The 57,671-nt window shown below is 56.2% G+C and carries 46 protein-coding genes and 1 pseudogene (1 of these 47 running past the window's edge); 25 read left to right on the forward strand and 22 right to left on the reverse strand.

Going from position 1 to position 57,671, the window contains the following annotated elements; genetic code table 11:
• Positions 1-313: 313 nt before the first annotated feature.
• From hemG to pepQ, 4 genes are read right to left on the reverse strand one after another with little or no spacing between them, the layout of a single operon-like run.
• A complete protein-coding gene (hemG, locus tag ACOTW6_RS19575) occupies positions 314-859 on the reverse strand; it encodes a menaquinone-dependent protoporphyrinogen IX dehydrogenase (protein ID WP_047052459.1) in 546 nt (181 codons plus the stop codon).
• Between the two features lie 10 nt (positions 860-869).
• Positions 870-2,321, reverse strand: a complete 1,452-nt coding sequence (gene trkH, locus ACOTW6_RS19580) for a Trk system potassium transporter TrkH (RefSeq protein ID WP_006808591.1) — start codon at positions 2,319-2,321, stop codon at positions 870-872.
• 41 nt (positions 2,322-2,362) lie between these two features.
• Positions 2,363-2,977 carry an IMPACT family protein gene (locus ACOTW6_RS19585; protein ID WP_121479394.1) on the reverse strand — a complete coding sequence of 205 codons (615 nt, stop codon included), beginning with the start codon at positions 2,975-2,977 and terminating at the stop codon, positions 2,363-2,365.
• On the reverse strand, positions 2,977-4,308 hold the full coding sequence (pepQ, locus tag ACOTW6_RS19590) for a Xaa-Pro dipeptidase (RefSeq protein ID WP_213789408.1): 1,332 nt from the start codon (positions 4,306-4,308) through the stop codon (positions 2,977-2,979). Before pepQ ends, ACOTW6_RS19585 begins: the two co-directional genes overlap by 1 nt.
• 190 nt (positions 4,309-4,498) lie before the next feature.
• Here pepQ and fadB point away from each other — a divergent pair, with 190 nt between their 5' ends.
• Positions 4,499-6,688 carry a fatty acid oxidation complex subunit alpha FadB gene (gene fadB, locus ACOTW6_RS19595; protein WP_121479396.1) on the forward strand — a complete coding sequence of 730 codons (2,190 nt, stop codon included), beginning with the start codon at positions 4,499-4,501 and terminating at the stop codon, positions 6,686-6,688.
• 9 nt (positions 6,689-6,697) lie between these two features.
• A complete protein-coding gene (fadA, locus tag ACOTW6_RS19600) occupies positions 6,698-7,861 on the forward strand; it encodes an acetyl-CoA C-acyltransferase FadA (protein WP_000416981.1) in 1,164 nt (387 codons plus the stop codon).
• Positions 7,862-8,006: 145 nt separating this feature from the next.
• Here the strand turns inward: fadA and glyS are convergent, their stop codons facing one another.
• The 3 genes from glyS to ACOTW6_RS19615 all read right to left on the reverse strand — a co-directional run bounded on the left by glyS (position 8,007) and on the right by ACOTW6_RS19615 (position 11,463).
• Complete coding sequence (glyS, locus tag ACOTW6_RS19605) at positions 8,007-10,076, reverse strand: glycine--tRNA ligase subunit beta (RefSeq protein WP_006808596.1); 2,070 nt, start codon at positions 10,074-10,076, stop codon at positions 8,007-8,009.
• A 9-nt stretch (positions 10,077-10,085) separates the two neighbouring features.
• Entirely contained in the window at positions 10,086-10,997 is a 912-nt protein-coding gene (glyQ, locus tag ACOTW6_RS19610; RefSeq protein ID WP_003860141.1) for a glycine--tRNA ligase subunit alpha, read from the reverse strand.
• Positions 10,998-11,157: 160 nt separating this feature from the next.
• Complete coding sequence (locus tag ACOTW6_RS19615; protein ID WP_017693801.1) at positions 11,158-11,463, reverse strand: YsaB family lipoprotein; 306 nt, start codon at positions 11,461-11,463, stop codon at positions 11,158-11,160.
• Positions 11,464-11,647: 184 nt separating this feature from the next.
• Here ACOTW6_RS19615 and ACOTW6_RS19620 point away from each other — a divergent pair, with 184 nt between their 5' ends.
• Positions 11,648-12,643 carry an acyltransferase gene (locus tag ACOTW6_RS19620; protein WP_062933734.1) on the forward strand — a complete coding sequence of 332 codons (996 nt, stop codon included), beginning with the start codon at positions 11,648-11,650 and terminating at the stop codon, positions 12,641-12,643.
• A 52-nt stretch (positions 12,644-12,695) separates the two neighbouring features.
• On the opposite strand, the gene xylB is transcribed toward ACOTW6_RS19620, so the two are convergent.
• Positions 12,696-14,150 carry a xylulokinase gene (xylB, locus tag ACOTW6_RS19625; RefSeq protein WP_062933735.1) on the reverse strand — a complete coding sequence of 485 codons (1,455 nt, stop codon included), beginning with the start codon at positions 14,148-14,150 and terminating at the stop codon, positions 12,696-12,698.
• A gap of 59 nt (positions 14,151-14,209) precedes the next feature.
• Positions 14,210-15,532, reverse strand: a complete 1,323-nt coding sequence (xylA, locus tag ACOTW6_RS19630; RefSeq protein WP_026080557.1) for a xylose isomerase — start codon at positions 15,530-15,532, stop codon at positions 14,210-14,212.
• A gap of 371 nt (positions 15,533-15,903) precedes the next feature.
• On the opposite strand from xylA, the gene xylF reads away from it, so the two are divergent.
• The 4 genes from xylF (at position 15,904) to xylR (ending at position 20,881) form a co-directional block, all read left to right on the forward strand.
• Positions 15,904-16,896, forward strand: coding sequence for a D-xylose ABC transporter substrate-binding protein (gene xylF, locus ACOTW6_RS19635; RefSeq protein WP_006808602.1), 993 nt, complete (start codon positions 15,904-15,906; stop codon positions 16,894-16,896).
• Between the two features lie 72 nt (positions 16,897-16,968).
• Positions 16,969-18,510, forward strand: coding sequence for a xylose ABC transporter ATP-binding protein (locus tag ACOTW6_RS19640; protein ID WP_015572746.1), 1,542 nt, complete (start codon positions 16,969-16,971; stop codon positions 18,508-18,510).
• On the forward strand, positions 18,488-19,669 hold the full coding sequence (gene xylH, locus ACOTW6_RS19645; protein ID WP_003860151.1) for a xylose ABC transporter permease XylH: 1,182 nt from the start codon (positions 18,488-18,490) through the stop codon (positions 19,667-19,669). The genes ACOTW6_RS19640 and xylH overlap by 23 nt, the downstream gene beginning before the upstream one ends.
• Before the next feature lie 33 nt (positions 19,670-19,702).
• Positions 19,703-20,881, forward strand: coding sequence for a D-xylose utilization transcriptional activator XylR (xylR, locus tag ACOTW6_RS19650; RefSeq protein ID WP_003860152.1), 1,179 nt, complete (start codon positions 19,703-19,705; stop codon positions 20,879-20,881).
• A 35-nt stretch (positions 20,882-20,916) separates the two neighbouring features.
• Here the strand turns inward: xylR and ACOTW6_RS19655 are convergent, their stop codons facing one another.
• Positions 20,917-21,741, reverse strand: a complete 825-nt coding sequence (locus tag ACOTW6_RS19655) for a protein bax (protein WP_071886800.1) — start codon at positions 21,739-21,741, stop codon at positions 20,917-20,919.
• Positions 21,742-22,055: 314 nt separating this feature from the next.
• Here ACOTW6_RS19655 and ACOTW6_RS19660 point away from each other — a divergent pair, with 314 nt between their 5' ends.
• A complete protein-coding gene (locus tag ACOTW6_RS19660) occupies positions 22,056-24,086 on the forward strand; it encodes an alpha-amylase (protein ID WP_121479397.1) in 2,031 nt (676 codons plus the stop codon).
• Positions 24,087-24,276: 190 nt separating this feature from the next.
• Positions 24,277-25,530, forward strand: coding sequence for a valine--pyruvate transaminase (gene avtA / locus ACOTW6_RS19665; RefSeq protein WP_015572749.1), 1,254 nt, complete (start codon positions 24,277-24,279; stop codon positions 25,528-25,530).
• Positions 25,531-25,537: 7 nt separating this feature from the next.
• On the opposite strand, the gene ACOTW6_RS19670 is transcribed toward avtA, so the two are convergent.
• Entirely contained in the window at positions 25,538-25,993 is a 456-nt protein-coding gene (locus tag ACOTW6_RS19670; RefSeq protein ID WP_121479398.1) for a 4Fe-4S dicluster domain-containing protein, read from the reverse strand.
• 3 nt (positions 25,994-25,996) lie between these two features.
• Positions 25,997-26,815 carry an IclR family transcriptional regulator YiaJ gene (yiaJ, locus tag ACOTW6_RS19675; RefSeq protein ID WP_015572751.1) on the reverse strand — a complete coding sequence of 273 codons (819 nt, stop codon included), beginning with the start codon at positions 26,813-26,815 and terminating at the stop codon, positions 25,997-25,999.
• Positions 26,816-27,039: 224 nt separating this feature from the next.
• Here yiaJ and yiaK point away from each other — a divergent pair, with 224 nt between their 5' ends.
• From yiaK to araD, 8 genes and pseudogenes are all read left to right on the forward strand, one after another.
• A complete protein-coding gene (yiaK, locus tag ACOTW6_RS19680; protein ID WP_045334695.1) occupies positions 27,040-28,038 on the forward strand; it encodes a 3-dehydro-L-gulonate 2-dehydrogenase in 999 nt (332 codons plus the stop codon).
• A 10-nt stretch (positions 28,039-28,048) separates the two neighbouring features.
• Positions 28,049-28,516, forward strand: a pseudogene (locus ACOTW6_RS19685) (YhcH/YjgK/YiaL family protein).
• Positions 28,517-28,542: 26 nt separating this feature from the next.
• On the forward strand, positions 28,543-29,469 hold the full coding sequence (locus ACOTW6_RS19690) for a DUF4862 family protein (protein ID WP_121479400.1): 927 nt from the start codon (positions 28,543-28,545) through the stop codon (positions 29,467-29,469).
• A gap of 45 nt (positions 29,470-29,514) precedes the next feature.
• The gene (locus ACOTW6_RS19695; protein ID WP_032651927.1) at positions 29,515-30,834 is read left to right on the forward strand and encodes an MFS transporter; all 1,320 of its coding nucleotides are present in this window, start codon (positions 29,515-29,517) and stop codon (positions 30,832-30,834) included.
• 76 nt (positions 30,835-30,910) lie between these two features.
• Complete coding sequence (locus ACOTW6_RS19700; RefSeq protein WP_213789401.1) at positions 30,911-32,416, forward strand: FGGY-family carbohydrate kinase; 1,506 nt, start codon at positions 30,911-30,913, stop codon at positions 32,414-32,416.
• Complete coding sequence (ulaD, locus tag ACOTW6_RS19705; protein WP_045334687.1) at positions 32,413-33,066, forward strand: 3-keto-L-gulonate-6-phosphate decarboxylase UlaD; 654 nt, start codon at positions 32,413-32,415, stop codon at positions 33,064-33,066. The genes ACOTW6_RS19700 and ulaD overlap by 4 nt, the downstream gene beginning before the upstream one ends.
• Before the next feature lie 2 nt (positions 33,067-33,068).
• Positions 33,069-33,929, forward strand: coding sequence for an L-ribulose-5-phosphate 3-epimerase (locus tag ACOTW6_RS19710; protein ID WP_017693794.1), 861 nt, complete (start codon positions 33,069-33,071; stop codon positions 33,927-33,929).
• Positions 33,923-34,618 (forward strand): L-ribulose-5-phosphate 4-epimerase, encoded by a 696-nt coding sequence (gene araD, locus ACOTW6_RS19715; protein WP_017382588.1) that lies wholly within the window; start codon positions 33,923-33,925, stop codon positions 34,616-34,618. Before ACOTW6_RS19710 ends, araD begins: the two co-directional genes overlap by 7 nt.
• On the opposite strand, the gene ACOTW6_RS19720 is transcribed toward araD, so the two are convergent.
• Positions 34,619-35,437, reverse strand: coding sequence for an AraC family transcriptional regulator (locus ACOTW6_RS19720; protein ID WP_032649828.1), 819 nt, complete (start codon positions 35,435-35,437; stop codon positions 34,619-34,621).
• Positions 35,438-35,662: 225 nt separating this feature from the next.
• Here ACOTW6_RS19720 and ACOTW6_RS19725 point away from each other — a divergent pair, with 225 nt between their 5' ends.
• Positions 35,663-37,063, forward strand: coding sequence for an MFS transporter (locus ACOTW6_RS19725; protein ID WP_213789402.1), 1,401 nt, complete (start codon positions 35,663-35,665; stop codon positions 37,061-37,063).
• Between the two features lie 10 nt (positions 37,064-37,073).
• Entirely contained in the window at positions 37,074-39,023 is a 1,950-nt protein-coding gene (locus ACOTW6_RS19730) for a glycoside hydrolase family 127 protein (protein ID WP_121479405.1), read from the forward strand.
• Positions 39,024-39,160: 137 nt separating this feature from the next.
• On the opposite strand, the gene aldB is transcribed toward ACOTW6_RS19730, so the two are convergent.
• Entirely contained in the window at positions 39,161-40,699 is a 1,539-nt protein-coding gene (aldB, locus tag ACOTW6_RS19735; protein WP_006808612.1) for an aldehyde dehydrogenase AldB, read from the reverse strand.
• A 166-nt stretch (positions 40,700-40,865) separates the two neighbouring features.
• Between aldB and ACOTW6_RS19740 the strand changes: the two genes are divergently transcribed.
• Complete coding sequence (locus ACOTW6_RS19740; protein ID WP_003860164.1) at positions 40,866-41,750, forward strand: ROK family protein; 885 nt, start codon at positions 40,866-40,868, stop codon at positions 41,748-41,750.
• 3 nt (positions 41,751-41,753) lie between these two features.
• Here ACOTW6_RS19740 and selB read toward each other — a convergent pair whose 3' ends face one another.
• The 3 genes from selB to ACOTW6_RS19755 all read right to left on the reverse strand — a co-directional run bounded on the left by selB (position 41,754) and on the right by ACOTW6_RS19755 (position 45,686).
• Entirely contained in the window at positions 41,754-43,592 is a 1,839-nt protein-coding gene (gene selB, locus ACOTW6_RS19745) for a selenocysteine-specific translation elongation factor (RefSeq protein ID WP_062933746.1), read from the reverse strand.
• Positions 43,589-44,974: an L-seryl-tRNA(Sec) selenium transferase gene (gene selA, locus ACOTW6_RS19750; protein WP_063134285.1), complete on the reverse strand. Its 1,386-nt coding sequence runs from the start codon at positions 44,972-44,974 to the stop codon at positions 43,589-43,591. Before selA ends, selB begins: the two co-directional genes overlap by 4 nt.
• A gap of 103 nt (positions 44,975-45,077) precedes the next feature.
• The gene (locus ACOTW6_RS19755; RefSeq protein ID WP_015572763.1) at positions 45,078-45,686 is read right to left on the reverse strand and encodes a glutathione S-transferase; all 609 of its coding nucleotides are present in this window, start codon (positions 45,684-45,686) and stop codon (positions 45,078-45,080) included.
• 436 nt (positions 45,687-46,122) lie between these two features.
• On the opposite strand from ACOTW6_RS19755, the gene ACOTW6_RS19760 reads away from it, so the two are divergent.
• From ACOTW6_RS19760 to ACOTW6_RS19775, 4 genes are all read left to right on the forward strand, one after another.
• Positions 46,123-48,030, forward strand: a complete 1,908-nt coding sequence (locus tag ACOTW6_RS19760; protein WP_213789403.1) for a PTS mannitol transporter subunit IICBA — start codon at positions 46,123-46,125, stop codon at positions 48,028-48,030.
• Positions 48,031-48,131: 101 nt separating this feature from the next.
• Positions 48,132-49,280, forward strand: a complete 1,149-nt coding sequence (gene mtlD, locus ACOTW6_RS19765) for a mannitol-1-phosphate 5-dehydrogenase (protein WP_038416916.1) — start codon at positions 48,132-48,134, stop codon at positions 49,278-49,280.
• Positions 49,277-49,867, forward strand: a complete 591-nt coding sequence (mtlR, locus tag ACOTW6_RS19770; protein WP_015572766.1) for a mannitol operon repressor MtlR — start codon at positions 49,277-49,279, stop codon at positions 49,865-49,867. Before mtlD ends, mtlR begins: the two co-directional genes overlap by 4 nt.
• Before the next feature lie 58 nt (positions 49,868-49,925).
• Positions 49,926-50,288 carry a YibL family ribosome-associated protein gene (locus tag ACOTW6_RS19775; RefSeq protein WP_015572767.1) on the forward strand — a complete coding sequence of 121 codons (363 nt, stop codon included), beginning with the start codon at positions 49,926-49,928 and terminating at the stop codon, positions 50,286-50,288.
• Positions 50,289-50,320: 32 nt separating this feature from the next.
• Here the strand turns inward: ACOTW6_RS19775 and ACOTW6_RS19780 are convergent, their stop codons facing one another.
• Genes ACOTW6_RS19780 through ACOTW6_RS19800 form a run of 5 tightly spaced genes read right to left on the reverse strand, consistent with a single transcriptional unit; the run spans position 50,321 to position 55,195 of the window.
• The gene (locus ACOTW6_RS19780) at positions 50,321-51,415 is read right to left on the reverse strand and encodes a fimbrial protein (protein WP_090281182.1); all 1,095 of its coding nucleotides are present in this window, start codon (positions 51,413-51,415) and stop codon (positions 50,321-50,323) included.
• 9 nt (positions 51,416-51,424) lie between these two features.
• Positions 51,425-51,628 (reverse strand): FimD/PapC C-terminal domain-containing protein, encoded by a 204-nt coding sequence (locus ACOTW6_RS19785; RefSeq protein WP_421766278.1) that lies wholly within the window; start codon positions 51,626-51,628, stop codon positions 51,425-51,427.
• Complete coding sequence (locus tag ACOTW6_RS19790) at positions 51,562-53,904, reverse strand: fimbria/pilus outer membrane usher protein (RefSeq protein ID WP_421766279.1); 2,343 nt, start codon at positions 53,902-53,904, stop codon at positions 51,562-51,564. Before ACOTW6_RS19790 ends, ACOTW6_RS19785 begins: the two co-directional genes overlap by 67 nt.
• Positions 53,905-53,908: 4 nt before the next feature.
• Positions 53,909-54,583, reverse strand: a complete 675-nt coding sequence (locus ACOTW6_RS19795) for a fimbrial biogenesis chaperone (RefSeq protein ID WP_063134293.1) — start codon at positions 54,581-54,583, stop codon at positions 53,909-53,911.
• Positions 54,584-54,613: 30 nt separating this feature from the next.
• Positions 54,614-55,195 carry a fimbrial protein gene (locus ACOTW6_RS19800; protein ID WP_062933751.1) on the reverse strand — a complete coding sequence of 194 codons (582 nt, stop codon included), beginning with the start codon at positions 55,193-55,195 and terminating at the stop codon, positions 54,614-54,616.
• Positions 55,196-56,295: 1,100 nt separating this feature from the next.
• Between ACOTW6_RS19800 and lldP the strand changes: the two genes are divergently transcribed.
• Positions 56,296-57,671: the 5' portion of an L-lactate permease gene (gene lldP / locus ACOTW6_RS19805; protein WP_213789405.1), read on the forward strand. It continues 280 nt past the right edge of the window; the window shows 1,376 of its 1,656 coding nt (coding positions 1-1,376); its start codon is at positions 56,296-56,298; its stop codon lies beyond the right edge, outside the window.

Raw genomic sequence — 57,671 nt, forward strand, 5'->3', positions numbered from 1 at the left:
GTGTTCACTCGTTGAGACTTGGTATTCATTTATTGTCCGAAGACATTAAGAATCCATGTCACTTTGAGTGCCCACACAGATTGTCTGATAAATTGTTAAAGAGCAGTGCCGCTTCGTTTTCGCTGCGGCGCGGGGTGTGCATATTACGCTTTCCCGCTTCAGAGTCAAGCGTTTATTTTGCTTTTCTCTGCTGACCCGGCGGCTTGCGTGCCGTTGTTCCGTGTCAGTGGAGGCGCATTATAGGGAGTTCTTCTGAAGTGACAAGCACTAAATACAAAAAACTTTTCGTTCGCTCACTTTTCAAACTCAACGCTTATTTAACCCGCGCATCGTCCGTTAAACGCGCAATTTCACGGGCAAAACTGGCGACCTGAGCCCAGTCGGTATACACCACTTCTTTACGCGTATCTGTTTCCCCGCCCGTCATTTTCATGATCAGGCGGATCATAAAGCGGTCATACCAGCGGTAACGCGGGTAACGCAGCGCGCCAGCAAAGACAGAACAGATATCGGGCTGCCATGGCGAACTCAGCAAAAACTTGCGCGTATAGCTGTTGGTCTGCGGCGTACGCTTCTCCGCTTTACGGGCAACCAGGTTGACCGAGTAAAACGCGCCAGGCAGCTGAGCGAGTTCCGCCGTATGCTTTTTCACAAAGCGATCCAGCGCCGGATGGAAATGACCGTAGCGAATTGAAGCGCCAATGACCACGCGGTCGTAATCCTGCCAGGCAATCTGCTCTGTGCGATTCAGGTTCACCACATCAGAATAAATGCCCAGCTCTTTGAGTTCGGAAGCCAGATATGAAGCAATCTCACGCGTTTGTCCGTCACGCGTTGAGAAAAGAATTAACGTTTTCACCAATGCCTCCTCACTCACGCCAGAATGTTGGGGTAAACAGCACCAGCAGCGTAAAGACCTCAAGACGCCCAAACAGCATATTGGCGATTAAGATCCACTTCGCCACCGGGTTCATACTGGCGAAGTTATCCGCCACGACGCCCAGCCCCGGCCCCAGGTTGTTTAACGTTGCCACCACAGAGGCGAAGGCAGAGAAATCATCCACGCCCGTGGCGATAATCGCCAGCATACTGACAATAAAGACCAGTGCATAAGCGGAGAAGAATCCCCACACTGCTTCGAGGATGCGCTCCGGCAGCGCGCGGTTCCCCAGCTTAATACTGTAAACCGCATTCGGGTGGACCAGACGTTTCAGCTCACGATTCCCCTGCTTGAACAGCAGCAGGATGCGGATCACCTTCAGACCGCCGCCCGTTGACCCGGCGCAACCGCCGATAAACGCAGAGCACAACAGCAGCACCGGCAGGAACAGCGGCCAACGCGCAATACTGTCCGTGGTGAAACCGGCGGTTGTTGCCATCGATACCACCTGGAAGAAGGCCTGGTTCAGGGTCGTGACCGCCGAGTTATAAACATCGTGGAACCACAGTACCAGGGTACAGATAACCACCAGGGTCAGCTGGACGCCAATAAACATCCGGAATTCCGGGTCGCGCCAGTACACCTTCAGGCTCCGTCCGCTAAGCAACGAGAAGTGTAGACCGTAGTTACAGCCTGAAATCAGCAGAAAGATGGCAATGATGGTATTGATTGTCGGGCTGTCGAAGTAGCCGACGCTGGCATCGTGAGTGGAGAACCCACCGATAGCAATAGTCGCAAAGCTGTGTCCGATGGCATCAAACGCAGGCATCCCGGCAAACCACAGCGCCAGCGCGCAGGCCACCGTCAGCAGGACATAGATAAGCCACAGGGTTTTCGCCGTCTCCGCAATACGCGGGCGCATCTTGTTATCTTTCAGCGGGCCGGGCATCTCTGCCCGGTAGAGCTGCATCCCCCCGACGCCCAGAATGGGCAGGATAGCCACCGCCAGGACGATGATCCCCATACCGCCGAACCACTGGAGCATCTGCCGGTAAAAGAGAATCGCATGCGGGAGCGAATCCAGCCCCACCAGCGTGGTGGCCCCGGTGGTCGTTAAGCCGGAGAACGATTCAAAAAACGCATCCGTGACGGTGAGATTCGGTTGTTCGGAGAAGATAAACGGCAGCGCACCCACGCTTCCCAGTACCGTCCAGAACAGGACCACAATCAGAAACCCCTCCCGGGATTTCAGTTCACCTTTCTCACGGCGGTTTGGCCACCACAGCAGGGAGCCAATCGTCAGCGCGACAAAAAAGGTTTGCGTAAATGCACGCCCCGCGCCGTCCCGGTAGATGAGCGCCACCAGTCCGGGAATGATCATTGTCCCGGAGAAAAGTATGACCAGCAATCCAACGATTCGGGTAATGGCACGAAAATGCATCTCTGCCGCTTCCTTAGGTATTCAAAATTGTGAGGTGGGGATTATTCTTCAATCGGCAGTAATTGCAATGAACCGCGACTAAAATCAGCGAGTTTTGCTGAAAAAGCAGCCAGTTCCGCCTGAGGAAGCGCCACGCGTAATTGCACCATTGCCTGATAATCACTGTGTGCGATGACACCGTTAAACTGTTTAAGCAGTGCTTCGATACCCGATAGCTGGGCGTAATCGCATAACAAAGTATATTCCGTAAGTGGCGTTTTGCGGGTTGTTATCAGCATATTAAGCGCCTGCTGGACACCCCCTCCGTAGGCTTTAACCAGCCCTCCGGTGCCTAACAAAATGCCCCCGTAGTAGCGGACCACGACGGCGGTGATTTCACCCACGCCGCTGCCCATCAACTGGGAGAGCATCGGTTTTCCGGCCGTACCCGCCGGTTCACCGTCGTCAGAAAACCCAAGCTGCTGTGAGTCGTCTGGCGGCCCGGCGACCCACGCCACACAGTGATGGCGGGCATCGGGGTGCTGCGCGCGGACGGACTCGACGAACGCCTTCGCCGCCTCCACGCCGTCGGTATGCGCCAACAGCGTGATAAAGCGGCTTTTCTTGATTTCCTCAACAAAGGTGACCGGCTCGGCCGGTATCAGCCAGCTTTCCATCAGGCCAGCTTCTGATCTCGCGTCATGTTCTCAATGCTGTTCTCATGAATAACCACGTTATCCTCGATACGAATGCCGCCATACGGCTTCAGCGCTTCAATTTTCTCCCAGTTGAAGTGCTTGCTGAATTGCCCTTCGCGCCACGGCGCCAGCAGGGATTCAATAAAGTAGATGCCCGGCTCGATGGTCAATACCATACGCGGTGCCAGAACGCGGGTGCAGCGCAGATAAGGATATTTAGACGGCGCCGCCAGGTGCGTACCGGTATCATCCTGCATAAAGCCCGCGACGTCATGAACCTGCAAACCCAGCGGGTGGCCGATACCGTGCGGCATAAATGGCCCGGTCAGATCGTTCTCAACCATCGCCTCTTCGCTCATGTCTTTGACAATCTGATGCTTACGCAGCAGTTTAGCGATGCGCTGATGGAACTGGATGTGATAATCCACGTAGCTGGTTCCGGCCTTCATGGTGCCAATCAGCGCCAGCTGTTCGTCGTTCACGTCTTTAATCAATTGCGCAAAATCGGTGTCCGCATTCGCCGCCCAGGTACGGGTCAGGTCTGCCGCATAACCATTGTACTCAGCCCCCGCGTCCAGCAGGAAGCTGCGCATCTCAGCCGGAACCTGATGATCCAGTTTGGTGTAGTGCAGAACCGAGGCATGTTCATTCAGCGCCACGATGTTGCTGTACGGCACGTCGGTATCGCGATGGCCGGTCGCCGTCAGGTAGGCCTGATTAATATCGAACTCGCTCATACCGGACTGGAACGCTTCGTGCGCCGCACGGTGGCCATTCACCGCCGTTTTTTGCGCTTCACGCATGCAGTAAAGTTCGTAGTCGGTCTTGTAGGCGCGATAGTAGTGCAGATAATCCAGCACGCCTTTCGGGTTGAGTTTATCTGCCGGAATATCCAGACCCAGCGCACGCTCAGGAACCGGACCAATGTAGCCGATGTTGCCGCGCACCGCTGGCAGCTGGCTGCCAATGCCGTCTGCTTTTGGCAGCGCAATCACGTCAATTTCTTCGGTCCAGAATGAGGTCGGCAGCGGCTCCACGTTGTGCCAGTAATCGACCGGCAGGTAGAACCACAGTTTCGGCTTGTTCACGCCATCCACCAGCAGCCAGCAATTTGGAACCTGCGTGACAGGCACCCAGGCTTTAAACTGCGGGTTAACCTTGAAGGGATAAGCATGGTCATCAAGAAAAGTATTCATCAGCTCGCCGGAGTGGATCAGCAGGGCATCCAGCTTGAAGCGGGCCAGTACATCGCGGGTACGTTCCTGTAGGGTAACGATATGATTTTTATAAAGCGAAGCCAGTGAGTCCATCATTCTTCCTTTCGTTTTTTTGACCTCAAGTCATCGCATCTTAGCACACCTCACTGCGGCTGCGTGATTTCCACCGACCGTGATCAGCGCAGCAATTTCTTAATGACTAATTTGCATTTTATTAACATAAATTCCACACTCCGTTTCATCTGGTATGACCAGATCCAATTGCTGGATTCAGGAGACCGACATGCTCTACAAAGGCGACACCCTGTACGTAGACTGGCTGGAAGATGGCATTGCCGAACTGGTGTTCGATGCCCCCGGCTCAGTGAACAAGCTTGATACCGCGACGGTGGCCAGTCTTGGCCAGGCGCTGGATGTACTTGAAAAGCAATCAGATTTAAAAGGGTTGCTGCTGCGCTCCAACAAAGCGGCCTTTATCGTTGGCGCGGATATCACCGAATTCCTGTCGCTGTTCCTGGTGCCCGAAGAACAGCTGAGCCAGTGGCTGCACTTCGCCAACAGCGTCTTTAATCGTCTGGAAGATCTGCCTGTCCCGACCCTTTCTGCCGTTAACGGTTACGCGCTGGGCGGCGGTTGCGAATGCGTGTTAGCCACCGATTACCGTCTCGCCACGCCGGATCTGCGCATCGGCCTGCCGGAAACCAAGCTGGGCATCATGCCGGGCTTTGGCGGCTCGGTGCGTATGCCGCGCATGTTGGGTGCCGACAGCGCGCTGGAGATCATTGCCGCGGGTAAAGATGTCGGCGCAGAACAGGCGCAGAAAATCGGCCTGGTGGACGGCGTGGTTAAGCCTGAAAAACTGATTGAAGGCGCTGTCGCCATTCTGCGTCAGGCGATTAACGGCGAACTCGACTGGAAAGCCAAACGTCAGCCGAAACTGGAGCCGTTGAAGCTCAGCAAAATTGAAGCCACCATGAGCTTCACCATCGCCAAAGGCATGGTTATGCAGACGGCGGGTAAACACTACCCGGCGCCGATCACGGCGGTGAAAACCATTGAAGCGGCAGCCCGTCTGGGCCGTGATGACGCCCTGAAGCTGGAAAACCAGAGCTTTGTCCCGCTGGCGCACACCAACGAAGCCCGCGCGCTGGTTGGTATCTTCCTTAACGATCAGTTTGTGAAGGGCAAAGCCAAACAACTCACCAAAAACGTTGAAACGCCAAAACACGCGGCGGTACTCGGCGCGGGCATTATGGGTGGCGGCATCGCCTACCAGTCTGCCTGGAAAGGCGTGCCGGTGGTGATGAAAGACATCAACGAGAAATCCCTGACGCTGGGCATGACCGAAGCGGCCAAGCTGCTGAATAAACAGCTTGAGCGCGGCAAAATTGATGGTCTGAAGCTTGCAGGCGTGATCTCCACCATCCAGCCAGTGCTGGAATACAGCGGTTTCGACCGTGTGGACGTGGTGGTTGAAGCGGTCGTTGAAAACCCGAAAGTGAAAAAAGCGGTGCTGGCCGAAACCGAAGACAAGGTGCGTCCGGAAACCGTGCTGGCCTCTAACACCTCCACCATTCCTATCAGCGAACTGGCAAGCGTGCTGAAGCGTCCGGAAAACTTCTGCGGGATGCACTTCTTTAACCCGGTGCACCGCATGCCGCTAGTCGAAGTGATCCGTGGGGAAAAAACCTCCGACGAAACCATCGCCAAAGTGGTGGCGTGGGCGAGCAAGATGGGCAAAACGCCGATCGTGGTTAACGACTGCCCGGGCTTCTTCGTTAACCGCGTGCTGTTCCCGTACTTCGCCGGTTTCAGCCAGCTGCTGCGCGACGGCGCAGACTTCCGCAAAATCGACAAGGTGATGGAAAAACAGTTCGGCTGGCCGATGGGCCCGGCGTATCTGCTGGACGTTGTCGGCATCGACACTGCCCATCACGCGCAGGCGGTGATGGCGGCGGGCTTCCCGCAGCGCATGCAGAAAGACTATCGCGACGCCATTGACGCCCTGTTCGACGCCAACCGCTTTGGTCAGAAAAACGGTCTGGGCTTCTGGCGCTATAAAGAAGACAGCAAAGGCAAACCAAAAAAAGAAGAAGATCCGGCGGTGGATGGCCTGCTGGCCGACGTCAGTCAGCCGAAACGCGACTTCACTGACGATGAGATCATCGCCCGGATGATGATCCCGATGATCAACGAAGTGGTGCGCTGCCTCGAAGAAGGCATTATCGCCAGCCCGGCAGAAGCGGATATGGCGCTGGTGTACGGCCTCGGCTTCCCTCCGTTCCACGGCGGCGCGTTCCGCTGGCTGGATACGCTCGGCAGCGCCCGCTATCTCGATATGGCTCAGCAGTATCAGCACCTCGGCCCGCTTTATGAGGTGCCGGAAGGTCTGCGTAACAAAGCGCGCCATAACGAACCCTACTATCCAGCAGTTGAGCCAGCCCATCCGGTTGGCGCACTGAAAACGGCTTAAGGAGTCACAATGGAAAAGGTTGTCATTGTTGATGCGATTCGCACCCCGATGGGCCGTTCAAAAGGCGGTGCGTTCCGTAACGTGCGCGCGGAAGACCTCTCCGCGCACCTGATGCGTAGCCTGCTGGCGCGTAACCCGGCGCTGGACCCAGCAGCGCTGGACGATATTTACTGGGGCTGCGTCCAGCAGACGCTGGAGCAGGGCTTCAACATCGCCCGTAACGCGTCCCTGCTGGCGGAGATCCCGCATTCGGTTCCGGCCGTCACCGTCAACCGTCTTTGCGGTTCGTCGATGCAGGCGCTGCACGACGCGGCGCGGATGATCATGACCGGCGATGCGCAGGCCTGTCTGGTGGGCGGCGTGGAGCACATGGGCCACGTGCCGATGAGCCACGGGGTCGATTTCCATCCAGGCATGAGCCGCAACGTGGCGAAAGCCGCCGGTATGATGGGCCTGACCGCCGAGATGCTCTCCCGTCTGCACGGCATCAGCCGTGAGATGCAGGATGCGTTTGCCGCACGCTCGCATGCCCGCGCCTGGGCCGCCACGCAGTCTGGTGCCTTTAAGAATGAGATCATCCCAACCGGCGGTCACGACGCAGACGGCGTACTGAAGCAGTTCAGCTACGACGAAGTTATCCGCCCGGAAACCACGGTCGAAGCGCTTTCTACCCTGCGTCCGGCGTTTGATCCGGTCACCGGCACGGTAACGGCGGGCACCTCGTCTGCCCTGTCCGACGGTGCCGCCGCGATGCTGGTGATGAGCGAAAGCCGCGCCCGCGAATTAGGCCTGACGCCACGCGCCCGCGTGCGTTCGATGGCGGTCGTGGGCTGCGATCCTTCCATCATGGGCTACGGCCCGGTTCCGGCATCAAAACTGGCGCTGAAAAAAGCGGGGCTGAGCGCAAGTGATATTGACCTGTTCGAGATGAACGAAGCGTTCGCCGCGCAGATCCTGCCGTGCATTAAAGATCTGGGGCTGATGGATCAGATCGACGAGAAGATTAACCTCAACGGCGGCGCGATCGCCCTCGGACACCCGCTGGGCTGCTCCGGGGCACGTATCAGTACCACGCTGATTAACCTGATGGAACGCAAAGATGCCCAGTTTGGTCTGGCAACGATGTGTATCGGGTTGGGTCAGGGGATCGCGACGGTGTTTGAGAGGGTGTAAATAAGGAAAAGTATCTCAAAGTAACGTAGGCCCGATAAGCATCGCGCCATCGGGCTTTTGCCGGGAGGCGCTACGCTTTCCCGGCCTACGGAGAGAAAAAGTTTAGTTGCCGTTCTTCCCGCCTGTCAGGGGCGGGTTTTTTACGTTATTGCAGCAGCGAAATATCCGCCACGCGCAGGAACAGCTCACGCAGTTTCTCAAGCATCGAGAGACGGTTAATCCGCAGCTCTTTATCTTCCACGTTCACCATTACCTTCTCGAAGAAGGCGTCGATGACGTCACGCAGCTCCGCCAGCTCCACCAGCGCTTCCTGGTAGCGACCTTCCGCGAAGTACGGCTCCAGCTTGTCGCGCAGCACCACCACCTGCATCGCCAGAGAAATCTCTTCCGGCTCTTTCAGGGTTGCAGCGTTGACGCGCTCGTTCAGCGTCTCGTCGGATTTCGCGAGGATGTTGGATACGCGCTTGTTGGCCGCGGCCAGCGCAGACGCCGCTTCCAGCGTACGGAAGTGGGATACCGCTTTCATACGCGCATCGAAATCTGCCGGACGGGTCGGACGACGCGCCAGCACCGCCTGAATGGTATCAACGGAGTAACCTTCGTCCTGATACCATGCGCGGAAACGACCGAGCATAAAGTCGATAACATCATCCACAACCTTCGCGTTGGTCAGCTTATCGCCGTACAGACGTACCGCTTCTTCGGTCAGCGTTTGCAGATCGAGGTTGAGGTTCTTCTCTACGATGATTCGCAGCACGCCCAGCGCAGCGCGACGCAGCGCAAACGGGTCTTTATCGCCTTTCGGATGCTGACCGATACCGAAGATACCCGCCAGGGTGTCCATCTTATCGGCAATCGCCACAGCGCAGGCAACCGGGTTAGACGGCAGATCGTCACCGGCAAAGCGCGGCTGATACTGCTCGTTCAGGGCTACCGCCACGTCTTCCGCTTCGCCATCGTGACGCGCGTAGTGCATGCCCATCACGCCCTGGGTGTCGGTAAATTCGAACACCATGTTGGTCATCAGGTCGCACTTGGAGAGCAGGCCCGCGCGGGTAGCGTGGTTAACGTCGGCGCCAATTTCACGGGCAATCCAGCCGGACAGCTCCGCGATACGGTCGGTCTTGTCGCGCAGCGTACCCAGCTGCTGCTGGAACAGCACGGTTTGCAGACGCGGCAGGTTGTCTTCCAGACGTTTTTTACGGTCGGTATTGAAGAAGAACTCGGCATCCGCCAGACGCGGACGCACCACTTTCTCGTTACCGGAGATAATCTGGCTCGGATCTTTCGATTCGATGTTCGCCACGAAGATGAAGTTTGGCAGCAGCTTGCCGTCGTTGGCGTAAACCGGGAAGTACTTCTGGTCACCCTTCATGGTGTAAACAAGCGCTTCTGCCGGAACGGCCAGGAATTTCTCTTCGAATTTCGCGGTCAGTACAACCGGCCATTCGACCAGCGAGGTCACCTCTTCCAGCAGGCTGTCGCTCAGGTCAGCGTTTCCGCCAATTTTGCGCGCCGCGTCTTCTGCGTCCGCTTTGATTTTGGCTTTACGCTGTTCGTAGTCAGCAATGACCTTGCCGCGCTCCAGCAGGATCTGCGGGTACTGGTCAGCATTGTCGATGGTGAACTCCGGCTCGCCCATAAAGCGATGGCCGCGGATCACGCGATCGGACGCCACGCCCAGAATGGTCGCCGGGATAACGGTATCGCCCAGCAGCAGGGTCACGGTGTGAACCGGACGCACAAAGTGTACGTCGGACGCGCCCCAGCGCATCAGCTTAGGAATCGGCAATTTTGCCAGCGAGGTCGCGATCATGTCAGGCAGCAGCGCTTCGGCGCTTTCGCCTTTCACATGGGCACGGTACAGCAGCCATTCACCTTTGTCGGTGGTCAGACGCTCGGCCTGATCAACGGTGATGCCGCAGCCGCGCGCCCAGCCTTCTGCCGCTTTGCTCGGCTTGCCTTCGGCGTCGAACGCCTGAGCAATGGCCGGGCCACGTTTTTCAACTTCGCGATCCGGCTGGGACGCCGCCAGGTTTGCCACTTTCAGCGCCAGACGACGCGGCGCGGCAAACCACTCAATTTTACCGTGCGCCAGGCCAGCGTTATCCAGCTCAGCAGTGACGTTCGCAGCGAAAGATTCAGCCAGGCTGCGCAGGGCTTTTGGTGGCAGCTCTTCAGTGCCGATTTCCACCAGGAAAGTTTTCTCAGACATGGCCGCCTCTTATTTGTTTCGGTTGCACATCGGGAAGCCAAGGGCTTCACGGGACGCGTAGTAAGCTTCTGCAACGGCTTTGGTCAGGGTACGAATACGCAGAATGTAGCGCTGACGTTCAGTCACGGAGATCGCTTTGCGGGCATCCAGCAGGTTGAAGCTGTGGGCAGCCTTCAGAATACGCTCGTAGGCAGGCAGCGGCAGCGGAGTCTCCAGCGCCAGCAGCTGCTGGGCTTCTTTCTCGTACTGCTCGAAGCAGGTGAACAGGAAGTCCACGTCCGCGTATTCGAAGTTATAGGTGGATTGCTCCACTTCGTTCTGATGGAACACGTCGCCGTAGGTGGTTTTACCCAGCGGGCCGTCGCTCCAGACCAGGTCGTAAACGCTGTCTACGCCCTGAATGTACATGGCCAGACGTTCCAGACCATAGGTGATTTCGCCGGTAATCGGTTTACATTCCAGACCGCCAACCTGCTGGAAGTAGGTGAACTGGGTCACTTCCATGCCGTTCAGCCACACTTCCCAACCCAGCCCCCAGGCACCCAGCGTTGGGTTTTCCCAGTTATCTTCCACGAAACGAATGTCGTGAATGGTTGGATCCATACCCAGCTCTTTCAGTGACCCGAGGTACAGTTCCTGAATGTTGTCGGGTGATGGCTTAATCACCACCTGGAACTGATAGTAGTGCTGCAAACGGTTAGGGTTTTCGCCGTAACGGCCATCGGTCGGACGACGGGATGGCTGCACATAGGCGGTCGCCATTGGCTCTGGCCCTAACGCGCGCAGGCTGGTCATCGGGTGCGAGGTGCCTGCGCCAACTTCCATGTCCAAAGGTTGAACAATGGTGCAGCCCTGACGAGCCCAGTAATCCTGTAAGGTCAGGATCAGGCCCTGGAAGGTCTTGGTATCAAACTTTTGCATAGTATTTCGTGCTGGATACGTGTGGTTTTAAATGGAAGGGATCAGTATACCCGCTGGCTGCAAGATATACAGTACGAAACGGGGTTGTTTAGGGAAAATTGGGGAATAAGCCCTACAGCCAGAACCTGCGAAGGCTCTGGTTGCTGCTTATACGAGCAATTTAACGCATTGAGAGATGTAAAAACTGACCGTCTGCATCAAAAGAGCAGACAAAGCCCTCTTTACGCGCCGTATAGCCTTTCAGTTCATAGCTGCCCTGAAAGCGCTCGAAGCCGTTTATATGAATTTTCTGTGCTTCGGAATTATAGCGGTGAGCCGCCTGATCCCTGCACAGCTGTTCCATATTCAGGGAACGCTCCGGGCTCATTTTCCCCTGCTGCGCTTTTTGGACAGGTATCTCCTCAGAAGCACTGCATCCTGTTAATAAGAGCAGCAGAAAGAGTGACACCCCACGCTTCATCATCATTTTTATTACCGCCCTGGTCAGTGGCTGTTATTTTTAGTAGCAACACGTTTATGGATTAATGTCCGTCATTCTGCGAATCTCACCAGCGCCCTACAAGCTAGCCGGGCTAAACTCAGAATTTTCCAAGGGAAAAGTTTTACACAATCGCAGTCACACTTTTTTTATCAGGAATACAGAGGAACTGATGCAGTCAAAAATTAACTGGATTGATAACCTGCGGGGAATAGCCTGTCTGATGGTGGTGATGATCCACACAACGACCTGGTATGTCACGAACGCGCACAGTATCAGCCCTGTTAACTGGGATGTCGCCAATATTCTGAACTCGGCCTCCCGCGTGAGTGTCCCGCTGTTCTTTATGATTTCCGGTTTTCTCTTTTTTGGCGAGCGTAGCGCACAGCCGAGACATTTCATCCGTATTGTCTCCTGTCTGCTGTTTTACAGCGCCATTTCGCTGCTCTATATCATCCTGTTCACTTCAATTAACGCTGAACGTTCCCTGCTCAACTTGTTGCAAAAACCGGTGTTCTATCATCTGTGGTTTTTCTTCGCGATAATGGTTATCTATCTGGTGTCACCGTTAATTCAGGTAAAAAACGTCAGCGGTAAAATGCTGCTGGCGCTGATGGTGGTCATCGGGATCGTGGCCAACCCGAACACCGTCTCACAGAAAATTGATGGCTTTGAATGGTTGCCCGTTAACCTTTATATCACCGGGGATACGTTTTATTACGTGCTGTACGGCATGCTGGGGCGCGCCATTGGCATGATGGAGACGCAAAAGCGAGGAATGAACTGGCTTTGCGCAGCCGCGTTTCTCGTCGGTGTGTTTATTATCTCTCGCGGGACGCTGCATGAGCTGCAATGGCGCGGCAACTTTGCCGATACCTGGTATCTCTACTGCGGCCCGATGGTCTTTATCTGCGCGATCTCTCTGCTGACGCTGGTTAAAAACACCCTGAATGCCCGCCCGCTTCCGGTGCTGGGGTTTATCTCTCGCCACTCGCTGGGCATTTACGGTTTTCACGCGCTGGTGATCCACGCCCTGCGCACCCGCGGCGTTGAGCTTAAAAGCTGGCCGGTGCTGGATATTGTCTGGATATTTACCGTTACGCTGGTTGTCAGCCTGCTGCTGTCAATGTTGCTGCAAAGAATCGATACGCGCCGGTTTGTGAGCTAGCCCGGTTGAAGGCTGGCAGGCCGGGTAAGCGTTAGCGCCACCCGGCTCCTGTTTATGACATTAGCGGCAAAAGCTGCTGATAAATTTTGCGGAACACGTCTCGTCTTTCAGCATAGCGAGCATGATTTTTCGCATCAGGACGATGCTGCCGTTCAAGCGGCAGCTGGGGCAAAAGCTGGTGCAGTGGTTTATCCGGGTTCAGCGCAATTTGCGCCAGCCGTGCCGCACCGAGCGCCGGGCCGACATCGCCTCCCGTACGATAGTCCAGCTGCAACCCGCTGATATCGGAAAGCATTTGCCGCCAGTAGCTGCTTCGCGCACCGCCGCCAATTAACGTAATGCTGGATGGCGTCAGTCCACAGTCATGCACGACATCCATTCCGTCCGCCAGAGCATAGCCAACGCCTTCAAGCACCGCGCGCGCCAGCTCTGCCGGGCCGTGCTGATGGGTAAGACCGAAGAACACCCCTTTCGCTTCCGGGTTGTTATGCGGCGTCCGCTCGCCGGAAAGGTACGGTAAAAACCAGACCGCACCGGCATTATCATCTGCCTGCTGTGCCGCTGTGATAAGCGCCGGGACGTCCGCCATTCCGGTTAGCTTTGCCGCCCAGTCGAGGCAGGAAGCCGCGCTCAGCATCACCGACATCAAATGCCATTTACCCGGCAACGCGTGGCAGAAGCTGTGTACGGCGCTTTCAGGGTTACTACGATACCCGTCACTGACGGCAAAATAGACGCCGGAAGTGCCGAGCGAGAGCATAGCCTGTCCTGCCTCGACCATCCCCACGCCGACCGCCCCCGCCGCATTATCGCCGCCGCCGGCGACGACAGGTACGGCTGGCATGTTCCAGCGTTCAGCAACAGAAGGCTGCAAAGCCCCCGTGATTTCACTGCCTTCAAACAGCGCAGGCATATGGTCGCGCGTCAGCTGGCAGGCATCCAGCATCGCCTCGCTCCAGTCCCGTTTCGCCACGTCGAGCCACATCGTGCCCGCGGCGTCAGACATGTCGCTGGCAAAATCCCCCGTCATGCGAAAACGCAGGTAGTCTTTCGGCAACAGAACCTTCGCCACCTGGCGAAAAATCTCAGGCTCATGGCGCTGCACCCACAGGAGTTTTGGCGCGGTAAAACCGGGCATCATCAGGTTGCCCGTAATTTCGCGGGACGCAGGCACACGCTCCTCAAGGATCGCGCACTCTTCCGCACAGCGGCCATCGTTCCAGAGAATAGCCGGGCGCAGAACGCGATGCTGACTATCCAGCAACGTTGCGCCATGCATTTGCCCGGCAATGCCCAGCGCCTTCACGCCGCGCAGGCTGTGCTGCTCGCCTAAGGCTTTCATCGCGCGGTCCGTCGCCTGCCACCACTGCTCCGGATCTTGTTCCGACCAAAGCGGATGCGGGCGTGAAACCTGCAACTTTTCAGTCTGCGTGGCTAACACATCGCCCTGCTCGCTTAACAGGATGGCTTTCACCCCCGACGTGCCAAGATCGATCCCGATATACATGTGGTGACTCCTTTGACAGAAATGCCCGGTGGCGCTGCGCTTACCGGGCATGGATGCTGTTATTTATCGAACAGGTAGTGATTAACCAGGTTTTCCAGCAACTCCTGATGGCCGCTCTGATGCTGCGGCGCAAGCTGATGCTGTTCAGCGTACTTCGCGATCTCCGCAAGCGATAACTGACCTTTCAAAATTTGCTGGCCCAGCTCACTGTTCCAGCCGCTGTAGCGCTTCGCGACGCGCTTATCCAGCTCACCGTCTTCAATCATACGGGCCGCCACCTTCAGCGCCAGCGCCATGGTGTCCATCGCGCCAATATGCCCGTAGAACAGATCGTATTTGTCAGTGCTCTGGCGACGCACTTTGGCGTCAAAGTTCAGGCCGCCGGTGGTGAAACCGCCCGCTTTGATAATTTCGTACATCACCAGCGCGTTCTCTTCCACGCTGTTCGGGAACTGGTCGGTATCCCAGCCCAGTTGCGGATCGCCGCGGTTCGCATCCACCGATCCGAAGATGCCCAGCGCAATCGCAGAGGCGATTTCGTGATGGAACGAGTGGCCCGCCAGGGTAGCGTGGTTAGCCTCAATATTCACTTTGATCTCTTTTTCCAGACCAAACTGCTTCAGGAAGCCATACACGGTGGCGACATCGTAGTCGTACTGATGTTTGGTTGGCTCCTGTGGTTTCGGCTCAATCAGCAGCGTGCCGCGGAAACCGATTTTGTGTTTGTGGTCCACCACCATCTGCATAAAGCGACCAATCTGCTCACGCTCCTGGCGCAGGTCGGTATTCAGCAGCGTTTCATAGCCTTCACGACCGCCCCAGAGTACATAGTTCTCACCGCCCAGCTGATGCGTGGCGTTCATCGCAGTCACAACCTGGGTGGCCGCCCAGCTGAAGACTTCCGGGTCCGGGTTGGTTGCCGCGCCCGCGCCATAGCGAGGGTTGGTAAAGCAGTTAGCCGTACCCCAGAGCAGCTTGACGCCGCTTTGCTGCTGTTTTTCAGCCAGTACGTCGACCATCTGCGCGAAATTGTTCAGATACTCTTTCAGCGATGCCCCTTCCGGCGACACGTCCACATCGTGGAAACAGTAGTACGGCACGTTCAGCTTATGGAAGAACTCGAACGCGACGTCGGCTTTACGCTTCGCCAGCTCAATGGCCTCGCCCGGCTGTTGCCATGGTCGGTCAAAAGAGCCCACGCCGAACATATCAGCACCGTTCCAGCAGAAGGTGTGCCAGTAGCAGGCGGCAAAGCGCAAGTGATCTTCCATGCGCTTACCCAGCACCAGCTCATCCGGGTTGTAGTGACGAAATGCTAAAGGATTGGTCGTTTTCGTGCCTTCGAAACGAACGCGATCGAGTTGGTCGAAATAAGCTTGCATATTGAGCTCCATAATCAGGGTATGCGGCGTGGTCTTGCTTCTGGAGTAATAGTGAATAGACATTGGAGGTTGCTCAATTACGTTATTTCACACTGCTATTGAGAGAATGCGCAATTGTGCGCTGGCTCGCAAAATAATGTGCAGACAAACTATTTTTCGGCGCGCATTCCAGAATCAAATGTAATTAATAGGTTACGCTTTTTAAAATCCGATCGCGGTCATAAATTCAGAAATAAACCAAATATCGTAATGAGAAGATAAAAATCTGTAATTGCCAGCAGGCCTTTCCACGTTAAAAATTTGCTGCGTCTCAGCAGTGAACGTTTCTTTTATCTCAGCTACACATACCCCTACAAAAAGGCCTAATAATTATGAAGATAAAGAACCTGACCCTAACGCTCTGCACTACTCTCCTGCTTGCAAGCTTTGCCGGCCACGCCAAAGAGGTCAAAATCGGCATGGCGATTGATGACTTACGCCTGGAGCGCTGGCAAAAAGATCGCGATATCTTTGTTAAAAAAGCGGAATCTCTCGGCGCGGAGGTGTTCGTTCAGTCCGCTAACGGCAACGAAGAGACGCAAATGTCGCAAATCGAGAATATGATCAACCGTGGCGTCGATGTGCTGGTCATTATCCCGTATAACGGCCAGGTATTAAGCAACGTGGTGAAAGAAGCGAAACAGGAAGGGATAAAAGTCCTGGCTTATGACCGCATGATTAATAATGCCGACATTGATTATTATATTTCGTTCGACAATGAAAAGGTGGGCGAATTACAGGCTAAAAGCCTGGTCGCAAAAGTGCCTCAGGGGAATTATTTCCTGATGGGCGGCTCGCCCGTGGATAACAACGCCAAACTGTTCCGCCAGGGGCAAATGAAAGTGCTGAAGCCGTATATCGACGAGGGCAAAATTAAAGTCGTCGGCGACCAGTGGGCTGACGGCTGGTTACCGGAAAACGCGCTGAAAATTATGGAAAACGCGTTGACCGCAAATAACAACAAAATCGATGCGGTGGTGGCCTCTAACGATGCCACTGCGGGTGGCGCCATTCAGGCGCTGAGCGCGCAGGGGCTGGCCGGGAAAGTCGCTATTTCCGGACAGGACGCCGACCTTGCGGGTGTAAAACGCATCATCGCGGGTACCCAGACCATGACGGTGTATAAGCCCATTACCGAGCTTGCCAATACGGCCGCCGAAATTGCCGTTGAGCTGGGCAATGGTCAGCAACCTAAAGCAGACGCGACGTTAAATAACGGCCTGAAAGACGTACCTGCTCGCCTGCTTACCCCTATCGAAGTCAACAAAGAGAATATTGACGCCACCGTGGTGAAAGACGGTTTCCATAAGAAGAGTGAACTGTAATCCAGCGCAGCCCCTGCCCGGCAGGGGCGCATTGACCTGCCCTGTTCATCTGTCGGGCTATGTGGAGCAGTTATGTCTTATTTACTTGAAATGAAAAGCATCACCAAAGCCTTCGGGGCGGTGAAAGCAGTCGACAACGTAAGCCTGCGGCTGAATCCCGGCGAAGTGATGTCGCTGTGCGGCGAAAATGGCTCGGGAAAATCCACGCTGATGAAAGTGTTGTGCGGGATCTATCCGCACGGCAGCTACGAGGGCGAAATCGTCTTTGCCGGCGAGGTGCTCCAGGCCACGCACATTCGCGATACCGAACGTAAAGGCATCGCTATCATTCACCAGGAGCTGGCGCTGGTGAAGCACCTTACCGTGCTGGAAAATATCTTTCTCGGCGCCGAACTCTCACGCCATGGCGTACTGGATTACGACACCATGACGCTGCGCTGCGAAAAACTGCTGGCCCAGGTGAGCCTGGCTATCTCACCGGATACGCGCGTGGGCGACTTAGGTTTAGGCCAGCAGCAGCTGGTGGAGATCGCCAAGGCGCTGAACAAACAGGTGCGCCTGCTGATCCTCGACGAACCAACCGCCTCACTCACCGAACAGGAAACCGCCGTACTGCTCAATATCATCCGCGACCTGCAAAACCACGGCATCGCCTGCATCTATATTTCGCACAAGCTCAATGAGGTGAAAGCCATTTCCGACACCATCTGCGTCATCCGCGACGGGCAGCACATCGGCACGCGTGAAGCAGAAGGCATGAGCGAAGATGACATCATCACCATGATGGTGGGTCGCGAACTCACCGCGCTGTATCCCAACGAACCGCACACCATCGGCGAAGAGCTTCTGCGCGTGGAAAACCTGACAGCGTGGCATCCCGTTAACCGCCATATCAAGCGCGTGGATAACCTCTCCTTCTCGCTGCACCGCGGCGAAATTCTCGGCATTGCGGGTTTAGTGGGTGCGGGAAGAACCGAGGCCGTGCAGTGTCTCTTTGGCGTCTGGCCGGGGCGCTGGGAAGGCAAAATTTATATCGACGGTCAGCCGGTAAAAATCGACAACTGCCAGCAGGCTATTGCTAAAGGCATTGCCATGGTGCCAGAAGACCGCAAAAAAGACGGCATCGTGCCGGTAATGGCGGTGGGAAAAAATATCACGCTGGCGGCGCTCAGCCAGTTTTCCGGTGCGCTGAGCAGCCTGGATGATGCCGCAGAACAGCAGTGTATTCTCCAGTCGCTTGCCCGGCTTAAGGTGAAAACCTCCTCGCCGGAGCTGGCGATAGGACGCCTGAGCGGCGGCAACCAGCAGAAAGCGATTCTGGCGCGCTGCCTGCTGCTTAATCCGCGCATTTTAATTCTGGACGAACCCACCCGCGGGATCGATATCGGCGCGAAATATGAAATCTACAAGCTGATCAACCAGCTTGTGCAGCAAGGGATTGCCGTCATTGTTATCTCGTCCGAATTGCCTGAAGTGCTGGGGCTGAGCGACCGCGTGCTGGTCATGCATGAAGGGAAACTCAAAGCCAACCTGAACAACCAGAACCTGACGCAAGAGCAGGTGATGGAAGCTGCCTTAAGGAGCGAACGCCATGTCGAAAAGCAACCCGTCTGATATCAAAGTCGCTGTTCCGACGCCCGGTGCGTTCGCAGGACTTAAATCGCTGAATCTGCAAGTTTTTGTAATGATTGCCGCCATTATCGTCATCATGTTGTTCTTTACCTGGATGACCGATGGCTCCTATTTGAGCGCACGTAACGTCTCTAACCTGCTGCGTCAGACCGCCATCACCGGGATCCTGGCGGTGGGGATGGTCTTTGTGATTATCTCAGCGGAAATTGACCTGTCGGTAGGGTCGATGATGGGTCTGCTCGGCGGCGTGGCGGCAATTTTTGACGTCTGGCTCGGCTGGCCGCTGCCGCTGACGATTGCGGTTACGCTGGTACTGGGTTTGCTGCTGGGGGCGTGGAATGGCTGGTGGGTGGCCTACCGTAAAGTCCCGTCGTTTATCGTCACCTTAGCGGGGATGCTGGCCTTCCGCGGCATTCTGATTGGGATCACCAACGGCACCACCGTCTCCCCGACCAGCGCCTCAATGTCCCAGATTGGCCAAAGCTACCTCTCTGATGGCGTCGGTTTTACGATCGGCGTGGTTGGGCTGATGGCGTTTGTCGCGTGGCAATGGCGAGGACGCATGCGTCGCCAGGCGCTGGGGCTGGCCTCGCCTGCTTCAACCTCGGTTGTCGGCCGTCAGGCGCTTACTGCGGTGATTGTGCTGGGCGCCATCTGGCTGTTAAACGATTATCGCGGCGTCCCAACGCCCGTTCTGCTGCTGGCGCTGTTGCTGTTAGGTGGAATGTTTATGGCCACACGTACCGCATTCGGTCGCCGTATTTATGCCATCGGCGGCAATCTGGAAGCCGCGCGTTTATCCGGCATTAACGTAGAGCGCACCAAACTCGCCGTCTTTGCCATCAACGGCCTGATGGTGGCCATCGCGGGGCTGATCCTCAGTTCGCGACTGGGGGCGGGCTCCCCCTCTGCCGGTAATATTGCCGAGCTGGACGCCATCGCCGCCTGCGTGATTGGCGGGACCAGCCTCGCCGGGGGTATTGGCAGCGTGGCGGGTGCGGTGATGGGCGCATTTATTATGGCTTCGCTGGATAACGGGATGAGTATGATGGACGTGCCGACGTTTTGGCAGTATATCGTCAAGGGTGCCATTCTTTTGCTGGCAGTCTGGATGGACTCTGCCACCAAGCGGCGCGCCTGATAACAGTATCGTGACTAATTTGGGAAATGAGCCATGTTTGAAAAGCGTCACCGCATTACGTTGTTATTCAATGCCAACAAAGCCTATGACCGGCAGGTGGTTGAGGGGGTTGGCGAATATTTGCAGGCGTCGCAATCCGAATGGGATATTTTCATCGAAGAAGATTTCCGTACCCGTCTGGAGAACATCAAAGACTGGCTGGGAGACGGGGTCATCGCTGACTTTGACGACCCCGTGATTGAACAGTTGCTGAGTGGCGTCGACGTGCCTATCGTGGGCGTTGGCGGCTCTTACCATACACCGGAACATTACCCCCCCGTTCACTACATCGCCACGGATAACCATGCTCTGGTCGAGACCGCCTTCCTCCATTTAAAGGAGAAAGGCGTACATCGTTTTGCGTTTTACGGATTGCCCGCCACCAGCGGAAAGCGCTGGGCGATGGAGCGTGAATATGCCTTCTGCCAGCTGGTTGCCCAGGAGAAGTATCGCGGCGTCGTTTATCAGGGGCTGGAAACCGCGCCAGAAAACTGGCAGCACGCACAAAATCGCCTGGCTGACTGGCTGCAAACGCTGCCGCCTCAGACAGGGATTATCGCCGTGACGGACGCCCGCGCCCGCCACGTATTACAGGTGTGCGAACATCTGCATATTCCGGTGCCTGAAAAGCTGTGCGTGATTGGTATTGATAACGAAGAGCTTACGCGCTATCTGTCGCGCGTGGCGCTCTCATCCGTGGCTCAGGGTACCCGTCAGATGGGCTATCAGGCCGCGAAGCTGCTGCACAGACTGTTAGACAACGAATCCCTGCCGCTCCAGCGTCTGCTGGTTCCGCCCGTTCGCGTGGTCGAGCGTCGCTCAACTGACTACCGCTCCTTAAACGATCCGGCCGTGATTCAGGCGATGCACTACATTCGCAATCATGCCTGCAAAGGGATTAAGGTCGATCAGGTGCTGGATTCTGTCGGGATTTCACGTTCGAATCTGGAGAAGCGGTTCAAAGAGGAAGTCGGTGAGACGATACACGCCGTGATCCATGCGGAAAAGCTGGAGAAAGCGCGCAGTCTGCTGATCTCCACCTCGCTGTCGATCAACGAGATTTCACAGATGTGCGGCTACCCGTCGCTTCAGTATTTCTATTCGGTGTTCAGAAAAGAGTATGACACCACGCCGAAGGAGTACCGGGAACGGTACAGTGAAGTCCTGCTCTAGAAAAGAGAACGCCTTCCAGTGGAAGGCGTTTTTCATTACATATGCGCGGCAATCAGACGCTGGTTATCCTGGTACATGGAGAACAGGTAATTGTTATAACGCTGTCCCTGAGTGGAATAACCTTTCAGCTTGTGGATCATCGCCGTAGCCGTTACTTCCTGATCCGCCTTACGCAGCTGAGCGCGTGACTTACGGAACGAGGAGTAGGCCGGGTGGGTATTCAGGTTCACCACATAGGCATTCACGGAATCTTTCACCGATTCAAACTGTGAATAGCCCTTCACCTTGCCGGGTGCATTAGTACAACGACCTTTTGTGCATTTCATGCCAAACAGATTGTTGTTGTTGCGTGCCAGCTTCGAGGTGCCCCAACCGCTTTCGGCGGCGGCCATTGTCGCGACCATACTGCCTGGAATGATGTCCACACGCTCTAACAGTGAGTTCCACGGCACGCGACGCGTGTTCCCGCTCCACTTCACTTTATAGCGTTTGGCGATGTCTTTCAGGCGAGTGCGCTCAGACGGCGACCAGCGGCTATCGTACTGTTTGGAGATCAGCCAGTTACGATCCGCAGTAATCGCGGCATTTTGACTTTTAATGTAAGGCATTACCGTCCGGAGAAACGCTTTTTTCCTTGGTGTTCCGGAAGGGTATTTTCGCAAATCAGGAAGTGAACTACTCTTTGCACTATTGCGAGAATACTCTTGTTTACTGCTAACCTTACTGCTTGTCGTCTTTATTACGTGGGCTTTCTTACTCGTTGTATCCGTGTGCGTCTTTGCAAGCACCTCACCAGAAAATGCCATGGTGAGTAACATGAGTATCGCGGCCCCATATCGTCGAATGGGAGTCGATATCATTAGGTCTCCTGGTCGGATATAAACATTCCAACACCTTATTTTCTTCAAAAATTTGAGAGCGGAATCTCAAATCATACCAAAAATAGTCCTCAAGAGCACGTATACAAATAGTCCAATTCCGAAACTATGTCATCCGGAACATGCTCATTAAAACAGCAACACTGGAAAAATGTGCGCGATATCGCAGACAACTGCCTAATTTTGCGCGGGATCACTCATCCCTTCGCGTCCTCCTGGCAGAAAGCCGCAGAGGAGGAGTTTTTCCCCTGAGCCGAGTGGCACACTGGTCAAAAATGCCGCGACAGGAAAATGGAATGAAACGCACTGCATTAGCTGTTCTGATGTTACCCGCATTCGCGCATGCCGACTGGTCATCGCCGGGATTTAACGCGTTTAGCGCTGAAGGTACCGGCGTCTTTACCAGCCAGGCAACGCTTGCGAAGGGTACCCGCCCGCTGACGTTGAGTCTTGACAACGCGTGCTGGCAGCCGACAGGTGCCATTAAGCTTAACGAGATGCTGTCGCTCAAACCCTGCGAAGGCACTCCACCGCAGTGGCGGTTATTCCGTGACGGCGTTTACCAGATGCGTATTGATACGCGCTCTGGAACGCCGACGCTGATGTTGACGGTGCAAAGTGCGGCGCCACAACCTGTCGCAAACGTCACCCGCCAGTGCCCGAAGTGGGACGGCAAACCGCTGACAATCGACGTCGTTAACACCTTCCCGGAAGGCACGGTGGTGCGTGATTTTTACAGCAAACAGACCGCGACCGTTCAAAATGGCAAAGTGACTCTTCAGCCAGCCGCCAACAGCAATGGCCTGCTGCTGCTTGAGCGCGCCGAGACGGACAAACCCGCGCCGTTCAGCTGGCAAAACGCCACCGTCTATTTCGTGCTGACCGATCGCTTCGTGAATGGCGACCCCACCAACGACAACAGCTATGGCCGTCATAAAGACGGTATGCAGGAGATTGGTACTTTCCACGGCGGCGATCTGAAAGGGCTTACCAGCAAACTGGATTACCTTCAGCAACTGGGCGTGAATGCGCTCTGGATAAGCTCACCGCTGGAGCAGATCCACGGCTGGGTTGGCGGCGGCACCAAAGGGGATTTCCCCCACTACGCCTATCACGGCTATTACACCCAGGACTGGACGAAACTCGACGCCAACATGGGCAACGAAGAGGATTTACGCCAGCTCGTCGACGACGCGCACAGGCGCGGTATCCGTGTCCTGTTTGACATTGTCATGAACCACGCGGGTTATGCGACGCTTGCAGATATGCAGGAGTATCAGTTTGGCGCGCTCTATTTGCAGGGCGATGAGCTGAAAAAAACCCTCGGCGAGCGCTGGACTGACTGGAAGCCAGGCGCGGGTCAAAGCTGGCACAGCTTCAACGATTACATCAACTTCAGTGACAAAGCCGCATGGGAAAAATGGTGGGGTAAAAAATGGATCCGTACCGATATCGGTGATTATGACAACCCGGGCTTTGACGATCTGACCATGTCGCTGGCCTTCCTGCCGGATCTGAAAACGGAATCCAAGATCCCGTCAGGTTTGCCGAACTTTTATCAACACAAGCCCGACACCCACGCGAAAGTGATGACGAATTTCACGCCGCGAGATTACCTGACCCACTGGCTCAGCCAGTGGGTACGTGACTACGGCATCGACGGCTTCCGGGTCGATACCGCTAAGCACGTTGAGCCTGAAGCCTGGCAGCAACTGAAAAACCAGGCAAGCCAGGCGCTGGCCGCGTGGAAAGCCGCCAACCCGGACAAAAAACTCGACAATGCGCCATTCTGGATGACCGGTGAATCCTGGGGCCACGGCGTGATGCAGAGCGATTATTACCGCCACGGCTTCGATGCGATGATCAACTTTGACTATCAGGAGCAGGCGGCGAAAGCGGTGGACTGCCTGGCCGATATGGATTTGACCTGGCAGCAAATGGCAGAAAAGCTGCAAAGTTTTAATGTGCTGAGCTATCTCTCCTCCCATGATACGCGTCTGTTCCGTGAAGGGGGCCAGCGCGCCGCTGAGTTACTGCTGCTGGCGCCGGGAAGCGTGCAGATCTATTACGGCGATGAATCAGAGCGTCCATTCGGCCCGACGGGCTCCGATCCGCTACAGGGAACCCGTTCGGATATGAACTGGCAGGACGTCACGGGTAAACAGGCGTTAACTGTCGCCCACTGGCAGCTTCTGGGGCAGTTCCGCGCCCGTCATCCGGCGGTGGGTGAAGGCAAGCAAACCACGCTGTCACTGAAAGAAGGCTACGGCTTTGTGCGCGAGCACAAGGGCGATAAGGTGATGGTGGTGTGGGCGGGCAATCAATAGACCCCCTCACCCTAACCCTCTCCCCAGGGGGAGAGGGCCGGGGTGAGGGGCATTCACCAGAACAATTCACCACACAAATACAAACCCGCCACATAAAACAACAAATCCGACCACATCCGCCGATTTGCACCAACACGGTGCTGGCGTTATGGTTACTGCCTTTCATATTAAGCCCGACAGATCACCTGCTATGACGTTTTCACTATTCGGCGACAAATTTACCCGCCATTCAGGCATTACCCGCCTGATGGAGGACCTCAACGACGGGCTGCGCACCCCAGGCGCTATCATGCTTGGCGGCGGAAACCCGGCTCAAATTCCGGAGATGAACACCTACTTCCAGACACTGCTGGCAGAGATGCTGGAGAACGGTAAAGCAACCGATGCGCTATGTAATTACGACGGCCCTCAGGGTAAAACAGAACTACTGACGCTTCTGGCGGCAATGCTGCGGGAAGCGCTGGGTTGGGATATCGAACCACAGAATATTGCACTGACAAACGGCAGTCAGAGCGCGTTTTTCTACTTATTCAATTTGTTCGCCGGACGCCGCGCCGACGGCACCACGAAAAAAGTGCTGTTCCCGCTGGCACCGGAGTATATCGGCTATGCCGATGCCGGCCTCGAAGAAGACCTGTTTGTTTCCGCACGTCCGAATATCGAGTTGCTGCCAGAGGGCCAGTTCAAATATCACGTCGATTTTGAACATCTGCATATCGGTGAAGAGACGGGCATGATCTGCGTATCACGTCCCACCAACCCGACGGGCAACGTGATCACCGACGACGAGCTGATGAAGCTGGATGCGCTGGCGAATCAGCACGGCATCCCGCTGGTGATCGATAACGCCTATGGCGTACCGTTCCCGGGTATCATCTTCAGCGAAGCGCGTCCGCTGTGGAACCCGAATATCATCCTCTGCATGAGCCTCTCCAAGCTGGGCCTGCCGGGCAGCCGCTGCGGCATTATCATTGCTAACGAGAAAATCATCACCGCCATTACCAACATGAACGGCATTATCAGCCTTTCCCCTGGCGGCATCGGCCCGGCGATGATGTGCGAGATGATCAGGCGTAACGACCTGCTGCGCCTGTCGAATGAGGTGATTAAGCCGTTTTACTCTCAGCGCGTTCAGGAAACTATTGCCATCCTTCGCCGCTACTTACCGGAAGAACGCTGCCTGATCCATAAACCGGAAGGGGCAATTTTCCTGTGGCTGTGGTTTAAGGATCTGCCCATTACGACAGAGCTGCTTTATCAGCGTCTGAAAAAACGTGGCGTACTGATGGTGCCAGGGGATTACTTCTTCCCGGGGCTGGATAAGCCGTGGCCGCACACGCACCAGTGCATGCGCATGAACTACGTCCCGGACCCGGAAAAAATCGAAGCGGGTGTGAAAATTCTCGCCGAAGAGATTGAGAACGCCTGGCGCGAGGCCGGTTAATAAAACCTCAGGCCAGATTACGCAGCCGTTCCGCGCGTAATCTGGCGGGGTCTATGCAGCGCAGCGCGTGGGTGGGACAGGCTTCGACGCAGGCGGGACCGCCCTCGCGATGCGCGCACAAATCACATTTCAGCGCCTGAACGCGATCTTCCACAACCCGAACCTGCATTGCCCCGAACGGGCACGCCACCATACAGCTTTTGCAGCCGATACAGCGGGCCTGCTCAACGAGCCAGGCTCCCGCAGCGCGGTGAATGGCCCCCGTCGGGCAGACATTCGCGCAGGGCGCATCTTCACACTGGCGGCAACCCACGGCCGTGGTGAAGGTTGCCCCCTTAACCACGCGGATCCGTGACGTAAACGCTTCTGGCGTGGCGCTGCTTTGATGCGACATCATGCACGCCACCTCACAGGTGCGGCACCCGATACATTTTTCAGGATCCGCCAGGATAAATTGGTTCATCAGTTACGCCTCGCGCACGTTAAACCCCAGTTCTTTCGAGATAGCTTCCGCCGTGTCACGCAGCGGTTTTAGCAAGTTTTTCTCGCCCACCTGCTTCATGCGCGACGTCGACAGTGAAATGGAGATGGCATAGGGCACGCGCCCGTGAATATCAAAGACCGGCACGGCGATACATGACACACCCAGCTCGTTCTCTTCTTTGTCCATCGCCATGCTGTGATCGCGAATTTCCGCCAGCTCATCATACATCGCGCTCAGTTCGGTGATGGTGTTGCGGGTCAAAGGTTGGATCTGTTCCTGGTGGCTTTCCCAGTAGCTCGCCACGTAATCCTGATGACCAAACGCCATATAGATTTTGCCCATAGCAGAACAATAGAGCGGCATATGCTGGCCGATATATGCGCGCGTGCGCAGCATACCGGTTGTCGGCTCAAGCTTATAAATCAGGATCGCGTGATCATCTTCACGGCTGGAGAAGTTGACCGTTTCGCCGGTGGCAATGTTCAGCGCCTCGAGGTGCGGCGCCGCCACGTGAATAATATTGAGCGATGAAAGCGCCTTTTGCCCGACGGCGATAAATTTGGTGGTCAGACGATAACTCCCTGCCGCCGGCGCCGGCGTCACGTACCCGCACGACTGCAACCCCTGCAATAACCGGTGCACGGTGCTTTTATTCAGCCCCGCCAGTTCTGATAAATGCGCAAGCGGACACCCGTTCGGATAGTTACTGAGGATTTCAATCAGCATCAGGCCGCGAAACAAGCTCTGGCTACCTGCTGGCCTCTCTTTTTCTTGCGTCATTTCGCTCTCTTTTATGCTCATCAAATGGCTCCTGTTTATCGCGCCCTGATGGTAGCGCAAAGTGTGGTTTAGTTCACGATCTCAACAGAAAAAACACAACCATTTGATTTTAATCGATTTTGAAAAACGTGAATGTCGTTGATCTGACAAAATTTGATCGTTATATTTGAAATCAGATTTCGTATAGTGAAATTTAGCGATAAAAAAGCACTCGCACTTGCCCCTAAAAAAACAGGAGAACAGGGATGAAAGTGACCTTCGAAGAGTTGAAAGCGGCGTTCAATCGGGTTCTGCTCGATCGCGGTGTAAAAGCGGATACCGCTGACGCCTGCGCCGAGATGTTCGCCCGCACCACGGAGTCCGGCGTTTATTCACACGGCGTCAACCGCTTCCCGCGATTTATTCAGCAGCTTGACGCAGGCGACATCATCCCTGACGCCCAGCCGAAACGCGTAACGACATTAGGCGCCATCGAACAGTGGGATGCGCAGCGTTCCATCGGCAACCTGACGGCGAAGAAGATGATGGACCGTGCTACCGAGCTGGCGTCCGATCACGGGATCGGCCTGGTGGCGCTGCGTAACGCTAACCACTGGATGCGCGGTGGCAGCTACGGCTGGCAGGCGGCGGAGAAAGGCTATATCGGCATCTGCTGGACTAACTCTATTGCCGTGATGCCCGCGTGGGGATCAAAAGAATGCTGCATCGGCACAAACCCGCTGATCGTCGCTATCCCGTCGAATCCAATCACCATGGTCGATATGTCGATGTCGATGTTCTCCTACGGCATGCTGGAGGTAAATCGCCTGGCCGGACGCGAATTACCGGTAGACGGCGGCTTTGACGATGAAGGCAATCTGACCAGAGAGCCGGGCGTGATTGAGAAAAACCGTCGCATTCTGCCCATGGGCTACTGGAAAGGTTCCGGCTTATCGATTGTGCTCGACATGATCGCCACCCTGCTCTCTGACGGCGCGTCCGTTGCAGAAGTGACCCAGGACAACAGCGACGAATACGGCGTATCGCAGATCTTTATCGCCATCGAAGTGGATCGCCTGATCGACGGTCCAACCCGCGATGCCAAACTACAGCGCATCATGGACTTCATCACCACCGCAGAACGCGCTGATGAAAACGTCGCCGTCCGTCTGCCAGGCCATGAGTTCACACGCCTGCTGGAGGAGAACCGCCGCAACGGCATCACCATTGACGACAGCGTGTGGGCGAAAATCCAGTCTCTGTAAGGAGTGGGTCATGATATTCGGACATATTGCACAGCCAAATCCATGTCGCCTGCCGCTGGCGATTGAAAAGGCGCTTAATTTTCTGCGTACCACGGATTTCACCACCCTGGCGCCGGGCGTGATCGAAGTTGAAGGCCGCAACATTTTTGCCCAGGTTCTCGACCTCACCACAAAGGAACAGCACGAGAACCGCCCTGAAGTCCATCGCCGCTATCTGGATATCCAGTTTCTGGCCTGGGGTGAAGAAAAAATCGGTATCGCTATTGATACCGGGAATAACAAAATCAGCGAATCATTGCTGGAGCAGCGGGATATTATTTTTTATCACGACAGCGAACATGAGTCATTTATCGAAATGATACCTGGCAGTTACGCCATATTTTTCCCGTAGGATGTTCACCGTCCTGCCTGTATTAAAAACAAGGGATCCGCAATTCGTAAAATTGTGGTGAAAGTGGCCATCAGCGAATTAGATTAATTTTCTGATAAATACAGGAATGCGAAATGACCAACACCGGTTTTATTATTGGTGCGTACCCCTGCGCACCCTCATTTCACCAGAAAGGGGAGCAGGAAGAACACGCCTTCTGGCGGGAACTTTCCGACACGCCAAATATTCGCGGGCTGGAACAACCTTGCCTTGAAAATCTCCATCCGTTTGGTGATGAATGGCTGTTTCGTCATACGCCGGGCAACTGGCAGATCGTTGTCACAGCCGTTATGGAAAGCATGCGCCGCCGCGGCAGCAACGGCGCGTTTGGCCTGGCGTCCGCGGACGAAGAACAGCGTAAAGCGTGCATTGAATATTACCGCCATCTGCATCAAAAGATTGATGCCGTTAATACCCGCTTTCCCGGGAAAGTGATCGCTCTGGAAATGCAGGCCGCACCGCAGGCGGGTAATGGCTCTGTCGAGCAAGCAACAGAAGCATTCTCCCGCTCGGTACGGGAAATCGCGAGCTGGGACTGGGGCTGCGATCTGGTGCTGGAACACTGTGATGCGATGACCGGTCCGGCGCCGCGTAAAGGGTTCTTGCCCTTAGAGCAGGTGCTGGAGGTAGTGAGAGAGACCGATATCAGCGTCTGTATCAACTGGGCACGTTCGGCTATCGAAGGTCGCAACACCGCCCTTCCACTGGAACATGTTCAGGCGGCACTCGCTGCCGGGAAGCTGGGGGCGCTGATGTTTTCGGGCACGACTGCTCATGGTGAGTACGGAGAATGGCAGGATCTGCACGCGCCGTTTTCTTCGTTCTGCGCCGACAGTCTCATGTCCACTGAACATGTAAAAACGCTATTTACTGCGGCGAGCGCCGCAACATTGAAATTCTCCGGTATTAAATTACTGGAAATAAATGCTAATGCTGACGTCAGCCATCGCATCGCTATTTTGCGCGACGGCATTAGCGCTATGAATAAAGCGTCACAATAAAAATAAAGAATACATTTTCCGGTTACCTTCACTGAGATATTAACTATGAATATTTCTTCTAATGCTCTACACGCGGACATTCCGCGCCAGCGCTGGCTAAGGATCATTCCCCCTATTCTTATCGCCTGCATTATTTCCTATATGGACCGCGTAAATATAGCTTTTGCGATGCCCGGCGGTATGGATGAAGAGCTGGGCATTTCCGCCACGATGGCGGGCCTGGCGGGGGGGATCTTTTTTATCGGCTATTTGTTCCTGCAAGTTCCCGGCGGCAAAATTGCCGTGCACGGCAGCGGTAAGAAGTTTATCGGCTGGTCGCTGGTTGCCTGGGCGGTGATCTCGGTTCTGACCGGGCTTGTGACCAACCAGTATCAGCTGCTGGTGCTGCGCTTCTTACTCGGCGTGGCGGAAGGTGGGATGCTGCCCGTTGTGCTCACGATGATCAGTAACTGGTTCCCGGATGCCGAGCGCGGCCGCGCCAACGCGATTGTGATCATGTTCGTGCCCATCGCCGGGATCATCACCGCCCCGCTGTCGGGCTGGATTATTACCGCTCTCGACTGGCGCTGGCTGTTCATTATTGAAGGTCTGATGTCCGTTGTTGTGCTGGTGCTGTGGGCGTTCACCGTCTACGACCGCCCGCAGGAAGCGCGCTGGATCTCAGAGGCCGAGAAAAACTACCTGGTACAAACCCTGGCGGCAGAGCAGCAGGCCATTGCGGGTAAAGAGGTGAAAAACGCCTCGCTCAGCGCGGTGCTGTCTGACAAAACCATGTGGCAACTGATCGCCCTCAACTTCTTCTATCAGACCGGCATTTACGGTTACACCCTCTGGCTGCCCACCATTCTTAAGGAGCTGACGCACACCAGCATCGGCCAGGTGGGAATGCTCGCCATTCTGCCTTACATCGGCGCCATTGCCGGCATGTTCCTGTTCTCTACGCTCTCTGACCGCACCGGCAAGCGCAAGCTGTTTGTCTCCCTGCCATTGATTGGCTTTGCGCTCTGCATGTTCCTCTCCGTGGCGCTGAAAGAGCACACCTGGCTGGCCTATGCCGCACTGGTGGGCTGTGGCTTCTTCCTGCAATCCGCAGCGGGCGTGTTCTGGACCATCCCGGCGCGTCTATTCAGCGCTGAGATGGCGGGCGGCGCTCGCGGCGTGATCAATGCCCTGGGCAACCTCGGCGGGTTCTGCGGTCCTTATGCGGTAGGCGTACTGATCACCCTGTACAGCAAAGACGCAGGCGTTTACTGCCTGGCGGTTTCTCTGGCGCTGGCATCGCTGCTGGCCCTGCTGTTACCGGCGAAATGCGATGCCGGAGCAGAGCCCAACCCCACGGTGAACTCGCATAAGCGTGCGGCCTGAGGCCCTCACCTGACCCACTAAACCAAACCGTAGGCCGGGTAAGCGAAGCGCCACCCGGCAATTAAGCGAGAAGAAGATGAGTGAAAAAGAGCCCTTCTGGCTGGGTATCGATTGTGGCGGTACTTATCTGAAAGCCGGTTTATACAACAGCCAGGGCAAAGAAGTCTGTATTGAACGCCGCTCAGTGGCCACGCTCAGCCCACGCGCTGGCTACGCCGAGCGGGATATGCACCAGCTCTGGCAGCACTGCCACAAAACCGTCGCCCTGCTGCTCAAAAATTCAGGCGCTGACGGCGGTCAGATCAAAGGCGTTGGCATTTCAGCCCAGGGCAAGGGGCTGTTTCTGCTCGATAAACAGGATCGCCCCCTGGGTAACGCCATACTCTCCTCCGATCGCCGTGCGCTGGAGATCGTACAACGCTGGCAGCAGGACGGTATACCCGAAAAGCTCTATCCGCATACTCGCCAGACGCTGTGGACGGGGCATCCGGCCTCACTCCTGCGCTGGGTTAAAGAGAACGAGCCGCAGCGGTATCAGCAAATCGGCAGCGTGATGATGGCGCACGATTACCTGCGCTGGTGTCTGACCGGCGTCAAAGGCTGCGAAGAGAGCAACATCTCGGAATCCAATCTCTACGACATGAATACCGGGCAGTACGATCCGCAGCTCACGCGCTGGCTCGGCATCAGCGACATTGACGGTGCCCTGCCACCCATTATCGGTTCAGCAGAAATTTGCGGGGAAATCACCGCTCAGGCAGCCGCACTGACCGGTCTCACGGCGGGTACTCCCGTCGTTGGTGGACTGTTTGATGTGGTTTCCACCGCGATCTGCGCCGGGCTGCATGACGAACATACGCTGAATGCTGTAATGGGGACCTGGGCCGTAACCAGTGGGATTGCCCACGGCGTCCGCGACAACGAGCCTTTCCCCTACGTCTATGGCCGCTACGTCCATCCGCAGCAGTTCATCGTTCATGAAGCCAGCCCCACGTCGTCCGGCAACCTGGAATGGCTGACGGCCCAATGGGGCGATATGTCATTCGATGAGATTAACCACGCCGTGGCCAGCCTGCCAAAAGCTGAAAGCGATGTGTTCTTCCTGCCTTTCCTCTACGGCAGCAACGCCGGGCTGGAGATGACCAGCGGTTTCTATGGTTTGCAGGCGCTGCATACCCGCGCGCACCTCCTCCAGGCGGTTTATGAAGGGGTGATATTCAGCCACATGACCCACCTCAACCGTATGCTCGAACGCTTTCCCCGCGTGCAGTCCCTGCGCGTGACGGGCGGCCCCACCCATTCGGACGTGTGGATGCAGATGCTCGCGGACGTCAGCGGCCTGGCGATTGAACTCCCGCAGGTGGAAGAGACCGGCTGTTCCGGTGCGGCGCTGGCCGCGCTCGTCGGTACAGGCCTCTATCCCGATTTTTACGCCGCTCAGCGCGCCCTCAGGCATGACATCCGGATGATTGAACCTGACATGCGTGCCCATGCCGCCTACCAGCGCAAATATCACCGTTACCAGCTACTGATTTCAGCATTACAGGGCTATCACGCCCGTGTTAAGGAGTACGACCTATGAGCCGACCATTATTGCAGCTGGCGCTCGACCACACCTCGCTTCAGGCCGCGCAGCGCGATGTCGCGACGCTTTCCGATCACGTCGACATCGTCGAAGCCGGCACCATCCTGTGCCTGACCGAAGGGCTAAACGCCGTTCGCGCCCTGCGTGCGCAGTGTCCGGATAAAATTATCGTGGCGGACTGGAAAGTCGCCGATGCCGGAGAAACGCTGGCTGAGCAGGCGTTTGGCGCAGGCGCAAACTGGATGACCATCATCTGTGCCGCCCCGCTGGCCACCGTTGAACGTGGCCACGAGGTCGCACTGCGCGGCGGCGGCGAGATCCAGATGGAGCTGTTTGGCAACTGGACGCTGGACGACGCGCGCGCGTGGCATCGCATCGGGGTGAAGCAGGCGATTTACCACCGCGGGCGCGACGCACAGGCCAGCGGCCAGCAGTGGGGTGAGGCGGATCTCAGCAAAATGAAGGCGCTGTCCGATATCGGTTTGCAGCTTTCTATAACTGGCGGTATCACCCCCGCTGACCTGTCGCTGTTTAAGCAGATCAACGTCAAAGCCTTCATTGCCGGGCGCGCGCTGGCAGGCGCCGCCAATCCGCCGCAGGTGGCACAGGCATTCCATTCGCAAATCCGCGACATCTGGGGAGAGTAACCATGCGTCAGCATCCGTTAGGCATTTACGAAAAAGCGCTGCCAAAAGATCTCTCCTGGCCGGAGCGCCTGGTCCTGGCGAAGAGCTGCGGATTCGATTTTGTGGAGATGTCGGTGGATGAGACCGATGAGCGTTTATCGCGCCTTGAATGGAGTACCACGCAGCGCGCCTCTCTGGTGGAAGCGATGCTGGAGACCGGCGTGGCCATCCCGTCGATGTGCTTGTCTGCCCACCGTCGCTTCCCGTTTGGCAGCCGCGATGAAATCGTGCGCGAACGCGCCCGCGAGATCATGACCAAAGCCATCCGGCTGGCCCGTGATTTGGGTATTCGCACCATCCAGCTTGCGGGTTATGACGTGTACTACGAGGAGCACGACGAGGGCACGCAACAGCGCTTTGCCGAAGGGCTGGCGTGGGCCGTAGAGCAGGCCGCTGCCGCGCAGGTAATGCTGGCGGTAGAGATCATGGACACCGCGTTTATGAACTCCATCAGCAAGTGGAAAAAGTGGGACGACATGCTCGCCTCGCCATGGTTCAGCGTTTACCCGGACGTCGGCAACCTGAGCGCGTGGGGCAACGACGTCACCGCCGAGCTGACGCTGGGCATTGACCGCATCGCCGCTATCCACCTGAAAGATACCCGGCCCGTGACCGAGCAAAGCCCCGGACAGTTCCGCGATGTGCCGTTTGGCGAGGGCTGCGTCGATTTCGTTGGCGTGTTTAACACGCTGAATCAACTTAATTATCGCGGCGCATTTCTGATTGAAATGTGGACCGAGAAAGCCAAAGAGCCGGTACTGGAGATCATCCAGGCGCGCCGCTGGATTGAAGCCCGAATGCAGGAAGGAGGCATGACATGTTAGAACAACTCAAAGCCGAGGTGCTGGCGGCAAATCTCGCCCTGCCCGCCCACCAGCTGGTGACGTTCACCTGGGGCAACGTCAGCGCGGTTGACCGTGACAGCGGCATGATGGTGATCAAACCATCCGGCGTGGAGTACGACGTGATGACCGCAGAAGATATGGTGGTGGTAAATATCGCCACGGGTAAAGTGGTCGAGGGGAGTAAAAAACCCTCCTCCGACACCCCGACCCATCTCGCGCTGTATCGTCGTTATCCGGAAATTGGCGGCATTGTGCATACCCATTCCCGCCACGCCACCATCTGGTCGCAGGCGGGGCAGGATTTACCCGCGTGGGGCACGACACACGCGGACTATTTCTACGGTGCGATCCCCTGCACGCGGCTGATGACCCCGGCTGAAATCGCGGGTGAATATGAATACCAGACGGGGGAAGTCATTATCAAAACCTTCGAGGAGCGCGACATAAGCCCGATGCAGGTCCCGGCGGTGTTGGTTCATTCTCACGGCCCGTTTGCCTGGGGCAAAGACGCTGCCGATGCGGTACACAATGCCGTGGTGCTGGAAGAGTGCGCCTATATGGGGCTTTTCTCGCGCCAGCTTGCACCTCAGCTTCCGGTTATGCAGCAGGAATTGCTGGATAAGCATTACCTGCGCAAGCATGGCGCAAATGCCTATTACGGCCAGTGATCATCCGGAATTAATATGCTCTTTACAGTACCGCCGTTTCCAGACGGCGGGCGTTAACCCGGTATGTTTTGAGAATATTTGCCGGAAATAACCCACGTCATTAAAACCGCACCGGGCGGCCACTTCAGTTAATGAGGCCGCATCGTTCAGCAGCAGTTTTTCAGCGGCCCTGACGCGCTGGCGGTGAATTGCCTCCGTCAGGGTTAAATGAAACGTCCGGCGAAATACTCGCCCCAGGTAATCCGCGTTGCAGTGCAGTTCTTTCGCCAGCTGCGAAGTGGACAGGGGCAAATGAAAGTGCGTGCGGATAAGCTGCTTGGCCTTCCACGCCATTGCCGCGCCCGCATCATCCGCTTTATCTTCATATCCCGGCGAGAGCGATATCTGCTGCAAAATTAACAACAAAATTATCTCCAGCGCCTGGCTACGCTGTAATTTTTCCTGCTCGCTTAAAAACTGACGGAATAACGCAATAACATATTGCGGATCCCGCACGCTACAGTGTTGCTCAATCGACAGCGGCGTCGCGCCTGGCAATACCGGCAAGCGTTCATCCACCTCAAAATGCAGCCAGTAAAATTTGAGATCGCCCGGAAAATCTTCCACGCCGACATGCCGCCGCTTCGGCCAAAGTAATAAACTCTCGCCAGCGTTTACCTCAAACAGCGTATTTTCCTCCTGGATCGTTAATGTCCCTTTTTCGACAAAAATTATCTCCCACGAAGATAATTTTCGTGCGGGATGACGGCCCACGCCCCGGGAGATAAATAACCCGCCATTTTGAACTCTAATCGGAAGTGCTATGGATAATTCAAGCATGGATATTCATTTTTCCGCTTTTTTGGTGGCTAATATTTTCTTTATCCCTTGATTATTAATAAATATCAGCAGAACGGCTCGATCAAACTCACAGTTTCACCATCAGGTCGGAATCGTCACCTTTTTATACTTTTCCCTTCCCTTGTTGGTCTGCCCGTTGAATGCAGAATAAATGGGGTACCTTGCACAAATACGATAAAAAATCGTTTATCGAGGAGTTACCCCATGACTTCCACACCGATTACAGACGCAGAAGTTGCAAAACAGGCAGCCGATGACCGGCTGTCAGTCCGCGAGAAAATTGGCTACGGCCTGGGCGACGCGGGCGGCACGGTAATTACCTGCCTGATCATGAACTTTCTGACCTTTTTCTATACCGATGTATTTGGCCTGACGCCCGCGCTGGTGGGCACGCTGTTTATTGCTCTTCGGGTATTTGACGCGATTTCCGATCCGGTGATGGGCGTGATTGCCGACCGCACGCAGAGCCGCTGGGGGCGTTTTCGTCCGTGGCAGCTGTGGGTCGCGCTTCCCATCGGGATCGTCGGCGTGCTGACCTTCACCGTTCCGGACGCCAGCATGGGCGTGAAAATCGCCTGGGCGTTCGGCACCTATCTGTTGCTTTCAGTGGGCTATACCGCCATCAACGTGCCATATTGCGCGCTGATCAACACCATGACCACCCGCCACAACGAGGTTATATCCTGCCAGTCCTGGCGCTTCGTACTGTGCGGCGTGGCGGGCTTTCTGGTCTCCGTTGGCCTGCCGTGGCTGGTGTCAGAGCTGGGACAGGGCAATGCCGCCCGGGGTTATCAGCTGGGCGTCGGCGTGCTGTGCGCCATCGCTGTAGTGATGTTTTTGTGCTGCTTCTTCTGGGTGCGCGAGCGCGTCCCGCTTGCGCTGATGGGTAAATTCACCCTGCGCGAGCACCTGGCGGGCCTGCGGAAAAACGATCAGCTGCTGCTGATGCTGGTGATGTCGTTTCTGCTGATCAACGTCTTCAACATTCGCGGCGGCGGATACATGTACTTCATCACCTACGTGCTTCAGGGCAGCACGGCGTACACCTCGCTTTTTTTCACCATGGTGACCTTTGCCGCCATTCTGGGCGCGGTGATCGTCAGCCCGCTGTCGCGGCGGATTGATACCGTCAAACTCTACTACTACACCAACCTGATACTCGCTGCGCTTGCGGTGGGAATGTGGTTCCTGCCGGGTGGCCCGGCGCACCAGACGCTCTGGCTGATCGTGATTTTAAGTAACGGCGTGATCCTGGGCTTCACCCTGCCGCTGCACTTCTCGCTGATGGCCTTTGCCGATGACTACGGCGAATGGAAAACCGGCGTGCGCTCATCGGGGATGAACTTCGCCTTCAATCTGTTTTTCATCAAGCTCGCGTGGGCATCCAGCGCCGGGATCATCAGCCTGGTGTTTATTGCCGTGGCCTATCAGCCAGGCGCGGGTAACCAGACGCCAGCCTCATTGCAGGGCATCACCGCCATGGAGACGCTGCTCCCTGCCCTTTTCCACCTGCTGCTGGCGGTCGCTATCCGCTGGTGCAGGCTTAACAATCCCGTGATGTCGCACATTGCCACCGATTTGCGCCAGCGTCATGTACAGTCCTGAGGAGAACGATATGACCATAATGGAAGCCGACCTGCATCAGCTGAAAATCAACGACCCGTTTCTTGGTCAGTACCAACGGCTGGTCCGCGATGTGGTGATCCCCTACCAGTGGGATGCGCTTAACGATCGCGTGGCGGAGGCCGAACCCAGCCACGCCATCGCCAACTTCCGCATCGCGGCCGGTCTGGAACAGGGGGAGTTCTACGGGATGGTCTTTCAGGACAGCGACGTGGCGAAATGGCTCGAAGCCGTGGCGTGGTCGCTGTGCCAGAAGCCGGATGCTGAACTGGAAAAAACCGCCGACGAGGTGATCGAGCTGGTCGCAGCGGCGCAGTGCGAAGATGGCTATCTCAATACCTATTTCACGGTGAAAGCACCGGCCGAGCGCTGGACCAATCTGGCCGAATGCCACGAGCTGTACTGCGCCGGACATATGATTGAAGCGGGTGTGGCGTATTTCCAGGGAACCGGAAAGCACCGCCTGCTGGACGTGGTGTGCAGGCTGGCGGATCATATCGACAGCGTGTTTGGCCCAGGCGAAAACCAGCTGCACGGCTATCCGGGCCACCCGGAAATCGAGCTGGCGCTGATGCGGCTGTACGACGTCACGCAGGAGCCGCGCTATCTCAATCTGGTGAAATACTTTATTGAGGAACGCGGCGCGCAGCCTCACTTCTACGATATCGAATACGAGAAGCGCGGCAGAACGTCATACTGGAACACCTATGGCCCGGCGTGGATGGTCAAGGACAAAGCCTACAGCCAGGCGCATCTGCCCCTTGCGGAACAACAAACGGCCATCGGCCACGCCGTGCGTTTTGTCTATCTGATGGCAGGCATGGCGCATCTGGCGCGCCTGAGCAACGACGAAGGGAAACGTCAGGATTGCCTGCGGCTGTGGAACAACATGGCACAACGCCAGCTGTACATCACCGGCGGGATTGGCTCGCAAAGCAGCGGCGAGGCGTTCAGCAGCGATTACGATCTGCCCAACGATACGGTGTACGCCGAAAGCTGCGCCTCCATCGGCCTGATGATGTTTGCCCGCCGGATGCTGGAGATGGAGGCGGACAGCCACTACGCCGACGTGATGGAGCGCGCGCTGTACAACACGGTGCTGGGCGGCATGGCGCTGGACGGTAAGCATTTCTTTTATGTGAATCCGCTGGAAGTGCACCCGAAAACCTTGGCCTTTAACCATATCTATGACCACGTCAAACCGGTGCGCCAGCGCTGGTTCGGCTGCGCCTGTTGCCCGCCGAATATTGCGCGCGTGCTGACCTCGCTGGGGCACTACATTTATACCGTTCGCCCGGACGCGCTGTTGATCAACCTGTACGTGGGGAACGACGTCGCCATTCCGGTTGGGGATAACATCCTCCAGCTGCGGATTAGCGGGAACTATCCGTGGCATGAGCAGGTGAAAATCGAGATTATCTCACCAGTTCCGGTGACTCACACGCTGGCCCTGAGGCTGCCGGACTGGTGTGCAGAACCGGCTGTTTCGCTCAATGGTCAAGCCATTACAGGCGAGGTCTCCCGTGGATACTTATACCTCAACCGCAGCTGGCAGGAAGGCGACACGCTGACGCTGACGTTACCGATGCCGGTCCGCCGCGTGTACGGCAACCCGCAGGTGCGCCAGCAGGCGGGGAAAGTCGCATTGCAGCGTGGACCGCTGATTTACTGCCTGGAAGAAGCCGATAACGGCGCAAATCTGCATAACCTTTCTTTGCCCAAGGACAGCGCGTTTCGGGTATTTGAAGGCAAAGGCATTTTCGCGCACAAGATGCTGATACAGGCGGAAGGGATCGGGTGTCAGGCGAAGGACACTGATGCCCTGTGGCAGTACGACCACTCGCCGGTAGAACGTCAGCCCCGGACGCTGACCTTTATTCCGTGGTTTAGCTGGGCAAACCGGGGAGAAGGGGAAATGCGGATATGGGTGGACGAGGGCTGAATAACTGCGGCCTGTTGCCCTCACCCCAGCCCTCTCCCACGGGAGAGGGAGTAAAAAGTAGGCCGGGTAAGGCGAAGCCGCCACCCGGCTTTAACCCGGCTCAGGTCACCCTACCCGGGACGGCCTGAGCCCGGAGGTTAAAACAGCCCCAGCGGTTTATCGGAGTAGCTGACCAACAGACATTTCGTTTGCTGGTAGTGCTCCAGCATCATCTTATGGGTTTCACGCCCGATGCCCGACTGTTTGTAGCCGCCAAATGCCGCATGAGCCGGATAGGCGTGATAGCAGTTTGTCCATACGCGTCCGGCCTGAATGCCGCGGCCCATTTTATAGGCCAGATTACCGTTACGACTCCAGACGCCCGCCCCCAGGCCATACTGCGTGTCGTTGGCGAGTTCCAGCGCCTCGTCCATGGTTTTAAACGTGGTGACGGCCAGCACCGGTCCAAAAATTTCCTCCTGGAAAACGCGCATGTTGTTCTTACCGAACAGGATGGTCGGCTCAAGGTAGTAACCCTCCTGCAAATCGCCGCCCAGCACCTTACGACGACCGCCGGTCAACACATCGGCCCCCTCTTTTTTACCGATATCAATATAGTTGAGGATGGTTTCCAGCTGGCCATGCGATACCTGCGCTCCCATCTGGGTGACGTTATCCAGCGGGTTACCGCTGCGAATCGACTCCACGCGCCGGATCGCCCGCTCCATAAAGCGCTCATAAATGGATTCCTGCACCAGCGCGCGGCTCGGACAGGTGCAGACTTCACCCTGGTTGAACGCGAACAGCGCAAACCCTTCCAGCGCTTTGTCGAAGAAGGCGTCCTCTTCATCCATCACGTCGGCAAAGAAGATGTTCGGCGATTTCCCGCCCAGCTCCAGGGTGACCGGAATGATGTTCTGGGTCGCGTACTGCATGATCTGCTGACCCACTTCCGTTGAGCCGGTAAACGCCACTTTGGCAATACGCTTTGAAGTAGCCAGATATTCGCCGATCTCTCCCCCGGCCCCGTTGACCACGTTAATGACCCCCGGCGGCAACAGGTCGCCAATCACCTCCATCAGCAGCAGTACCGAAAGCGGCGTTAAGCGTGCAGGTTTCAGCACCACGCAGTTACCCGCCGCCAGCGCGGGCGCCATTTTCCAGCTCGCCATCAGCAGCGGGAAGTTCCACGGAATAATTTGCCCCACCACGCCGAGCGGCTCGTGGAAGTGATACGCCACGGTATCTTTGTCAACTTCACTTATTCCCCCCTCCTGGGCACGAATGCAGGACGCAAAATAGCGGAAATGGTCAATCGCCAGCGGCACGTCCGCCGCCATGGTTTCCCGGATCGGCTTGCCGTTGTCCCACGTTTCTGCGGTCGCCAGCAGCTCCAGATTCTGCTCCATCCGATCGGCGATTTTGAACAAAATGGCCGCTCTGTCCTGAACGGACGTTTGCCCCCACTTATCTTTCGCCTTATGCGCCGCATCCAGCGCTAAATCAATATCCCGTTTGCCCGAACTGGCAATTTCACACAGCGGCTGGCCGGTGACGGGCGTCAGGTTGGAATAGTATTCGCCGTCGACGGGCGCCACCCAGTCGCCGCCGATAAAGTTGTCATAGCGGGGCTTCAGCTTAAGGGGAAAACCATACTCGCCTGGCTGGATACGCGATGAGGGAGGATTGTTTGTCATGACCGTCTCCTTGCAGTAGGTGTACAACAAGGGTAGTTCCGGCTGGTGATTTTCTCGCCAGCCGGTAACGGGTTTACGAGCCGTATCACGGATTACCGTACTTTACGTTTCGTTTCTGCCGCCGGAGCCATACTTAATAGCTCAGGGGCTCATGAGGAACGATGCAATGCAGCTATTTATCGGCTTTGACGTGGGCGGAACCCACATCAAACACGGCGTGATCAACGAAAACGGCGAAGAACTGACATCCGATGAATATGATACGCCTGACGATGAAAGCACCTTCAAACAGAAGTGGAAAGCGGTGGTGGATAAGTACCGCCAGGAGCATGAGATCGTCGGCATCGGCGTGAGTTTTCCGGGCCACATCAATCACCATACCGGCGAAGCGGCCAAGGCCGGGGCGCTGGATTACCTTGACGGCGAGAACCTGTGCGAGCTTTTCGCACAGCTGACCGATCTTCCCGTAACAACCGAAAATGACGCCAACTGCGCGGCGCTGGGCGAACGCTGGCAGGGCGCCGGCAAGGACTATGAGCATTTTGTCTGCATCACCATCGGCACCGGCATCGGCGGCGGTATCGTCATGGAGGGCGATCTCTACCGTGGGTCGCACTACCGGGCGGGTGAGTTTGGCGTGCTGCCCGTTGGCAACAACGGCGAGCCGATGCACGAAGTGGCGTCCGCCAGCGGCCTGATGAAAGCCTGCCGCCGCGCGCTGGCCGTGTCGGAAGATGAGATGCCTGACGGTGAGGAGCTGTTTAAACGCATGGACAGCGACGTGCATCTGCGTGAGGCCATAGAAGAGTGGGCGCATTTCCTCTCGCGGGGCATCTACAGCGTGATCTCCATGTTTGATCCGCAGGCGGTGCTAATTGGCGGCGGCATTAGCGAGCAGGAGAAAATCTATCTCCTGCTGGATAAATACCTACAGCGATTCGAGGAGTGGGAGGCGCTCCGGGTGCCCATCCTTCCCTGCGAGCTGGGTAACCAGGCGGGAAGGCTGGGCGCGGTCTGGCTGGCTAAGCAGAAGCAGGCGCGCAGCGCTTAACGCTTACGGAAATAACTGCGCGTCGCGTAGCACATGGTCATTGCCACGACGACGCGTAAACCCGATGCGGTTGAAATACTCCAGGATCTGAATCGCCAGTTTGCGTCCCACGTTCAGCCGATCGCGGAAGTCTGCGGCGCAGGTTGATCCGCGCGCCTGATCCAGCTCCCGGATCAGGTTCGCAAATGCAACGATCCGATCGTTGCGGTAATAACGATCTTTCACGATCGCCACAATCATCCCCTGCTGCGCCGCATGGCGCAGTACCTGACGCATCAGCTGCTCATCGGTATGGGTTTCACGCGCCAGATCTCGCACCCACCACGGTTCATCGCCAAACAGCGCCGCCACTTTTTGCCAGACCGCGTCCTGCTCAGCGGTAAAACCGGCCTTGTGTTCCGGCAGGTGCAGCCAGCCGTGATGACTTGCAATCACGCCGCTTTCACGCATGTTTTCAATCAGCAACAGCACCAGCGCGTCGTCTTCCATGGGCAACGCCATGCGCCGCAGACGTTCACGACCCGGACCGGGCTCATCCTGATGCTGTTCATGGTAGGTCGCCAGCGTGCTCAGCACTTTGCGCTGCCAGCGCGCCGCCACCGGCGCGTTCAGCAGGCTGTTGCCGGCCTGAATAAAACCTGGCTCCTGCGTCAGAAGACGCAATCCTTCACCGCTGAGCTGGCGCGCCCAGGCGAACGCCGCCAGATCCACCGCACCACGCTCAAGGTGGATATCTAACGCAGACTTATCATCGCGGGCCTGGGCCAGCGCGGCCAGCCACTGTAAATACTCGGGCTTACGCTTGCCGCGACGGGGCGGATCCAGCATGACCACGCGTGCGCCCGCCAGCGTTTCCCGCGCCGAAATATCGCGCAGAACCAGGCGGTCGTTATCCGCCAGCCAGAGCGGGGAGTCGAACACCAGTTCGGCGAGATCGTTTTCCAGCAGCGACACGCGTCCGGTGATGTGGCTGGCCGCGTGGTGGATATGCAGCGGCTGCCACTGGGTCAGCGGCGTGTGGGTCTGGAGTGAAACGATGATCCGTTCAGAAGGCTCCGGCGGCGCGTCGGCCAGCAGCCAGTCGCCGCGGTTAAGCTGGTCTTTTTCGGCATCACCGGCAATATTCAGCGCGATACGCTGCCCGGCGTGGGCCCGTTCCACCGGCTGGTTTTGCGCGTGCAGCCCGCGCACGCGCATCGGTTTGTTCACGCCCGTCAGCCACAGGGTATCGCCCACGTTCACTTCGCCGCTCAGCGCGGTACCGGTCACCACCAGCCCGGCCCCTTTCACGGTAAACGCCCTGTCGATCGCCAGACGGAAGCGGTGATGGCTGGCCTGTTCACGAGACGGGATCTGCTGCAAATGGTCACGAAGAGCGTCGATACCGCGGCCTTCTGTCGCCACTGTGACAAACAATGCGGCATCCTTAAAACCGTATTCACTCAGCGCCGTCAGCACCTCTTCACGCACCTCGTCGATTCGCGCCTCATCCACACGGTCCGCTTTGGTGAGGGCGACGGTCAACTGCGGGTTTCCCGTCAGCTGGAGGATCGCCAGATGCTCGCGCGTTTGCGCCATCACCCCGTCATCGCACGCGACCACCAGCAGAGCATGATCGATCCCGCCCACGCCCGCGAGCATATTGGAAAGAAACTTCTCGTGGCCGGGCACGTCGATAAAGCCCAGCACGCGACCGTCGGGCTGCGGCCAGTAGGCGTAACCCAGGTCAATGGTCATGCCGCGCTTTTTCTCTTCCGGCAGGCGATCGGCATTCACGCCCGTAATGGCCTGCAATAACGTGGTTTTGCCGTGGTCAACGTGACCGGCGGTGGCAATAATCATTTCAACATCATCTCCAGAAACCGAACTTCATCTTCCAGACAGCGTAAATCCAGCCACATGCGACCGTCACCGATCCGGCCAATCACCGGCGTCGGTAATGCGCGCCAGCGCGCCGACAGCGCCTCAAGCTGGCTTCCGCGTCCGTCGCGCGGGGTGAACGTCAGCGCTTCGCTCGGTAACCTGTCCACCGGCAGCGAGCCGCTGCCAATTTGCGACAGGCAAGGCTCGATACGAACGTCAAACTCAGGGTAATGAGGAGCAACCTGCGGCAGTAGCGCTTCCGCCTGCGCGCGAATGGAGGCCGCATCACGGCTCAGCAAACGCAATGTGGGCAGGCGGTCAGCCAGTATCTCCGGGTGGAGATAGAGCCGCAGCGTGGCTTCCAGCGCGGCCAGCGTCATTTTATCGGCACGCAGGGCGCGCTTCAGCGGATGCTGCTGTAGCTGCGCAATCAGCTCGCGCCTGCCGACGATAATCCCCGCCTGCGGCCCGCCCAGCAGTTTATCGCCAGAGAAACTGACCAGGCTTACGCCCGCGGCAACCATTTCCTGCACCATGGGCTCTTTCGGCAGACCGTACTGGCGCATATCCACCAGCGACCCGCTGCCGAGATCGGCAATCACCGGCACGTTTAGCTCGCGCCCGATGGCGGCCAGTTCAGCCTCTTCCACCGTTTTGGTGAACCCCTCAATGTGGTAATTGCTGGTATGCACTTTCATCAGCAGGGCGGTGTTTTCATTCACTGCCGCGCGATAATCTTTTGCATGGGTACGGTTGGTTGTGCCCACTTCATGCAGCGTGCAGCCCGCCTGGCGCATGACGTCCGGAATACGAAACGCCCCGCCGATCTCCACCAGTTCGCCGCGAGAGACGACAACCTCTTTTCCGCTCGCGGTGGCCGCCAGCATTAACAGCACCGCCGCCGCGTTGTTATTCACAATGCAGGCATCTTCCGCGCCGGTGATCTGGCAGAGAAGATCCGCCAGCGCGCGATCGCGATGCCCACGCCCGGCGCCGTCCAGATCGTACTCCAGCGTCACCGGCGAGCGCATGGCCCGGGTGACGGCCTCTGTTGCCTCTTCTGCCTGCTGTGCCCGGCCCAGATTGGTGTGCAGAACCGTGCCTGTCAGGTTAATAACCGGGCGCAACGCGCTTTGCCCGTGCTTGCTCAGCCTGCGTTCAACTTCCTGCTCCCACGCCTCGCACCAGCCGGGTAGCGCGTTCTCAGCCTGAATATGGCGACGCGCATCGTCCTGAAGCTGGCGTAGCATGTCGACCGTTGCAGTATGGCCAAACTGCTCCAGCACCGCAGTGATGCGCGGGTCACGAAGCAGACGATCGGTAGCGGGGATCTGGCTGTAGAGGGAATGATGAGTAGTCATGAATGCGCCTGGCGAGTAAATATCTTCCCCCCTCCCGACGGGAGAGGGAGTTAACATGTGGGGGGATTGTACCGCCTCCCGCCAGGAAGTGTTATAACCCGCATCAAGCCTTTGGCGGTTCAGTCCGGGCAAAACTTTCGCGCTGGAAGAGCGTTTCCGCCAGTTTGACCAGCAGCGGACGATCCACGCACCAGCCCGGCGAGACGCGGCGGAAATTGAGGTAGCCAATGGCGCAGGCGATGGCGATCGTCGCCAGATTCAGGCTATCGCTCTGAATTTTCCCGTCGCGGATCAGCTGTTCGCACATATCCAGGCTGCGGCTGATTTTTTCGCGCTGGCGCAGCAGCTCATTTTCTGACTGCTGGGCGGCGGGTCTTGCCTGCTCGCGTACGGACGTTAATGCCGCATCCATAATGCCATCCGCCAGGGCTTCAATTTGCTTCATCGCCAGCGCTGCTTTTGGATCAGCCGGCAGCATGGCTGGCGCAACGCCAAGCAGTTCGATGTACTCCGCAATGATCGGGGAATCAAACCAGTAGTCGCCCTCGTCCGTTACCAGCGCCGGGACTTTCCCCAGCGGGTTGTACTGCGCAACGCCGTTCTCTGCGTTGTAGGGCTGTTCATTCACGAATTCAAATTCAATCCCTTTCTCCAGCAGGAGAATCGAAATCTTACGCACGAAAGGACTGGTATAACTGCCGATGAGTTTCATTGCTTATCCTTAATGCCCACAAAGAGGTCAGTATGGATCAAGCCGTGGAAAAAGGCAGGTGTGCGTATCGCATTCCTGCCGTGAGGGGATACGGAAGAAATCTGCATAAAAATATTTTGTGAATCAAATCACAATCTGGAAACAAACAGCCAACGTAACATTGTGATGCAAATCACAAAACGCCGCCCATTTTGGCGTAATTCTGAGCGATGTATTTTTTTTACACACTCATTATGTGATCGCGATCACTTCATTAATGTCCTCACCCCCTACATTCATGTGATTCAGATCACACAAAATTTCGCTGTCTGGACAGTTGAACGATTCAGTGCCAGATTTCACAGCATCAGAACAGGGCCCGGCTACCTCTGCCGCCGCACATTAACGATAAACCTCGGGCCACAAGCCTAAGCGTAAACATAAGAAGGGGTGTTTTATGTCATCCGATTTCAAGATCAAAGTGCAAAGCTTTGGTCGTTTCCTCAGCAACATGGTGATGCCAAATATCGGCGCGTTTATCGCGTGGGGTATTATCACCGCATTATTTATTCCGACAGGGTGGTTGCCTAACGAAACGCTGGCGAAACTTGTTGGCCCAATGATTACCTATCTCCTGCCGCTGCTCATCGGTTATACCGGTGGTCGTCTGGTGGGCGGTGACCGTGGTGGCGTCGTGGGTGCCATCACAACCATGGGTGTTATCGTCGGTGCGGATATGCCGATGTTCCTCGGTGCGATGATTGCCGGTCCTCTCGGCGGCTGGGCGATCAAGAAATTCGACGTCTGGGTTGATGGCAAGATCAAATCCGGCTTCGAAATGCTGGTGAACAACTTCTCTGCGGGCATCATCGGCATGATCCTCGCGATTCTGGCGTTCCTCGGCATTGGTCCGGCGGTTGAAGTGCTCTCCAAGCTGCTGGCGGCGGGCGTTAACTTCATGGTGGCGCACGACATGCTGCCGCTGGCGTCTATCTTCGTTGAACCGGCGAAAATCCTGTTCCTGAACAACGCCATCAACCACGGTATCTTCTCACCGCTGGGTATTCAGCAGTCACACGATCTCGGCAAGTCCATCTTCTTCCTGATTGAAGCGAACCCGGGTCCGGGTATGGGCGTTCTGCTGGCATACATGTTCTTTGGTCGCGGCAGCGCGAAACAGTCTGCTGGCGGCGCGGCGATCATTCACTTCCTGGGCGGTATTCACGAAATTTACTTCCCGTATGTGCTGATGAACCCACGTCTGATCCTGGCCGTTATCCTTGGCGGTATGACCGGCGTGTTCACCCTGAGCGTGCTGGGCGGTGGTCTGGTGTCTCCTGCTTCTCCAGGCTCTATCCTGGCGGTGCTGGCGATGACCCCGAAAGGCGCCTACTTCGCGAACATCGCGGCGATCTGTGCGGCCATGGCGGTCTCCTTCGTGGCCTCCGCTATCCTGCTGAAAACCAGCAAGGTGAAAGAAGACGACGATATCGAAGCGGCAACCCGTCGTATGCATGACATGAAAGCCGAATCCAAAAGCGCAACGCCGCTGGCGGCGGGTGATGTCTCTAACGACCTGAGCCACGTGCGTAAAATCATCGTGGCCTGTGATGCCGGTATGGGCTCCAGCGCAATGGGTGCGGGCGTACTGCGGAAGAAAGTGCAGGATGCGGGTCTGACCAACATCTCCGTTACCAACAGCGCGATTAACAGCCTGCCGCCGGACGTTGACCTGGTGATCACGCACCGCGATCTGACCGAACGCGCTATGCGTCAGGTACCGCAGGCGCAGCACATTTCCCTGACCAACTTCCTCGACAGCGGCCTGTACGCCAGCCTGACCGAACGCCTGGTGGCGGCGCAGCGCCATGAAGATAACGAAGTGAAAGTGCGCACCAGCCTGCAAGACAGCTTCGACGAGAGCAACGCGCATCTGTTCAAACTGGGCGCTGAAAACATCTTCCTTGGCCGCACGGCGACCAATAAAGAAGAGGCCATTCGCTTCGCTGGTGAGCAGCTGGTGAAAGGCGGCTACGTTCAGCCTGAGTACGTTGAGGCGATGCTGGAGCGCGAAAAGCTGACCCCAACCTACCTGGGTGAATCCATCGCGGTGCCACACGGTACGGTGGAAGCCAAAGACCGCGTACTGAAAACCGGCGTGGTGTTCTGTCAGTATCCTGATGGCGTGCGCTTCGGTGAAGAAGAGGACGACATCGCCCGTCTGGTGATTGGTATCGCCGCTCGCAACAACGAGCATATCCAGGTGATTACCAGCCTGACCAACGCGCTGGATGACGAAACGGTTATTGAGCGTCTGGCCAACACCACCAGCGTTGAAGAAGTTCTGGCATTGCTGAACAAGTAACAGCGCCTCTTCCCTCTCCCCCCGGGGAGAGGGCTAGGGTGAGGGGAAAACGTTCCTCACCCCAGCCCTCTCGGGTAAAAACATTGATGAAGGTTAACACTATGAAAGCATTACATTTTGGCGCAGGTAATATCGGTCGTGGCTTTATCGGTAAACTGCTGGCAGACGCAGGCATTACCCTGACATTCGCCGATGTGAATCAGGTGGTTCTGGATGCCCTGAATGCCCGTCATAGCTATCAGGTTCACGTGGTGGGTGAAAACGAACAGGTTGAAACGGTCTCTGGCGTCAACGCGGTAAGCAGCATTGGCGACGACGTGATTGACCTCATCGCGAGCGTTGATCTGGTCACCACCGCCGTGGGTCCGGTGGTGCTTGAGCGCATCGCCCCGGCGGTTGCGAAAGGCCTGGCGAAACGTAAAGCACAGGGCGTTGAAACACCGCTGAACATCATCGCCTGTGAAAACATGGTGCGCGGCACCACGCAACTGAAAGGCCACGTTCTTGCGGCCGTCGCCGACGAAGATAAAGCCTGGGTTGAAGCGCACGTCGGTTTTGTGGACTCCGCCGTGGATCGCATCGTTCCGCCGTCAGAATCCGCCACCAACGACCCGCTGGAAGTGACCGTGGAAACCTTCAGCGAGTGGATCGTGGATAAAACCCAGTTTAAGGGCGCGCTGCCGACCATTCCGGGAATGGAATTAACCGATAATCTGATGGCATTTGTCGAACGTAAACTCTTCACGCTGAACACCGGGCATGCTATAACCGCGTACCTCGGAAAATTGGCCGGTCATCAGACGATTCGTGACGCGATCCTCGATGAGAACATCCGTGCGGTGGTCAAAGGGGCAATGGAAGAGAGCGGCGCGGTGCTGATCAAACGCTACGGTTTTGATGCTGATAAACACGCAGCATACATCCAGAAAATCCTCGGTCGTTTTGAAAACCCGTATCTGAAAGATGACGTTGAGCGCGTGGGTCGTCAGCCGCTGCGTAAACTGAGCGCGGGCGACCGCCTGATTAAACCGCTGCTGGGCACGCTGGAATACGGCCTGCCGCACGCTAACCTGGTGAAGGGCATCGCTGCCGCCATGCACTACCGCAGCGAGCAGGACCCGCAGGCGATTGAGCTGGCTCAGCTGATTGATGACAAAGGCGCGCAGGCTGCGCTGGCGCAGATCTCCGGTCTGGATGCCAACAGTGACGTAGTTGCGGAGGCGGTCAGCGCATACAACGCAACCAAATGATGCAGAGTCCGGCGCAGGTTAGCCTGCGCCCGAATAACAGATTGTCAGATATGCAGGCAATAATGGAACAAACCCAGGCCTTTGAAAATCGTGTGCTTGAGCGTCTGAATGCTGGCAAAACCGTACGAAGTTTCCTGATTGCCGCCGTCGAGCTGTTAACCGAGGCGGTGAACATTCTGGTGCTTCAGGTGTTTCGCAAAGACGACTACGCGGTAAAGTATGCTGTAGAACCGTTACTGGACGGAGACGGACCGCTGGGCGATTTATCGGTACGGCTGAAGCTGATTTACGGTCTTGGCGTGCTGAACCGCCAGGAGTATGAAGACGCCGAGCTGTTAATGGCGCTGCGCGAAGAGCTCAATCATGACGGTAATGAGTACACCTTTACCGATGATGAGATACTGGGGCCCTTCGGCGAACTGCACTGCGTATCCGCGCTCCCTCCCGCACCTCAGTTTGATAACAGCGACCCTGAGCTGTACGCGATGCAAAAGCTGCGTTATCAACAGGTTGTGCGCTCCACCATGGTGCTTTCCCTGACTGAGCTGATTTCTAAAATCAGCTTAAAAAAAGCGTTTCAGAAGTAAGCCCGCACACATTGGTGTATCCTTCCCTGTAAATTCCCCGTTTTCAGAGTTATTTGTCATGAAAGAAGTCGAAAAGAACGAAATTAAACGCCTGAGCGACCGTCTGGATCTGATCCGCCATCAGATGGCTGGCCTCTCCCTGGTCGATTCCGCCGAGAAATATGCCGAGCTGGAAAAAGAGTCCGTGAAGCTGGAGGCGGAAATTGAGCGCCTGCGCGAAGTGAAAGGCCAGAAGCTGAGTAAAGAAGCGCAGAAGCTGATGAACATGCCGCATCGCCGCGCGATCACCAAAAAAGAGCAGGCCGACATGGGTAAGCTGAAGAAAAGCGTCCGTGGCCTGGTGGTGGTGCACCCGATGACTGAGCTTGGCCGCGAAATGGGCCTGAAAGAGATGACGGGTTTTTGTAAGACCGCGTTTTGATCGTCCTCCCCTGCCGCTGCGGCAGGGGAAACTCAGTTGTAAATCAGGTTAAACGTCGCCATCGCATCCGCTTTTCCCGCCGTCACGTTCTCTTCCGTCTGAATGTAATGCGCATCAAACCAGAAGGTTTGCGTCTGGTTATCCCCCACTTGCCCAAGCGCCGACACCTGCGGGGTGTTCCACGGTACCACCTGCCCCTGAACCGAACCGGTATTGTCACCGTAAAGCAGTTCGATCCCGACACCGCTGGCGCTATCCTCCTGCTTCGTCAACGCCAGCGCCCGATCGTTGCCCGGCGTGGTATCGCCAAAGAAACCCATCTTCACCGCCGTGTTATTTTCGCAGGTCACCGGAATGCTGAAGCGTCCGCCTCCGGCGCGGGAGCCGATGCCGTGAAATTCACGCTGGCTCACGCTCCCCATGGGAACAAGAATGCTGCGAGAGCCCACTGAACAGCTGGTACGCCTGACGGTGAAGCTGGCGAGATGGATCTGTACCGGTGTCGCCACGTTGGTGGCGCTGGCTTGATTTTCTCCCGCCTGCAATATCAGCGATCCGACGTTTTGCTCCTGGGAATTGGCGTTATCGTCAGGCATGGCGCTGGTCGTTGGAATTTTGTAAAACACCACCCAGAACTGCATTTTGTACGTTGAGGCGCTGGCAAAGGCGGGGTTTTGCGATGCGTCGCAAATGCGCCGGGACTCATTGCCATTCACCGGGCTGGTGCCGTCAATATAGCGTATCGCATCGGCGCCGCAGTACTGCTGTTCCCGGAATCCCAGCGCGTAGCCGATGCCGTCGATCTGAGTTTTGTAGACGTGACGTGACGCGCCGTCTTCACCAACCACGGTGCCGACGGGGTTATCCACGTCGACAAAGCCGATACTACGCCAGGCATCATTCCCGCCATCACAGCTGTAGAAATCCGCCCCGGTAGACTGTATCGGCGCTGAGATCGGCGTCCAGTCAGCCGTGCCGGGCGCATACCCAATGGCATAAGGCACCTGAACGACCCACTGATCGCGCGTGGTGCGGCAGGTTGAAGTCTGGGCATGGGCATGAAAACTCAGCATGCCAAAAAGCGAAAGAAGGCTCAGATAGAAAAACCAGTGAATTAAACGACGCATGATATTCCTCTAATGGCACTCAACGGACAGCGTGGCGATACCGGGGGCCATATGAGTTTTCCCCAGTCTGAAAGGTGTCTGGCATTGCTGCTGCTCTCCGTCCTGATACCAGGTGACGCGCAGGGTGCCGCGCTCTGGTACGCCGCTCAGGTAGGCCTGACCGCCGTCAGCGACCATGCTTCGGTTTGCAGAATGGCGGTTCTGCTCCACCACTTCAGCCTGCGCGCCAAACGGCAACGGTTCGCCGTGGTAGCGCGGGAAAACAGAACGCGATAACCAATGTGGGTTTTGTAATTGGCCAGTACCACCGCGCCGCTGGTGGGAATGAGCGTCAGACCGCTCTGCTCAACGTCGACGTTCTCACCCAGCGTCGCCGTATCAAGACTGACGGTATTTTTGCGATACGCCGAGAGCGTTGGCATGACCGCATAGCCGCGGCTGTCGGTATGGATCCCGTTGTAGCCCTCCGGCTCAACGTTCGCCGCACCGGGCACGCGCAGCAGGGCGACGGTATCGCCCAGCGGCTGGCTAAGCGTGACGCCATACTGCGTGGCGATAACGCCTCCGGCGAGTCCGAGGCTCGCGTTGCTACCGCTTCGGCTGTGGTCATAACCGAGGCTGACGTTGCCGTAGCCACCGTTGTATTGCAGCGCCAGGCTGGTACTGTCGGCTTGTCCCTCGCTGGCCTTACTCTGCTGAACGCTGTAATTCAGGTTGCGGTTCGCCAGCGCACTGCCGTTGAGTGACACCTGCTGCGTGGTCATCCCACGATTGTTGTGGTTGATGAAGTAACTGACCGAGCTGTCCGGTAAGCAGTGACCAAGCGGAACATTGACGTTAAACGACACGGTACGATCGGGATGCTGCTCAAGCGCTGAGTCGGTGTAGTCATACCCCGCGCCCCAGGTAATGCCCCGCCAGCTGGTGTACCAGCCAATGTGGATGGTTTTATCCTGCCCGGACGTATGCCAGTAATCCTGCATCCATGCCGAGACGCTGAGGCTGCCGAACTGACCCAGCGTCTGTGAAAAGGTGACCTGCGAGCGGCTACGGCGATTATTGAGTTGCAGTTGTTGGCTGTCAGACTGATTCAGTTCACTAAATTCATAGTAATTGCGCGAGGCATAGCGATAACTCGCCAGGTTGAAGGCGGTGCCGGTAGCGCTGAAATCTTTCTGGTACTGAATGCGCCACGCCTGCCCCATCGCGCTTTTGCCGTCGGGTAAACGGCTTTTTGCCAGCGTATCGTCAATGCCCAGCGAGCCAAATGCACCAAACCCTCTGCCTACGCCAATTGCACCGGCCTGATAGTTGCTCGCCGTACGAAAGCCGCCATACACCGTCATCCTGGAGAGCAGACCGTAGAAGAAAGCGCCTTCAACAAACTCAGGCGAACGCGCATCGCCGGAGCCGGAGTGAAATCGTCCGGCGTTGAGGCTGTATTTCAGGCTGCCCTGGCGTCGCATAAACGGCACCGCAGAATAGGGTTGGGTAAAGACGCGCGTTGAGCCGTCACTTTCCGTGATCGTAACCTGTAGATCGCCACTTTGTGCACCCGGGAACAGATCGTTAATGATAAATGGCCCGGCGGCCACCCAGGTTTCATAGATCACATAGCCATTTTGCGAAACGGAGACTTTAGCGAAGCTGTGTGCGACGCCGCGGATGGTTGGTGCGAAGCCGCGCTGGCTGTCGGGCAACATGCTTTCGCTTGATGAGAGCTGTACCCCGCGAAACGCCACGCTATCGAAGACGTCGCCTGCGGTCCAGGCATCGCCGATCCGTAGCTGGCTGTTAAGACGGCGAATATCCCGGCTCAGCCAGCTACTTTGCGACTGAAAATGGTCGCCGCCCGCGTCGCTGTGGCTCCAGGCCGAAGTATTGCGCAACCGCCACGCCCCCAGATTGATGCCGTTACGCAGGCTCAGATAGCTGGATGTCGTGACCCCGCTCTGATGACGGGCCTGACCGCCCGACAGACTGTAATCAGTAAATGCCGCCGAGATACCATCGTCCCACTGCGACTGCGGCACGTAGCCACGGCTGCGGTGTTTCATCGCCGCCTGCGGCAGGCTGAGAAAAAGACGCTGTTGATTGAAATCATAAGAGGTTCGCGCTGCCGGAATAAAATCCTCGAGGTGCGTGAACGTTTCTCCCTCCTGCAACCGGGAGAATGCAGGAATGGCCCCTACATTTACGCCAAGCGCTTCCAGCAGCGATACGCTAAAAACGGGTTGCAGGTTGCCTTTCTCATTGACGAAGGTGATCTCCTGATGTCGCTCCTCGCGTCCGTTAATCTCCAGCGTCACGAGCCAGGTGCCTGGCATTTGCCCGCCCTTTTCAGAGAAATAGTGCAGATCCGCCGTTTTCTGTTCGGTAGAGGAAAGCTCCAGCGCGGCGGGATCAAAGTAATCCTCGGCCATCCCCGCGCGGCTGAAGCTAAGCAGCAACACCGAAAGCGGCGCGTAACGAAACAGGCGAAAAGGCATGGTCTTAAAGAGGCTGGGTGTGGGTGGCGGTGATGGCACCAAAATCATTAATAGCCGACCAGCTTACGCCCCCGGAGGCGGACACAGGCCATTCACGGGTTTCCCCTGGACCGATCATGCCCGGCTGCTCAATTTTATGCCCGCCAACGGACAGCCGATAAAAAGAGACGTAGTATGGCGTCGGGTTGGCGGCCTTAAGCCCTTTTCCCGTCCGCGAAAACGTTATTTTCTGCCAGGCAGTGGCAGCGTCCCCTTTCAGATTGTCCGGGCGGTAGAAAATTTTAAATTTCGATTTAACGTTAACTTGTAATTCGTTGCTGCTCTCTTTTGGCTTTGGCGCAATCGCTTTAATATCGAGCCAGAATACAGATTCACGATCTGTAGGCAGCGGAGTGCCGGTATATTGAATACGCAGCGTGTTGGTCTGCTCCGGATCAAGTCTGAACAGAGGTGGCGTGACAATAAATGGCGCAGCGTTATTTTTACCCTGCCCATCGCCTTCAACCCACGACTGAATAAGATAGGGAACCGCACTTTCCATATTAGAAACAGAAAATGCCACCTCCTTGCTGTGTTGTGGGTATACGATCCGTGTTCCCCCCATTACAACGCCAGCGGAAACTGACGCAGAACTAACCATTAATGCAGTGAGCATAATATACGATAAACGTTTCATCATTATTATCTCTGGAGGTGGCTGACAGTGAAATCAGTTATAAACCATCAGGAAGTTAGAAACGGCGTTAACATCGCCGGCGTTGATTTCCGTGCCATCTTTGTCAAGCGCGGCATAGAAAGTTAATTCAGCATTGCCTTCAGCATCCGGTGCGGTTGTTTCAGATACCGTACCCGGTTTAATCGCCGTGCTGCGATCGCTGTTATATAGCTTCACGCCGACGCCCGTCGCCATACCCTCGCCTGGCGTAACCTGTAGCAGTGTGTCATTCACCGTATCTTTGGTTCCGTCAAACAGTACCGCAACCGATTCAACCGTCTTCGGGCAGTTTTCCACGTTGATTTTGAACTCGCGCGGCGTCGTTTCGTTGTGATCGTCAAAGTAGCTTTGTGCCCACGCCCCAAGGTCTACCGTTTTGTTTTTGGAGGCCGGAGTAATATCACAGGAAATAAGGGTAATCTTCCCGGTAAAATTGATCACCCCGCCCGTGCTTTGCGAACCCGCACCGGTATCCAGAGAAGCATTAACGCCAGAATCACTGCTTGCCAGTACCGATTGAGAAGATAACAGCAGCCCCGCCGCGGCAATCGCCAGCGCCACATTTTTGATTTTCATTTGGAACACTTTCCCCTCTGTAAATTAAACAGATATAGACTTGTTGTACCAGGTACAATAACCGCTATAAGGATTTAAAAACGCCACCGAAAGGGTTTTAGCAGAATGGGTGACGCGACCTTATAGAATAAAGCAGGGTCCATCCCATGGTGATAATCCGTATATTTTCAGAAGGCCATACACAGATATCCTTCAACTGAGGAATGACTTCTGGCCGAAAATAACACTGAATACGTTGTGGTTAGTAATAAATTTAAAATCTTCTGTTACGTTGCTTCTGAATAAATAGTAAATCAAATACCTTTTAACGTCTACGTATTGAAAAGCAATACGCCGCGTCTGTAAACATTCTGGAATTAACACTCAGCTAACAAATTTAACCCCTTTCGATTGCCCTGATAATTATTAATCTGCTTTTAATACCGAAACTAAATTACAAGTGAGCCAACTGATCATTGTTTGATCAATTTATTTCAGAATATTATTAGCCAAAAAATGTCACTTCAGCAAAAAATTCTTTTCCTTTATCCTGAAAAATCACGGTTAAACAGGATATTTCCTTATCGATCAGCAATTGATCTTTTGTAATACACTGTTAAAATCTATATGTGAAATTTACCTTAATTAAAATTTTTTGCTACAGCTTCGATTTCGCATTTTTAACCAAAAAAAATTTTTATTTATAGTAAATATATCACTCTGCTCACACATATATAGCTTTTCAAAAACACAAATAAAACAAACAAACCTCATTCGATTCACGCAATGTTATCACCTCCCCATTTTATTCAACCTCTTTTACGCGCCTTATCTGCTCAAAAGGCGAAGGTAATGCCCTCAACCTGACTATCGCTCCCTACGCACACAGTGAGTTGATTTTGCGGGTTTGGTCCTACCAATCATGCGTAAAGCTATCCATCGTTCACAGTTTCGATGCTTCACTTCACAAAATCATTGCCGAACAGCAACACTTGGTTAACCATTTATTGCCATTAACCCTACATCACAATATTGGAAGGACCACTTTTACACTAAGTGTGACGCTGAGATGAGCAGAGACTCACCCGACCGAACACCTGTGTGGTCCTCAGGAGACCTGCATGAGCCTCTGGCAACAAAACTACGATCCGGCCGGGAATATCTGGCTGTCGAGCCTGATCGCATCGCTACCGATCCTGTTCTTCTTCTTTGCGCTGATAAAGCTCAAGCTGAAGGGCTACCTTGCCGCAACGTACACCGTTGCCATCGCCCTGCTGGTGGCGCTGTTCTTCTACAAAATGCCGGTCGATCGCGCGCTGGCCTCCGTGGTGTATGGTTTCTTCTACGGCCTGTGGCCGATTGCGTGGATCATCATCGCCGCCGTCTTTGTCTACAAAATCTCGGTGAAAACCGGGCAGTTCGACATTATTCGCTCGTCGATTCTCTCTATTACGCCAGACCAGCGTTTACAGATGCTGATTGTCGGTTTCTCCTTCGGGGCGTTCCTTGAAGGGGCGGCAGGATTTGGCGCGCCGGTGGCGATCACCGCCGCCCTGCTGGTCGGGCTGGGCTTTAACCCGCTGTATGCCGCTGGCCTGTGCCTGATTGTGAACACCGCCCCGGTGGCGTTCGGCGCGATGGGTATTCCTATTCTGGTGGCGGGCCAGGTGACCGGGCTGGATAGCTTCGAGATCGGCCAGATGGTGGGCCGCCAGCTGCCGTTCCTGACCATTATTGTGCTGTTCTGGATCATGGCGATTATGGACGGCTGGCGCGGCGTGAAGGAGACCTGGCCTGCGGTGATGGTCGCGGGCGGTTCGTTCGCCATTGCCCAGTATCTCAGCTCCAACTTCCTCGGCCCGGAACTGCCGGACATCATCTCTTCCCTGGTGTCGCTGGTCTGTCTGACGCTGTTCCTGAAACGCTGGCAGCCGGTACGTATCTTCCGCTTTGCTGACATGGGCGCATCGCACGTGGATCAGACGCTGGCGCGCACCGGCTATACCGCCGGACAGATTGTGCGCGCGTGGTCACCGTTCCTGTTCCTGACCGCCACCGTGACGCTGTGGAGCATTCCGCCGTTTAAAGCCCTGTTCGCCCCGGGCGGCTCGCTGTACGACATGGTGATTAATATCTCCGTGCCGTTCCTCGACAAAATGGTCGCCCGTATGCCGCCGGTGGTGCACGACGCCACGCCATATGCGGCAGTGTTTAAGTTCGACTGGTTCTCCGCCACCGGCACGGCCATCCTGTTTGCCGCTATCCTTTCCGTAGTGTGGCTGCGCATGAAGCCTGCCGCCGCGGTGCAGACCTTTGCGGCGACGATTAAAGAGCTGATGCTGCCGATTTACTCCATCGGCATGGTGCTGGCGTTCGCGTTTATTTCGAACTACTCCGGCCTGTCGTCGACGCTGGCGTTAGCGCTGGCGCATACCGGCCACGCGTTTACCTTCTTCTCGCCGTTCCTCGGCTGGCTGGGGGTGTTCCTGACCGGTTC

This window comes from Enterobacter cloacae complex sp. IR5403 (assembly GCF_049238705.1).
GTDB classification, from domain to species: domain Bacteria; phylum Pseudomonadota; class Gammaproteobacteria; order Enterobacterales; family Enterobacteriaceae; genus Enterobacter; species Enterobacter hormaechei_C.

Coding starts and splice junctions, on each gene's coding strand:
- trkH (WP_006808591.1), bottom strand. CDS start 2,321: ATGCATTTTCGTGCCATTACCCGAATCGTTGGATTGCTGGTCATACTT.
- ACOTW6_RS19585 (WP_121479394.1), bottom strand. CDS start 2,977: ATGGAAAGCTGGCTGATACCGGCCGAGCCGGTCACCTTTGTTGAGGAA.
- pepQ (WP_213789408.1), bottom strand. CDS start 4,308: ATGGACTCACTGGCTTCGCTTTATAAAAATCATATCGTTACCCTACAG.
- fadB (WP_121479396.1), top strand. CDS start 4,499: ATGCTCTACAAAGGCGACACCCTGTACGTAGACTGGCTGGAAGATGGC.
- fadA (WP_000416981.1), top strand. CDS start 6,698: ATGGAAAAGGTTGTCATTGTTGATGCGATTCGCACCCCGATGGGCCGT.
- glyS (WP_006808596.1), bottom strand. CDS start 10,076: ATGTCTGAGAAAACTTTCCTGGTGGAAATCGGCACTGAAGAGCTGCCA.
- glyQ (WP_003860141.1), bottom strand. CDS start 10,997: ATGCAAAAGTTTGATACCAAGACCTTCCAGGGCCTGATCCTGACCTTA.
- ACOTW6_RS19615 (WP_017693801.1), bottom strand. CDS start 11,463: ATGATGATGAAGCGTGGGGTGTCACTCTTTCTGCTGCTCTTATTAACA.
- ACOTW6_RS19620 (WP_062933734.1), top strand. CDS start 11,648: ATGCAGTCAAAAATTAACTGGATTGATAACCTGCGGGGAATAGCCTGT.
- xylB (WP_062933735.1), bottom strand. CDS start 14,150: ATGTATATCGGGATCGATCTTGGCACGTCGGGGGTGAAAGCCATCCTG.
- xylA (WP_026080557.1), bottom strand. CDS start 15,532: ATGCAAGCTTATTTCGACCAACTCGATCGCGTTCGTTTCGAAGGCACG.
- xylF (WP_006808602.1), top strand. CDS start 15,904: ATGAAGATAAAGAACCTGACCCTAACGCTCTGCACTACTCTCCTGCTT.
- ACOTW6_RS19640 (WP_015572746.1), top strand. CDS start 16,969: ATGTCTTATTTACTTGAAATGAAAAGCATCACCAAAGCCTTCGGGGCG.
- xylH (WP_003860151.1), top strand. CDS start 18,488: ATGTCGAAAAGCAACCCGTCTGATATCAAAGTCGCTGTTCCGACGCCC.
- xylR (WP_003860152.1), top strand. CDS start 19,703: ATGTTTGAAAAGCGTCACCGCATTACGTTGTTATTCAATGCCAACAAA.
- ACOTW6_RS19655 (WP_071886800.1), bottom strand. CDS start 21,741: ATGATATCGACTCCCATTCGACGATATGGGGCCGCGATACTCATGTTA.
- ACOTW6_RS19660 (WP_121479397.1), top strand. CDS start 22,056: ATGAAACGCACTGCATTAGCTGTTCTGATGTTACCCGCATTCGCGCAT.
- avtA (WP_015572749.1), top strand. CDS start 24,277: ATGACGTTTTCACTATTCGGCGACAAATTTACCCGCCATTCAGGCATT.
- ACOTW6_RS19670 (WP_121479398.1), bottom strand. CDS start 25,993: ATGAACCAATTTATCCTGGCGGATCCTGAAAAATGTATCGGGTGCCGC.
- yiaJ (WP_015572751.1), bottom strand. CDS start 26,815: ATGAGCATAAAAGAGAGCGAAATGACGCAAGAAAAAGAGAGGCCAGCA.
- yiaK (WP_045334695.1), top strand. CDS start 27,040: ATGAAAGTGACCTTCGAAGAGTTGAAAGCGGCGTTCAATCGGGTTCTG.
- ACOTW6_RS19690 (WP_121479400.1), top strand. CDS start 28,543: ATGACCAACACCGGTTTTATTATTGGTGCGTACCCCTGCGCACCCTCA.
- ACOTW6_RS19695 (WP_032651927.1), top strand. CDS start 29,515: ATGAATATTTCTTCTAATGCTCTACACGCGGACATTCCGCGCCAGCGC.
- ACOTW6_RS19700 (WP_213789401.1), top strand. CDS start 30,911: ATGAGTGAAAAAGAGCCCTTCTGGCTGGGTATCGATTGTGGCGGTACT.
- ulaD (WP_045334687.1), top strand. CDS start 32,413: ATGAGCCGACCATTATTGCAGCTGGCGCTCGACCACACCTCGCTTCAG.
- ACOTW6_RS19710 (WP_017693794.1), top strand. CDS start 33,069: ATGCGTCAGCATCCGTTAGGCATTTACGAAAAAGCGCTGCCAAAAGAT.
- araD (WP_017382588.1), top strand. CDS start 33,923: ATGTTAGAACAACTCAAAGCCGAGGTGCTGGCGGCAAATCTCGCCCTG.
- ACOTW6_RS19720 (WP_032649828.1), bottom strand. CDS start 35,437: ATGCTTGAATTATCCATAGCACTTCCGATTAGAGTTCAAAATGGCGGG.
- ACOTW6_RS19725 (WP_213789402.1), top strand. CDS start 35,663: ATGACTTCCACACCGATTACAGACGCAGAAGTTGCAAAACAGGCAGCC.
- ACOTW6_RS19730 (WP_121479405.1), top strand. CDS start 37,074: ATGACCATAATGGAAGCCGACCTGCATCAGCTGAAAATCAACGACCCG.
- aldB (WP_006808612.1), bottom strand. CDS start 40,699: ATGACAAACAATCCTCCCTCATCGCGTATCCAGCCAGGCGAGTATGGT.
- ACOTW6_RS19740 (WP_003860164.1), top strand. CDS start 40,866: ATGCAGCTATTTATCGGCTTTGACGTGGGCGGAACCCACATCAAACAC.
- selB (WP_062933746.1), bottom strand. CDS start 43,592: ATGATTATTGCCACCGCCGGTCACGTTGACCACGGCAAAACCACGTTA.
- selA (WP_063134285.1), bottom strand. CDS start 44,974: ATGACTACTCATCATTCCCTCTACAGCCAGATCCCCGCTACCGATCGT.
- ACOTW6_RS19755 (WP_015572763.1), bottom strand. CDS start 45,686: ATGAAACTCATCGGCAGTTATACCAGTCCTTTCGTGCGTAAGATTTCG.
- ACOTW6_RS19760 (WP_213789403.1), top strand. CDS start 46,123: ATGTCATCCGATTTCAAGATCAAAGTGCAAAGCTTTGGTCGTTTCCTC.
- mtlD (WP_038416916.1), top strand. CDS start 48,132: ATGAAAGCATTACATTTTGGCGCAGGTAATATCGGTCGTGGCTTTATC.
- mtlR (WP_015572766.1), top strand. CDS start 49,277: ATGATGCAGAGTCCGGCGCAGGTTAGCCTGCGCCCGAATAACAGATTG.
- ACOTW6_RS19775 (WP_015572767.1), top strand. CDS start 49,926: ATGAAAGAAGTCGAAAAGAACGAAATTAAACGCCTGAGCGACCGTCTG.
- ACOTW6_RS19780 (WP_090281182.1), bottom strand. CDS start 51,415: ATGCGTCGTTTAATTCACTGGTTTTTCTATCTGAGCCTTCTTTCGCTT.
- ACOTW6_RS19790 (WP_421766279.1), bottom strand. CDS start 53,904: ATGCCTTTTCGCCTGTTTCGTTACGCGCCGCTTTCGGTGTTGCTGCTT.
- ACOTW6_RS19795 (WP_063134293.1), bottom strand. CDS start 54,583: ATGATGAAACGTTTATCGTATATTATGCTCACTGCATTAATGGTTAGT.
- ACOTW6_RS19800 (WP_062933751.1), bottom strand. CDS start 55,195: ATGAAAATCAAAAATGTGGCGCTGGCGATTGCCGCGGCGGGGCTGCTG.